We start from the raw sequence: 55,606 nt of genomic DNA, 5'->3' as shown, positions 1-55,606 counted from the left end.
GCATCACGCACCGCCTGGTGGCCGTGTTCGGTGCAGCCGCAGATGGCCTTGGTCTTGGGCGTGGCCGAGTAGTCGCCGCCAGCGGTGAACATCAGGATCTGCTCGACCAGGCCGGTGCACGAGCCGCAGCTGGCGCTGGCCTTGGTGTGCTTGCGCACCTCATCCAGCGTGAACAGGCCCTTGTCGCGGATGGCCTTGCAGATGGCGCCCTTGTTGACGCCGTTGCAACCGCAGACTTCGTCGCTGTCGGCCATGGCCGCGGCCTTGCTCTGGCCCTGGTGGCCCACGTCACCGATGGCGCTGGTGCTGAAGTGCTCGCCGAACATCAGCCGCTCGCGCACGTCGGCCAGGTTGCGGCCGTCGCGCAGGAGCTTGAAGTACCAGCTGCCGTCGACCGTGTCGCCGTACAGGCAGGCACCCACCAGTTGGTCGCCCTTGAGCACCAGCTTCTTGTAGACGCCGCCGGCCGGATCGCTCATGACGATGGTGTCGGTGCCGTCGCCGCCCATGAAGTCGCCGGCCGAGAACAGGTCGATGCCGGTGACCTTGAGCTTGGTCGACGTGAGCGAGCCGCTGTAGCGGCCGATGCCGAACTCGGCCAGATGGTTGGCCAGCACCTTGCCTTGCTCGAACAGCGGGGCCACCAGGCCGTAGGCAATACCGCGGTGCGCCGCACATTCGCCCACGGCGTAGATGCGCGCATCGGTGACGGTCTGCAGCGTGTCGCTGACCACGATGCCGCGGTTGACGTGCAGCCCGGCCGATTCGGCGAGCGCGGTGTTGGGGCGAATACCCACCGCCATCACCACCAGATCGGCGGGCACTTCGGTGCCGTCCGTGAAGCGCACCGATTTCACGCGATCGGTGCCGAGCAGCGATTCGGTCTGCGCGCCGATGAGGAACTTCAGCCCCCGCGCCTCAAGCGACTGCTGCAGCAGCTTGGCCGCGGTCTCGTCGAGCTGGCGCTCCATGAGCCAGGGTGCCACGTGGACCACCGTCACGTCCATGCCGCGCTTCATCAGTCCGTTGGCGGCCTCCAGCCCCAGCAGGCCACCACCGATAACCACCGCGTGCTTGTGCGCCTTGGCCGCGTCGATCATGGCCTGCGTGTCGGCGATATCGCGGTAGGCGATCAAACCGGGCAGGTCCTTGCCCGGGATGGGCAGCATGAAGGGGTTGGAGCCGGTGGCCAGGATCAGGCGGTCGTAGGGCGCCTCGATCACATCACCCTGACCGTCATCGGCCACCACCACGCGGCGCACGCGGTCGATGCGCGTGACGCGGCGACCGGTGTGCAGCGTGATGTGGTTGTCGCGGTACCAGTCCCAGTCGTTGAGCACGATCTGCTCAAGCGTCTGTTCGCCCGCAAGCACTGGCGAGAGCAGGATGCGGTTGTAGTTGGGGTGCGGCTCGGCGCCGAACACCGTGATGTCGTACAGCTCGGGGGCCAGCTTGAGCAGCTCTTCGAGGGTGCGCACACCGGCCATGCCGTTGCCGACCATCACAAGTCTGGGTTTGTTCATTGCAGCTCCATCGGTCAGTCGGGTCTGAAGAAACAAAAAAGGCGTCTGCACAGTGCCAGCCCAGTGGGCCGCGCATGTGTAGACGCCTTTGTCCGGTTGGTCGCCAATGCCTCGTTGCGTTGGCGGCCGTCACGGTCACTCGGACCGTTTGCGCGTTGTGTTCGCAAGTTGCATGCCACGACAAAACAGGCCATTTCCCGGTGTTTTGCGCCATCGCGACCCCGTCGTTGCGCCAGGGTGGTGCGTGCCGCGCGTGCCATGCCTCAATTCGGGTAGCGCTCAGTGCGGCGCATGGTGCGTGGCCAGCACGGCGAGCAGGAGCAACAGCAGGACAAAAGACACCCCTTGCCAGAACGCCACCGGGTGGCGCTCGACCAGGGGCGGCTCGCGATCGCGCAGGTAGGCGCGGTTCGGGTGACGCAGGTCCCAGGCGAATTCCGAGACCTCGTCGTGGCGTCGGTGCGGGTCCAGACTCACGGCCTTCTCGATGGCTTTGTCGACCCAGACGGGGATGTGCGGCTGGCGCAAACGGATCGGTTCATACGACAGGCGCTTGAGGTCCTGACCTTGGCGCACGCGCGTGAGCCCGAGGCCGTAGGGCAGCCGGCCGGTCAGCATCTGGTAGGTGATGCTCGCCAGGGCGAAGGTGTCGGCGCGTGCGCTGCCGCCTTGGCCAAGAAAGTACTCGGGCGCGGTGTACTGCAAGGTGCCAGGGATGGCCGACGCGGCGTCGGGTGGTGCGGTCTCCGCCAGGCTGGCCACGGCGACCGAGCCGAAGTCGATGAGGCACACCGTGCCCTGCGGGTCGATCATGATGTTCTCGGGGCGCAGGTCCTGGTGCAGCATCTCCATGCGGTGAAAGGCGCGCAGGCCCTTGGCCACTTGCTCGACGATGTCGCGCACCTGCGCCAGATCGGGCGTCGGGTGGTCACGCATCCATTGCGCCAGGGTCTGGCCGGGGACGTAGGCCAATGCGGTGTAGAGGCAGGTGCGCTGGCGGCATGAGGGGTAGGCGCGCATCACGTGGTCGTTGTGGATGCGCCTGGCCACCCATTCCTCCATCAGAAAACGTTCGCGGTAGGCCTTGTCGTCCTGCAGGTCCACCGAGGGCGTCTTGATCACCAGCTCATTGCCGTTGGCCAGGTCGGTGGCGAGATAGACGTGACTGCGGCTGCTGCCATGCAGTTCGCGCTCGATGCGAAAGCCGTCGAGCTCGGCGCGTGCGGACAGCGGTGGTGGCAGCGGCAGATCGCCGGCCTGCAGGGGCAGCTCGTGCCGGTTCGGATCGGGCAGGGCGTCCACGCGCACGATCTGCACCGTGAGGTTGTCGGGGCTGCCGTTGTGCAGCGCTTCATCGATGATGGTGCGGGCTGCGTGGTCCAGATCAGCGGCGTTCGCCTGGATGGTGGCCGCAAGAACATCCGCTCCCACGTGTTGATGCACGCCATCGGTGGCGAGCAGAAAGGTGTCGCCCACCGCCAGGGGCTGCGCCTGGTAGTCGATGTCGACCGAGGACGCGATGCCCAGCGCGCGGCTGAGGAAGTTCTCCTCGCGCGACACGTGGACGCGGTGGTCGTTGGTGAGCTGTTCCAGCGATTGCGCGTGCACCCGGTAGATGCGCGCGTCGCCCACATGGAACAGGTGGGCCGTGGTCGAGCGCAGCACCAGCGCGCTGAAGGTGCACACATGACCGCGGTCCTTGTCGAAGCGTCCCTGACCCTGAAAGGTCTGGGCATACAGCCAGGCGTTGGCCGCCTCGATCACACGGTGCGCCGACGTCTTCACCGACCACGCGTCCGAGGTGCAGTAGTAGTCGTCCAGGAAGCTCTGGACCGCGGAGGCGCTGGCGACGTGGCCCGCGTCGCTGCTGCTGATGCCGTCGGCCAGTGCGACGGCGATGCCCTTGGCGCCCAGCAAGGGTTGCCTCGGAATGCACAGGCCGTGGAAGTCCTGGTTCAGCGGCTTGCGACCCTTGTCGCTGTGCTGACCCACGCTCACCGAGAGTTCGCTTGTCATGGCAGATGCGAAACGAGCCCCGTGCGCGCTGGCAGCGGGGCTCGCCAGGGACAAGGCCCCGATCGCTCAGCGAGCCGCCAGCTTGGGCGCCGTCTTGTAGTGGGTGGAATACAGCGTCGCGCCAACGAAGGTCAGGCCGCCCACGAGGTTGCCCAGCACGGTGGGGATCTCGTTCCAGAGCAGGTAGTCCATGAAGGTGAAGTGACCGCCGAGCATCAGGCCCGAGGGGAACAGGTACATGTTCACGATGGAGTGCTCAAAGCCCAGGTAGAAGAACACCAGGATGGGCATCCACATGGCGATGACCTTGCCCGACACCGAGGTGGACATCATGGCCGCCACCACACCGGTGGACACCATCCAGTTGCACATCACCGCGCGCACGAACAGCGTCAGCATGCCGGCGGCACCAAGGGCGGCGTAACCCACCGTGCGGCCTTCGCCGATGTGGCCGATCTTCTGGCCGATGGCGTTGGGTTCGGCCGAGAAGCCGTTGGTGAAGATGATGGCCATGAAGACGGCGACGGTGAGGGCGCCGGCGAAGTTGCCGAAGAAGACCAGGGTCCAGTTGCGCAGCACGCCCGACCAGGTGGCGCCGGGCCGCTTGTCCAGCACCGCCAGGGGTGCGAGCGTGAACACGCCGGTCAACAGGTCAAAGCCCAGCAGGTAGAGCATGCAAAAGCCCACCGGGAACAGCAGCGCGCCCAGTAGCGGGTTGCCGGTGTTGACCGTGATGGTCACGGCAAACGCCGCGGCCAGCGCCAGAATGGCGCCGGCCATGTAGGCGCGGATCAGCGTGTCGCGGGTGGACATCAGCAGCTTGGATTCGCCTGCGTCAACCATCTTGGTCACGAACTCGGTGGGTGCGAGGTAGGCCATGGTGAATTCCTTTGGATGGGGAAAGAGGGAAGGGAACAGGGTCGGGGGTAACCGTCAGTGCTGGCTGCCGCAGTCTTCGAGGAAGCCGATCAGCTCCTCGCGCAGCTCGTAGTAGCGGGGGTGCTTGAGCAGCGCTTCGCGGGTGCGCGGGCGGGGCAGGGGCACGTCCATGACCTTGCCGACGCGTGCGCGCGGCCCGTTGGTCATCATCACCACGCGGTCGGCCAGCAGGATGGCTTCGTCCACGTCGTGCGTGACCATCATGGCGGTGACCTGGCTGCGCGACCACACCTCCATCAGCACTTCCTGCAGGTCCCAGCGGGTGAGCGAGTCCAGCATGCCGAAGGGCTCGTCGAGCAACAGCATCTTGGGTTGCAGGGCAAAGGCGCGCGCAATGCCCACGCGCTGCTTCATGCCGTTGGACAGCTCGCTGGCGTGCTTGTTCATCGCACTGCCCAGGCCGACGCGGTTGAGGTAGTAGCCCACCGTGTCGCGGCGCTCGGCTTCGCTGGCGTGCGGAAACACGCGCGCCACGCCCAGCATCACGTTTTCGTGCGCGGTGAGCCAGGGCACCAGACTGGGGGCCTGGAACACGATGCCCCGGTCCGGGCCGGCGTCGCGCACTTCGCGGCCGTCGAGCACGATCACGCCCTCGGTCACGTCGGTCAGGCCGGCCATCATCGACAGCACGGTGGACTTGCCGCAGCCCGAGTGGCCAATGAGCGAGATGAATTCGCCCTTGCGGATCTTGAGGTCGAAGCCCTCGACCACGGCCTGCGGCCCCTTGGGCGTGGGGTAGACCTTGGTCAGGCGCGAGAACTCGGCGAAGCGCTCGTCACCGCCCAGGCCGGTGGCATCAGCGGCTATCGACTGCGTGACCTGTTGCGCCTCGAAGGCCTCGGTCTCGATGCGCTCGGCCAGTGCGGCGTGGCGCATCTTGAGCAGGCTGGCCAGGGTGGGCCCGGGGGCGGCCGATGTCGACTGGCCCGGCACACGCGGGGTCAGGCTGGGCAGCTGGATCACGTTGCCGCCCTGTTGTGCGGCGTGCTGGTGCGCCAGACCGATCAGGTGCTCGGTGATCTGGCCACGCAGGGTCTTGAAGCGCTCGTCGTGGTTCATCGCGCGGCGATCGCGCGGGCGTTCGATGTCGACCGTGAACGACGGGCCCAGCGCGGCGCCCGGTCCGATGTCCAGCGGGATGATGCGGTCGGCCACCATCAAGGCCTCGTCGACGTCGTTGGTGATGAGCACCACCGTCTTGCGGTTCTCGCTCCAGATGCGAACGATCTCGTCCTGCAGGTTGGCGCGGGTGAGCGCATCCAGCGCCGACAGCGGCTCGTCGAGCAGCAGTGTGTCCGGATCGGTGGCCAGGGCACGCGCCACCGACACGCGCTGGCGCATGCCACCTGAGAGCTGCGAGGGGCGTTTGTCGATGGCGGCCGACAGGCCCACCATGGCCACGTAGCGTTTGACCTCCTCGGCGCGCGCCTTGGCGCTCAGGTGTGCGCTGACGCGGTCCACCGCCAGGGCCACGTTCTCGCGCACGGTGAGCCAGGGCATGAGCGAGTAGCTCTGGAACACGATGCCGCGGTCGGGGCCGGGCTCGGTGATGGGCTGTCCGTTCTTGAGAACGTCACCGCTGTCCGCCTGGGTCAGGCCAGCCAGCAGGTTGATGAGCGTGGTCTTGCCCGTGCCCGAGAAGCCGACGATGGCGACGAACTCGCCCGGCGCGACGCTCAGGTTCAGGTTGGTGAGCACCTCGCTGCGCGAGGCGCCGCTGCCGTAGCCTTTGCAGACGTTGCGCAGTTCGAGTGCGGCGGTTTGCGTGGCGGCATGGGTGGTCGGTGCAGGGGTGTCGTGCGCGCTGACGACGTCCAGGATCGCGCGCGGCATGGCAATGGCGTTCATGGCGGTGGCTCCCGTGCCCATGTCAGCGTCGCGTGACCAGGTTCTGCAGGACCAGCATCAGGCGGTCGAGCGCGAAGCCGATGGCACCGATGGTGAACACCGCGACCATGATGCGGCTCAGCGACTCGGAGCTGCCGTTCTGGAACTCGTCCCAGACGAATTTGCCCAGGCCTGGGTTCTGCGCCAGCATTTCGGCGGCGATCAGCACCATCCAGCCCACACCGAGCGACAGGCGCATGCCGGTGAAGATGAAGGGCAGGGCCGAGGGCACGATGATCTTGCGGATGCGCGTGCCCAGCGGCAGTTGCAGCACCTTGCCGACGTTGACCAGGTCCTTGTCGACCGAGGTCACGCCGATGGCGGTGTTGATCAGCGTGGTCCACAGCGAGCACAGCGTCACCGTGATGGCCGAGATCAGGAAGGACTTCTGGAACATCGGCTCGTCGGCGGTGACGTACACCGCACTCACCACCAGCGTGACGATGGGCAGCCAGGCCAGCGGCGACACCGGGCGAAACAGCTGCACCATCGGGTTGATGGCGGCCTGCACGACCTTGGACGTACCAGCCAGAATGCCCAGCGGCACCGCCACCAGGGTGGCCAGCAAAAAGCCCACGAAGACCGTCTTCAGGCTGGTGAGGATCTGGTCGATGTAGGTGGCCTTGCCGGTCCATTTGATGGTGCGGACCTCATAGCTCGGGTCTTCGGCCAGGCGCTCCTGATTGCGTTTGGCCTGGCGCTCGTAGAAGGCGGCCTGGCGCTCACGCTCGGCCATGTGTTCCTTCACCAGCGAGACCGCCTGCTCGGCCACCTGCAGCGGACCGGGCACGGCGCCCAGGCTGGTCTGGATGCGCGCGGCCGTGACGGACCACAGCGCCAGGAAGATGGCGAAGGCCACGAGCGGAACGCCCGCGCCCATCACCAGTTTGCGGCCCAGCTCCGCCGGGTTGCGCAGGGCGGCAGCGCCGCCAAAGAGTCGTGCTGCGATCGCCATGGCTTACCCCTTGTCGGACTCTTTGAGGCCGATCTTGAACTTGGACAGGTACTCGTTGGGCTTGCGACCGTCGTAGGCCACGCCGTCGATGAAGGTGTTGTCCACCGGCTTGAAGCTATCGGTCTTGGGCACGTCGGTGGCCTTGATCTTGCCTTCGGCGACCAGCGCGTTGGCGGCCTGCAGGTAGACGTCGGGTCGGTACACGCGCTTGGCCGTTTCCATGTACCAGCTGTCGGGCTTGGACTCGGTGATCTGACCCCAGCGGCGCATCTGGGTGAGGTACCAGATGGCGTCGCTGTAGAAGGGGTAGGTGGCGTAGTCGCGGAAGAAGACGTTGAAGTCCGGTGCCGGGCGCTTGTCGCCTTTTTCAAACTCGAAGGTGCCGGTCATGCTGTTGCCGATCACCTCGGCGTCGGCGCCGACGTATTGCGACTTCGACAGGATCTTGACCGCCTCGACGCGGTTGGCCATGGAGGCATCGAGCCACTGGCCGGCGCGAATCAGCGCCTTGATGACGGCCACGTGCGTGTTGGGGTTGGCCTTGGCCCACTCGCCCATCACACCGAACACCTTCTCGGGGTTGTTCTTCCAGATCTGGTGATCGGTGATCACCGGCACACCAATGCCCTTGAACACTGCCTGCTGGTTCCAGGGCTCGCCCACGCAATAGCCGTGGATGGTGCCGGCTTCCATGGTGGCGGGCATCTGCGGCGGCGGGGTGACCGAGAGCAGCACGTCGGCGCGCTGGGTGCCCGAGATGTCGCTGGCGGTGTAGTAGCCGGGGTTGAGGCCACCGGCGGCGAGCCAGTAGCGCAGTTCGTAGTTGTGCGTCGAGACGGGGAAGACCATGCCCATCTTGAAAGGCTTGCCTTCCTTCTTCCAGGCATCGACCACTTTCTTGAGCGCGTCGGCCTTGACCGGGTGCACGACCTTGCCGTCCTTCATCGGCAGGTGCGGCTTCATCTCGGCCCACACCGCATTGGAGACGGTGATGGCGTTGCCGTTGAGGTCCATGCTGAAGGCGGTGACGATGTCGGCCTTGGTGCCGAAGCCGATCGAGGCGCCCAGCGGCTGGCCGGCCAGCATGTGCGCGCCGTCGAGCTGGCCGTCGATCACGCGATCGAGCAGCACCTTCCAGTTGGCCTGTGCTTCCAGCGTGACGAACAGGCCTTCGTCTTCGAAGAAGCCTTTTTCGTAGGCGATGACCAGCGGGGCGCAGTCGGTGAGTTTGATGAAGCCGAACTTGAGGGCTTCCTTTTCGGGACGTGGGCCCTTCTGTGCGTGGGCCGGCAGGCCGAGGGTGGTGGCGCCAGCCAGGGCCAAAGCCTGGGCGGTGAACTGGCGGCGGTTGAAGTGGCGGGGCGATGCAGTCATGGAATGCTCCTGCGAGACAAAAAATCGGGCCAAAAAAAATGGCGTCCATCGCAGCGCCCGCTTTCGCGAACACGCAATGGACGCCGTTGTCCTGTTCCGGTCTGACCGGGGGGTGCCCCGCCGCCGTTGGCTGGTCACCGTCGCTTCGTATCAAGCAGCAAGCGTGCCAGCGCTTCCTGGCATTGGCGTGGAATGCCAAGTTGTTGAAATCATTGGAGATTCTGAAGGTGTGGTGAGGGTCCTACCGCCTGGTGTCCTCGCCCACCCGTGGTGCAATGCAGCATGTCGGGGCGTGGTGCGCCCCGAATTGGTGGCGCACGGGCAGCGGCCGGAGGGGGTCAGGAGCGCGCCGCGGGCAGCACGTCGGCCATGGCCAGCACCGCCTCGGCGACGTCGACGATGCGCCGGTTCTGGTTCATGGCCATCTGGCGCAGCGTCTTGTGCGCTTCGGCTTCGCTGAGGTGGCGGTGCGCCATCAACAGGCCCTTGGCGCGCTCGATGACCCGTCGCTCGTTCAGGCTGGCGCGCACGGCCTCGAGTTCGTCGCCCATGGCCTGCAGCCGCTTGGCCTGGTCGTGCACCAGGTCGAGCACCGAGCGCTCCAGCGTGAGGGCGAAGCTCTTGGACGCCTGGGCGGCCTGCGCGCCGTCGCCCGCGGCCTGGTAGAAGTCCAGCGGGTCGGGCGGTGCGTCGGCGCTGATTGCACCAAAGCTGGCCAGTTCGGCCTGGGCCTGGGCGATCTTGGCGCTACAGGCCTCTCCGAGGTCCTGGGTCAGGCGGTCTTCCACCGCCTTCATGGCGTCAATGCGTGCGGTGCAGGTGTCGAACCAGACCTGGCTGAGTTCCGGCTTGAGCACCGAGCCCTGCGTGGTCGTGCACAGCACCCGGCGCAGGCGTTCCAGGTCGGCCAGCGTGGCGCTGACATGCGGCGCGCTGAGCATGGCGCGGATCTCGGGCGGTGCGTAGGTGCCCACCACTTCGAGGCAGCGCTCCTGCGATTCGATCAGGTGCAGCAACCGCTGTTGCTCGGCCTGCTCGGCGTGGCCGCTGCCGAACATGGCCGCGCCTACCGCGCGTTCCTGCCCCGCGAACTCCTTGCCCTGCATGAAGTTGAACAGCGCCACCAGTCGACGCGAGATGGCGGGGTCGGACGCGCTGTCGGCGGCCTCGAACACCACCGCCAGCAGCGCGGCGATCAGCCGGACATAGGCTTCGGTGGACTGCGCCGTGTCCCAGCGGCGCTCGTCGATGCGTTGGCGCAGGGCGTCCAGTCCGTCCAGGCCTTGCAGGACATAGGCGATGCGGCTGAACAGGCGCGCCCCCGGGCCCGCCTGCGCGGCACTGGCGTCCACACGCTCGATCTGCTGGCGCCAGTCGGCCTCGACCTGCCGGGACATGGCGATCTGCGTCAGGCGCGCCCCGGTGTGGCGCTCGCCTTGTGCGGCCAGGTACATGTTGGAGAGCCCGCGCTCGCGCTGCAGCGTGTGCACCAGGCGCGCGGTCACGTCCACCCAGGTGGCGGTGAGCGCCAGTCGCTGCAGGCCATCGATCTCGCAGCGCTTGGCGGCCAGCAGAAAGTCCAGGCCTGTCTTCATATCCGTTCCCGTCGATGGCTCTTGCCAGAGCCCGGCAGCAACAAATGTGCCGCCCTTACACTCTCGGCCCTCATGCGGATCCTGGGTATTGAATCCTCCTGCGACGAAACCGGTGTGGCCCTGGTCGATGCCGAGGGCACGAGTGTGCCTCGGTTGCTGGGGCATGCGCTGCACAGCCAGATTGCGATGCACCAGGCCTACGGCGGCGTGGTGCCCGAACTGGCCAGTCGCGACCATATCCGCCGCGTGCTGCCCTTGACCGACGCGGTGCTGGCCCAGGCGGGCCTGGCGCTGTCGGCCGTTGACGCGGTGGCCTGCACCCGCGGACCGGGGCTGGCCGGCGCCTTGCTGGTGGGCACCGGTGTGGCGCACGCGCTGGGCATGGCGCTGGGCAAGCCGGTGATCTCGGTGCACCACCTCGAAGGGCATCTGCTCTCACCCTTCCTGAGCGCCGACCCGCCGAGCTTTCCGTTTGTGGCGCTGCTGGTGTCCGGCGGGCACACGCAGCTCATGCGGGTCGACGGCGTGGGCCGCTACGAGCTGCTGGGCGAGACCATCGACGACGCCGCGGGCGAGGCCTTCGACAAGTCGGCCAAGCTGCTCGGACTGGGCTATCCCGGTGGCCCGGCGCTGGCGCGCCTGGCAGAGCAGGGCGACGACAACGCCTTCAAACTGCCGCGGCCCCTGCTGCACAGCGGCGATCTGGATTTTTCGTTTGCCGGGCTCAAGACCGCGGTGCTCACCCAGGTGAAGCGGCTGGCGCACGCCGCGCCCGAGGGCCCGGCGACCAGCCACCTGGCCGATCCGTTGACGGCGCAGCAGAAGGCCGATGTGGCGGCCAGCGCCCAGGCGGCCATCGTGGACGTGCTGGTGAAGAAGTCGCTCGCGGCGCTGACCCGGACCGGCTTGAAAAGATTGGTGGTGGCCGGCGGCGTGGGGGCGAACGCCCGTTTGCGCCACCAGCTTGACGCGGCCGCCGCGCGACGTGGCCTGCGCGTGCACTACCCGGAGCTGGCGCTGTGCACCGACAACGGCGCCATGATCGCGCTGGCTGCGGGCCTGAGAGTGCAGGCAGGTCTGGTCGCCGCCAATGGCCCGCACGGACATTTCGATGTGGCGCCGCGTTGGCCGTTGACCGAATTGGGCGCGCCGGCATGAACGCGTTGCCCTGGCGATCCTGGCATGTTGCGTTGGCCAGCTTCCCCGACCGCCGGGGGAGTATCGGCGTAATTATGAATTAGAGTCTCATCCTGTCGCGTAGGCGACATAGGGCTGGCAGCCTTTTGCCCGGCCCTTGCTCACCCGTATGGAGAACCACATGCCCAACACCCTTCGCCGCCGCGGCGCCGTCGCCGCGCTGGCCTTCCTGACCTTTGGCGGTCTGTCCATCGTTCACGCTCAGAGCGCGCCTGCCGCTGCCGAGCCCATCCGCATTGCCTTGGTCGAGGGCATGTCGGGGCCGTTTGCCAACACTGGCGAGGCCGTCATGCGCAACCTGGTCTGGGCCGCCGAGCGCGTCAACGCCCGCGGTGGCGTCAAGCTGCCGGGGGGCGCCCGTCCGCTGCAGATCGAGCGCTTCGACAGCAAAGGCCAGACCGAAGAGGCCTTGTCGGCCATGCGGGCGGCGCTCGATCGCGGCATCACCATCGTTGCCCAGGGCAACTCATCGGCCACAGCCAGCGCGCTGATCGAGGCCGTGAACAAGCACAACGAGCGCGAGCCGCAGCGGCGCGTGCTGTACCTGAACTATTCCGCCGTCGACCCCACGCTGACCAACGAAAAGTGCAGCCCCTGGCACTTTCGCTTCGACGCCCATGCCGACATGCGCATGTCGGCGCTGATGAGCGTGTTGCGCGAGGACAAGGCGCTGCAGCGCATCTACCTCATCGGGCAGGACTACAGCTTCGGGCAAGGCGTGCTCAAAGAGGCGCGGCGCCAGCTGGCCGCACAGCGCCCGGACGTGCAGATCGTTGGCGACGAGCTGCACCCCATGGCCCGCATCAAGGACTTCCTGCCCTACGCGGCCAAGATCAAGGCCAGCGGTGCGCAGGCCGTGCTCACCGGCAACTGGGGCAATGACCTGACCCTGCTGGTCAAGGCTGCGCGTGAAGTGGGCTTTGACGGCCGCTTCTACACGTTCTATGGCAACGCGCTCGGCGCACCCGCCGCGATTGGCGATGCGGGCATCGGCAAGGTGATTGCCGTGGCCGACTGGTTTCCCAACATGCCCTCGCCCGACAGTGAGGCGTTTTACCGCCAGTTCCGCGCCCGCTTCCCGAACCCCGCCGACGACTACGTGCACATGCGCATGCACCTCATGATCGAAGCACTGGCGCAGGCCATCGAGCGCGCGGGCAAGGTGGAGTCGGGCGCCATCGCGCAGGCGTTGGAACGCGCGGACGTGGTGTTGGCCGGTCAACGTGGTCGCATGCGCGGGGCAGACCACCAGTTCCAGCAATCGCTGGCGGTGGCCGTCATGGACCGCCAGGGCGAGCCGGGTGTGCCGTTCGATGTCGAAGGTTCGGGCTATGGCTTTCGCGTGATCCGCGCCCTGACCCCACAGCAGGCCGAGATGCCCCACACCTGTACGATGCCGCGTTTCTGACGACGGAGTGATTCGATGCGCAAGGTGGTGGCGGACCTGCAGGGTTCTCGCATTCGGGAGGTGGCCAACGAAGGCATCGGGCGCGAGGGTGTGCTGGCCTTCTGGTTTGGCGAAAGCGACGAAGTCACGCCCGAGCCGATCCGCGCCGCCGCCATGGCGTCACTTCAGGCCGGCGAGACCTTTTACGCGCACAACCTGGGGCTGCCCGAACTGCGTGAGGCGATTGCGGGCTACACGGACCGGTTGCATCCGGGGCGTGGCCCCGCCCACTGGTTCGGGCGCATCGCCGTCACCTCGGGCGGCGTCAACGGACTGATGCTGGCGGCCCAGACACTGGTGGACGCCGGTGACGAAGTGGCCGTGGTGACGCCGGTCTGGCCCAACCTCGTGGCTCAGCCCTTGCTGATGGGCGCGCGGATCAAGGCGGTGCCGCTGGTGGCCGAAGGCGGAGCCTGGACACTGGACCTGGATGCCCTGCGGGCGGCGGTGACCGCGGACACGCGCGTACTGGTCATCAACGCACCCGGCAACCCGACCGGGTTCTCTCTGTCCGTGGCCGAGCAACAGGCCATCCTGACCCATTGCCGGTCCACCGGCACCTGGATCGTGGCCGACGAGGTCTATGAGCGGCTGTACTACGGCGACGACACCGCCAACGGCGCAGCGCCCAGCTTCCTGGATGTGGCCGAGCCCGACGACCGGCTGATCGTGGTCCACAGCTTTTCCAAGAGCTTTCTCATGACGGGGTGGCGCCTGGGCTGGCTGGTGCTGCCGCCAGCGCTGACCGAGCCGGTCGGCAAACTGATTGAGTTCAACACCTCGTGCGCGCCGGTGTTCGTGCAGCGTGGCGCCTTGGCGGCCATCGCCCACGGCGATGAGGTGACGCCCGCACTGGTGGCGCACCTTCGCCGCTGCCGTGACACGCTGGTGCCGCTGCTGCAGGCCTTGGATGGCGTTCAACTCGCCACGCCCCGGGCTGGCATGTACGCCTTCTTCCGCCTGCCGGGGCATCCAGACTGTCTGGGCACCGCCAAACGGCTGGTTCGGGAAGCGGGGCTGGGACTGGCGCCCGGCGGGGCATTCGGCCAGGAGGCTACTGGTTGGCTGCGCTGGTGTTTCGCCAGCCGGGAGACAAACCGCCTGGTCGACGGGGTTCAGCGATTGAGGCGGTGGCTCGACGCGCCGGCCACTGCGCAGTGAGCAGGCACTGCGCGACGGGTTCAGAGGAGCACAGTGGATTTCCGGCTGGCGCCGTCTTCAGCTAGAATGCGCGGTTGCCGTTGCGGTCGCAGCGGCTTTCACGCCCGTCGCGGCTGGTGATCCCCAGGATCGCCCTGGCTGCAGCGGGACGCCAGTCCACAGGAAAATTCATGATCGATCAAAAAGTCAAGGCCGACGTCATCGCGGCCAACGCCCGCGCCGCCAACGACACCGGCAGCCCCGAAGTCCAGGTCGCCATCCTGACGGCCCGCATCAACGAACTCACCCCGCACTTCAAGACGCACGCCAAGGACCACCACGGTCGTCGCGGCCTGCTGCGCATGGTGAGCCGCCGCCGCAAGCTGCTCGACTACCTCAAGGCCAAGGACGCTGACCGCTACCTGGCCCTGATCCAGAAACTGGGCCTGCGCAAGTAATTCGAGCCGGGTGTGCCTATGCAGAAAGCCTGAGTTGGTTCGCTGGCTCGGGCTTTTTGCGTTTGACACACCGGTTCCATGAGGCCGGAGACCACACACCAAGCGAAGCTGTGTCATTCCAAAGCCACTGCCGATCCGGCAGCGCCTCTGGAATGGCATCGTGTTCTGGGTGCGTTCTCCGGAGACGGTGCAGATCGCTGCACGCCAAGCCACCCCTGAAGGGCGGCACACAGGAGATGAACCCATGAGCATGTTCAACAAAGTCACCAAGACCTTCCAATGGGGCCAGCACACGGTCACCATGGAAACCGGCGAAATCGCTCGCCAGTCCAGCGGCGCCGTGCTGCTCGACATGGAAGGCACCGTGGTGCTCGCCACGGTGGTTGCCAAAAGCGAAGCCAAGGCCGGCCAGGACTTCTTCCCGCTGACGGTCGACTACATCGAGAAGACCTACGCCGCCGGCAAGATCCCGGGCAGCTTCTTCAAGCGCGAAGGCCGCCCGAGCGAGCTCGAGACGCTGACCAGCCGCCTGATCGACCGACCCATCCGCCCGCTGTTCCCCGAGGGGTTCTTCAACGAAGTGCAGGTGGTCATCCACACGCTGTCGCTCAACCCCGAAGTCGATGCCGACATCGCCGCCATGATCGCCACCTCGGCGGCCCTGTCGGTCTCCGGCATCCCGTTCAATGGCCCGATCGGCGCGGCGCGCGTGGGCTACGTGAATGGCCAGTACGTGCTCAACCCCGGCCAGACGGAGCGCAAGAATTCCCAGATGGACCTGGTCGTTGCGGGCACGCAAGCGGCCGTGCTGATGGTTGAGTCCGAAGCCGAGCAGCTGTCCGAAGAGATCATGCTGGGCGCCGTGGTGTTCGGCCACGAGCAGGGCAACATCGCCATCAACGCCATCAACGAACTGGTGCGTGACGCCGGCAAGCCGGAATGGCAATGGCAGGCGCCGGCGCGCGATGAAGCGCTGATTGCCAAGGTCAACGAGCTGGGTGGCGACAAGCTGCGCGCCGCCTACCAGATCCGCAACAAGCAAGCCCGCACGCAAGCCTGCCGAGAAGCCTACGCCGCCGTGATGAGCGGCCTGAAGGAAGCCGGCGTCGACTTCGACAGCGTCAAGGTCGAAGGCCTGCTGTTCGACATCGAAGCCGGCATCGTGCGTGGGCAGATCCTGGCCGGTGAGCCCCGCATCGACGGTCGCGACACCCGCACCGTGCGCCCGATCGAAATCCGCAACGGTGTGCTGCCCCGCACCCACGGCTCCGCGTTGTTCACGCGCGGCGAAACCCAGGCGCTGGTGATCGCCACGCTGGGCACCGACCGCGATGCGCAGAAGATCGACGCGCTGGCCGGCGAGTTCGAAGACCGCTTCATGCTCCACTACAACATGCCCCCCTTCGCCACCGGCGAGACGGGTCGTGTCGGCAGCCCCAAGCGCCGCGAGATCGGCCACGGCCGCCTGGCCAAGCGTGCCCTGGTGGCGTGCCTGCCGTCCAAGGAAGAATTCCCGTACACCATCCGCGTGGTGTCCGAAATCACCGAATCCAACGGCTCGTCGTCGATGGCCTCGGTGTGCGGCGGCTGCCTGTCGCTGATGGACGCTGGCGTGCCGATGAAGGCGCACGTGGCCGGTATCGCCATGGGCCTGATCAAGGACGGCAACCGCTTCGCCGTGCTGACCGACATCCTGGGCGATGAGGACCACCTCGGCGACATGGACTTCAAGGTGGCCGGTACCACCAACGGCATCACCGCCCTACAGATGGACATCAAGATCCAGGGCATCACCAAGGAAATCATGCAGGTCGCCTTGGCACAGGCCAAGGAAGCGCGCATGCACATCCTGGGCAAGATGCAGGAAGCCATGGGCGAGGCCAAGACCGAGATCTCGGACTTCGCGCCGCGTCTGTACACCATGAAGATCAACCCCGAGAAGATCCGCGACGTGATCGGCAAGGGCGGCGCCACCATCCGCGCGCTGACCGAAGAAACCGGTACCCAGATCGATATCGGTGAAGACGGCACCATCACCATCGCCTCGACCGACGGTGCCAAGGCCGAAGAAGCCAAGCGCCGCATCGCCGAGATCACCGCCGAAGTGGAAGTGGGCAAGGTCTACGAAGGCCCGATCACCAAGATTCTGGACTTCGGCGCCCTGGTGAACCTGCTGCCCGGCAAGGACGGCCTGCTGCACATCAGCCAGATCGCGCACGAACGTGTCGAGAAGGTCACCGACTACCTCAAGGAAGGCCAGATCGTGAAGGTCAAGGTTCTCGAGACCGACGAGAAAGGCCGCGTGAAGCTGTCCATGAAGGCGCTGCTGGACCGCAACGCCAGCAACGCGGGTGCCGAGCGCGCAGTGGCCGAAGTGGCCGCTCAGCAACAGCAGCAACAGCAATAAGGCCACTCGCAGGATGCGCGGCATGCAGGTCGTCGAGATCAGCGCGTTTGGTGCGCCGGATGTATTGCGGCTCGCTGAGCGTGCGCGGCCGGTGGCGGGCGCGGGCGAAGTGCTTGTGCGCGTGAGTGCTTCGGGCGTCAATCGCCCGGATGTGCTGCAACGCACTGGCAACTACCCCGTGCCCCCGGGGGCCTCCGATATCCCAGGGCTGGAGATCGCTGGCGTCATCGAATCCGGTGACGTTGCGGCTATGGCCGAGGCCGGACTCAAGGTCGGCGACCGTGTCTGCGCGCTGGTCGCGGGCGGTGGCTATGCCCAGTGGTGCGTGGCACCCGTGGGGCAATGTCTGCCGGTGCCTGCTGGGTTCGACGACGTCGCCGCGGCCTCGCTGCCCGAGACCTTCTTCACCGTCTGGAGCAACGTCTTCGACCGCGGCCGCCTGCAATCGGGCGAGACTTTGCTGGTCCAGGGTGGCACCAGCGGCATCGGCGTGACCGCCATCCAGATTGCCAAAGCCATGGGCGCCAAGGTGATCGCCACGGCCGGCAGCGACGACAAGTGTGCGGCCTGTCTGTCGCTCGGTGCGGACCACGCCATCAACTACCGCACGCAGGATTTCGTGGCGGCAGTGGCCGATGTCACCGGCGGCCGTGGGGTCGATGTGATTCTCGACATGGTCGCGGGCACCTATGTGGCTCGCGAGGTTGACTGCCTGGCCGAGGACGGACGCCTCGTCATCATCGCCGTGCAAGGCGGGGTCAAGGCCGAATTCAATGCGGGCCTGGTGCTGCGGCGCCGGCTCACCATCACCGGCTCCACGCTGCGCCCAAGGCCCGTGGCCTTCAAGGCGGGTATCGCGCAGTCCCTGCGCAAGCACGTGTGGCCGCTGCTCGAGGCTGGTGCCATCAAGCCGGTGATCCACCAGGTGTTCGAGGCAGGAGATGCCGCGGCGGCGCATGCCTTGATGGAATCCAACCGCCACATCGGCAAGCTTATGCTGCGATGGTCCTGAAAATGACAAAGCTGATTGCAGGCAACTGGAAGATGAATGGCAGCCTTGCTGCCAATGAGGCACTGTTGCGCGCGGTGATCGCCGACATCGGGCAACCTGGCGCCGACGTGGCGCTTTGTGCGCCAGCGCCGTACCTGGCGCAGATGCAGACGCTGCTGCAAACCAGCCCTCTGGCCTGGGGTGCGCAGGATGTATCGGCGCACGAGCAGGGCGCCTACACCGGTGAGGTGTCCGTTGCCATGCTGCGCGACTTCGGTTGCCGCTACGCCATCGTGGGCCACTCCGAGCGCCGCCAGTACCACGGCGAGACCGACGCGGTCGTGGCCGCAAAGGCGCAGCGGGCGCTGTCGGGTGGTGTCACGCCCATCGTGTGCGTGGGCGAAACGCTGGCCGAGCGCGAAGCTGGTGACACCGAGCAAGTCGTCAAGCGACAGCTGGCCGCCGTGATCCATGCGGTGGCGCATTGCACCAGCGAAATCGTTGTCGCCTACGAACCGGTCTGGGCCATTGGCACCGGCAAGACGGCGTCGCCCGAGCAGGCGCAGCAGGTTCATGCTGTGCTGCGCGCGCAACTGGCTGCGGCAACCCAGCACCCTGAGCGCGTGCGTATTCTTTACGGCGGCAGCATGAACGCGGCCAACGCGGCCAGCTTGCTGGCGCAGCCCGACATCGATGGCGGCCTGATTGGCGGTGCATCGCTCAAGGCGCCCGATTTTCTTCAGATCGTGGCCGCTGCCCACTGAACAACAACCCAGGGCGGCGTGTGTGCCCCCGATGACTTGGTATCCGGAGTAAGCGATGAATGTTTTGTTGACCCTCTTGCTTGTGGTGCAGATCCTGGCCGCACTCGGCATGATCGGCCTGATCCTGATGCAGCATGGCAAAGGGGCCGACGCTGGCGCAGCCTTCGGTGGCGGTGGTGCTGGCTCGGCCAGCCTCTTTGGTGCGTCGGGTGGTGCCAACTTCCTCTCTCGCACCACCGCAGTGCTCGCAGGCATCTTTCTGGCGTGCACGCTGGGCCTGGCCTACTTCGGCAACTTGCGTCAGACGCCCGCCAGCTCGGGCAGCGTGCTCGAAGCTGTGCCCTCGGCGCCGGCTGCGCCGGCCACGCCCGAGCAGCAGATTCCGGGCGCGGGCTCTGCACCCGCAGCGGCGCCTGCCACCAGCGCACCTGCCGCACCCGCGCCGGGCGCCGGTGAGATCCCTGCCAAGTGATCACGCCTGCAACGGCACCGCTGACTGCCGCGCCGTTGCTTCAAAAAAGGGGTTGGGCCCTCCTGAAACAGGGTGTTATTCAGGGTAAACTCCAACGGTTGTCGAGATTGCTCACTCAGCCCTCGTGAGCATGACAACGCAGACCCAAGCCGACGTGGTGAAATTGGTAGACACGCTATCTTGAGGGGGTAGTGGCGAAAGCTGTGCGAGTTCGAGTCTCGCCGTCGGCACCAGATCTTAGAAAGCAGGGTCAGCAGACCTTGCTCACGGAACCGACCCACGATGAGCCTTGACCAGTACCTTCCCGTGCTCCTGTTCATCCTCGTGGGTATCGCGGTCGGGGTGATTCCCCAACTGCTCGGCTACATCCTCGGCCCCAACCTGCCGGACGCCGAGAAAAACTCCCCCTATGAATGCGGCTTCGAGGCCTTCGAAGACGCTCGCATGAAGTTCGATGTGCGCTACTACCTCGTGGCCATCCTCTTCATCCTGTTCGATCTCGAGATCGCTTTCCTGATCCCCTGGGCAGTGGCCTTTGGCGACATCGGCACCACCGGCTTCGTGGCCGGCGTGGTGTTTCTCGCCATCCTGACCGTGGGCTTTGCCTACGAATGGAAGAAGGGCGCGCTCGACTGGGAATGAACCGGCGCCCGGCGTTCGGGCGTCATGGAGCTTCGCATGATTGAAGGTGTCTTCAAGGAAGGGTTCGTCACCACCAGCTACGACGCGGTGGTGAACTGGGCCAAGACCGGCTCGCTGTGGCCCATGACCTTTGGTCTGGCTTGCTGCGCCGTGGAAATGATGCACGCGGCGGCCGCGCGCTACGACATCGGGCGCTTCGGCTCCGAGGTGTTTCGTGCCAGTCCGCGCCAGTCCGATCTGATGATCGTGGCAGGTACCTTGTGCAACAAGATGGCGCCTGCGCTGCGCAAGGTCTACGACCAGATGGCCGAGCCCCGCTGGGTGCTGTCCATGGGCTCATGCGCCAACGGTGGTGGCTACTACCACTACAGCTATTCGGTGGTGCGTGGGTGCGATCGCATCGTGCCCGTGGACGTGTACGTGCCCGGCTGCCCGCCGACCGCCGAAGCCCTGCTGTACGGAATCATCCAGTTGCAGCAGAAGATCCGTCGCACCCAGACCATTGCGCGCGCTTGAGTGCGAGGTAAGCCCACCATGACCGACCACGCCACCTCCAATGAAGCCATTGCGCCCGAGGCCCTGCGCGATCGCCTGAGTGCCTTGCTTGAGGGCATGGTTCGATCGGTTGATCTGTCGCGCGGTGAAATCACCATCACCGTCGCTGCAAACGACTACCTCAAGGTTATGCAGACGCTGCGCGATGCGCCGCAAGCGAAATTCGAGCAGTTGATCGACCTGTGCGGCATGGACTACTCCGCGTACGGCGATGGTCGTTGGGAGGGCGCCCGCTTTGCTGCCGTCTCGCACCTGCTGTCGGTGAGCCTGAATCAGCGCGTGCGTGTGCGCGCGTTCTGCGACGACGACGACTTCCCGGTGCTGACCTCGGTGACGCCGCTGTGGAGCAGCGCCAACTGGTACGAACGCGAGGCCTTCGACCTCTACGGGATCATGTTCGAAGGTCACGCCGATCTGCGGCGCATCCTGACCGATTACGGCTTCATCGGCCACCCTTTCCGCAAGGACTTTCCGCTGTCGGGCAACGTTGAGATGCGCTACGACGCCGAGCGTCAGCGCGTGATCTACGAGCCCGTGAGCATCGAGCCGCGCGAAATCACGCCGCGCGTGATCCGGGAAGACAACTACGGCGGCCTGCACTGAAGGCGCGAGGCACACCGACATGGCAGAGATCAAGAACTACACCCTGAACTTCGGCCCGCAGCACCCGGCCGCGCACGGCGTGCTGCGCCTGGTGCTCGAGCTCGATGGCGAGGTCGTGCAACGCGCCGACCCGCACATCGGCCTGCTGCACCGCGCAACCGAAAAACTGGCCGAGCACAAGACCTTCATCCAGTCGTTGCCCTACATGGACCGTCTCGACTACGTGTCCATGATGAGCAACGAGCACGCCTACTGCCTGGCCATCGAGCGCCTGCTGGGCATTGAAGTGCCCATCCGCGCGCAGTACATCCGCGTGATGTTCAGCGAGATCACGCGCCTGCTGAACCACCTCATGTGGTTGGGCTCGCACGGCAACGATTGCGGCAGCTCGACGATCCTGATCTACGCGTTCCGTGAGCGTGAAGACCTGTTCGACATGTACGAAGCGGTCTCGGGTGCGCGCATGCATGCGGCCTACTTCCGCCCGGGCGGCGTCTACCGCGACCTGCCCGACACCATGCCGCAGTACCAGGCGAGCAAAGTGCGCAATCAGCGCGCCATCGACGACATGAACAAGAACCGCCAAGGTTCCTTGATCGACTTCATCGATGACTTTACTCAGCGGTTCCCGACCTACCTCGACGAGTACCACACGCTGCTCACCGACAACCGCATCTGGAAGCAGCGCACGGTCGGTATTGGCGTGGTGTCGCCCGAGCGCGCCCTGAACCTGGGCATGACGGGCCCCATGCTGCGCGGCTCCGGCATTGCCTGGGACTTGCGCAAGAAGCAGCCCTACGAGGTCTACGACCGCCTGGATTTCGACATCCCGGTGGGCAAGACCGGTGACACCTACGACCGCTACCTCGTCCGCATGGAAGAGATGAAGCAGTCCAACCGCATCATCAAGCAATGCGTGGACTGGCTGCGTGCCAACCCAGGCCCGGTCATCACCGACAACCACAAGGTGGCGCCGCCCGCACGCGAATCCATGAAGACCAGCATGGAAGAGCTGATCCATCACTTCAAGCTGTTCACCGAAGGCTTCCACGTGCCAGAGGGCGAGGCCTACGCAGCGGTGGAGCATCCCAAAGGCGAGTTCGGCATTTACCTCGTGAGCGACGGTGCCAACAAGCCTTACCGACTCAAGATCCGTGCGCCGGGGTTCGCCCACCTGGCCACGCTCGACGAAATGGCGCGCGGCCACATGCTGGCAGACGCGGTCGCCATCATCGGCACCATGGACATCGTTTTCGGGGAGATCGACCGATGAGCAAGGCGGTGGATTTTTCGCCGGCAACCATTGCGCGTTTCGATCGCGAAGTTGCCAAGTACCCGGCCGATCAGCGCATCTCCGCGGTCATGGCCTGCCTGTCGATCATCCAGCAGGAGCAGGGCTGGGTCAGCACCGAGGCCGAAGCCGCCTTGGCCGCCTACATCGGCGTCGAGCCGATCGCGGTGCACGAGGTCACGACCTTCTACAACATGTATAACCAGCGGCCGGTGGGCAAGTTCAAGCTCAACGTCTGTACCAACCTGCCGTGCCAGCTGCGCAACGGCCAGCAGGCACTGCACCATCTGGAGCGCAAGCTGGGCATCACCATGGGTGAAACCACCACCGATGGCCTGTTCACGCTGCAGCAGAGCGAATGTCTTGGCGCCTGTGCCGATGCCCCGGTGATGCTGGTCAATGACCGCCACATGTGCAGCTTCATGAGCGATGACAAGCTCGACCAACTGGTCGATGGCTTGCGCGCTGCGGAGGGCCAGGCCTGATGAACGCACAACAAGTGATTGCGCAGTTCGCCGCCACCGGCGTGCAGACCTGCTTTCATGATCGCCACATCAGTCCGCAGATCTATGCCGGGCTCAACGGCAGCAACTGGTCGATCAAAGACTACGAGGCCCGCGGCGGCTACCAGGCCCTGCGCAAGATCCTGGGCAAGGACGGCGGCGAAGGCCTGACGCAGGACCAGGTGATTGCCACCGTCAAGGAGTCGGCCCTGCGTGGCCGTGGCGGTGCCGGCTTCCCCAGCGGCCTGAAGTGGAGCTTCATGCCGCGCCAGTTCCCTGGCCAGAAGTACCTGGTGTGCAATTCCGATGAGGGCGAGCCCGGTACCTGCAAGGACCGCGACATCCTCATGTTCAACCCGCACATCGTCATCGAAGGCATGGCGATCGCGGCGTATGCCATGGGCATCTCGGTGGGCTACAACTACATCCACGGCGAGATCTTCGAGGTGTACGAGCGCTTCGAAGCTGCGCTGGAAGAGGCGAGGGCGGCCGGCCTGCTGGGCGACAACATCCTCGGCTCGGGCTTCAGCTTCCAGCTGCACGCCCACCACGGCTTCGGTGCCTACATCTGCGGCGAAGAGACCGCATTGCTCGAATCGCTGGAAGGCAAGAAGGGCCAGCCGCGCTTCAAGCCGCCGTTTCCTGCCAGCTTCGGCCTGTATGGCAAGCCGACCACCATCAACAACACCGAGACCTTCGCGGCCGTGCCCTGGATCATCCGCAACGGAGGTCAGGCCTACCTCGAGATCGGCAAACCCAACAACGGCGGCACCAAGATCTTCTCGGTCAGCGGTGACGTCGAAATGCCCGGCAACTTCGAGGTCCCGCTCGGCACCCCGTTCAGCAAGCTGCTCGAACTCGCCGGCGGTGTGCGCAAGGGCCGCCAGTTGAAGGCCGTCATCCCTGGTGGCTCCTCGGCACCGGTGCTGCCCGCCCACATCATGATGGATTGCACGATGGACTACGACTCCATCGCCAAGGCCGGCTCCATGCTGGGCTCGGGCGCCGTGATCGTGATGGACGATTCGCGCGACATGGTGGCTTCGCTCAAACGCCTGTCGTATTTCTACATGCACGAAAGCTGTGGCCAATGCACACCCTGCCGTGAGGGCACGGGCTGGCTCTGGCGCATGGTCGATCGCATCGATCGCGGACTGGGTCGACCCGAAGACATGCAGCTGCTCGACAACGTGGCCGAGAACATCATGGGTCGGACCATCTGCGCGCTGGGTGACGCGGCGGCCATGCCTGTGCGCGCCATGATCAAACACTTCCGCCACGAGTTCGAGGCCAAGATCGCTGCCGCCCAGTCGGGTGCCGCAGCGGGCACGGCCACGGCCTGAGCACGAGGAACACGGACATCCCCATGGTTGAAATCGAACTCGACGGACAGAAGGTCGAAGTGCCCCCGGGCAGCATGGTCATGCATGCCGCCGAGAAAGCCGGCACCTATATCCCGCACTTCTGCTACCACAAGAAGCTCTCGATCGCGGCCAATTGCCGCATGTGTCTGGTCGAGGTCGAGAAGGCGCCTAAGCCCATGCCCGCCTGCGCCACGCCGGTCACGCAGGGCATGATCGTTCGCACCCAGAGCGACAAGGCCGTCAAGGCACAGAAGTCGGTGATGGAGTTCCTGCTCATCAATCACCCGCTCGATTGCCCCATCTGCGACCAGGGCGGTGAATGCCAGTTGCAGGATCTGGCCGTTGGCTACGGCGGCTCCGGCTCGCGCTACGAAGAAGAAAAGCGCGTGGTGTTCCACAAGAACGTGGGCCCGCTCATTTCGATGGAGGAGATGAGCCGCTGCATCCATTGCACGCGCTGCGTGCGCTTCGGCCAGGAGATCGCCGGCGTCATGGAGCTCGGCATGAGCCACCGCGGCGAACACGCCGAGATCGAAACCTTCGTCGGTCAGTCGGTAGATTCCGAGCTGTCGGGCAACATGATCGACATCTGCCCGGTGGGCGCGCTCACCAGCAAGCCGTTCCGCTACAGCGCCCGCACGTGGGAGCTCTCGCGCCGCAAGAGCGTGAGCCCGCACGACAGCACCGGTGCCAACCTCGTGGTGCAGGTCAAGAACCACCAGGTCATGCGCGTGGTGCCGCTGGAAAACGAAGCCGTCAACGAGTGCTGGATTGCCGACCGCGACCGCTTCTCCTACGAAGCCCTCAACGGCCCCGACCGCCTGACACAGCCCATGCTCAAGCAGGGCGGCGAATGGCAGACGGTGGACTGGCAGACCGCGCTCGAGTACGTGGCCAACGGTCTGCAGCAAGTGAAGGCCGAGCACGGCGCTGCCGCCATCGGCCTGCTGGCAAGTCCGCACAGCACGGTGGAAGAACTGGCGCTGGCCGGCGCACTGGTGCGCGGCCTGGGCAGCGAGAACATCGACCACCGCCTGCGTGCTGCGGACAGCGGCAACGCGGCGCCGTCCGCTCAGGCACGTTGGCTGGGCCGCCCCATCGCCGAGCTGTCGACGCTGCAGCGCGCGTTCGTGATCGGCGGCAATCTGCGCAAGGACCACCCCCTGTTTGCGCAACGCATCCGCCAGGCTGTGCGCAAAGGCGCGCAGCTCAGCGTGCTGCTTGAGCAGTCGCCCGCCTGGGCCATGACAGTGCGCCATGCCTTGCTGGCCGACAGCCGCCAATGGGTGGCGGCGCTGGCCGGCGTGGCCGCCGCCGTGGCCGCCGACGCGGGCGTGAATGCGCCCGTGGCAGCAGAGATCAACGACACCCATCGCGCCATTGCAGCGTCGCTCAAGGGTGGCGAGCACAAAGCGGTGCTGCTGGGCAACGCCGCAGCCCACCACGAGAAAGCGGGCAGCCTGCTCGCGCTGGCCAGCTTCATTGCCCAGCACACCGGCGCCAGCGTTGGCTACCTCACCGAGGCCGCCAACACCGTGGGTGCGCAGCTGGTCAACGCGCAACCGGGCCAGGGCGGGCTCAATGCCGCGCGCATGCTGGGTGGTGGCCTCAAGGCCGCCGTGCTGCTCAACGTGGAAGCGGCCGATACCGCCGCTGGCCTGGCAGGGCTCAAGGACGCCGGCATGGTCGTCACCCTCAGCCCGTTCAAGACCAACCTCGACGTCAGCGATGTGCTGCTGCCCATCGCGCCGTTCAGCGAAACCTCGGGCAGCTTCGTCAACGCCGAAGGGCGCTTGCAAAGCTTCCACGCGGTGGTTCGCCCGCTGGGCGACACCCGCCCTGGCTGGAAAGTGCTGCGCGTGCTGGGCAACCTGCTGGGCCTGGCCGGCTTTGACGCAGATTCCTCGCAAGCCGTGCTGAGCAAGGCCCTGCCCGGTGTGCCCTCGGGCGAGTGCGTGGCCGCTGACCGCCTCAACAACATGAGCAACGCCACGATCGATCTGCAGCCCGCATCGGCCGCACCGTGCGTGGCCAGCATCTACCAGCTCGACGCTCTGGTGCGCCGCGCGGGGTCGCTGCAACTCACGGCCGACGCCCGCAAGGCCCGCGCCGATGAAGGAGTCGCCGCATGATCGATGCGATGTACAACGCAGGCCTCGGCCTGTTCCAGGCATCCTGGTGGACGGGCGCGGCCTGGCCGGTGATCTGGAACCTGATCAAGATCGTCGCGGTGCTGGCGCCGCTGATGGGTGCGGTGGCCTACCTGACGCTGTGGGAGCGCAAGTTGCTGGGCTGGATGCAGGTTCGGCACGGCCCCAACCGCGTCGGCCCGTTCGGCTTGCTGCAGCCCATTGCCGATGCGCTCAAGCTGCTGACCAAGGAGCTGATCCGCCCGAGCGCGGCCGCCAACGGTCTGTTCCGTCTCGGGCCGATCATGGCCATCATGCCGGCGCTGGCCGCCTGGGTGGCCATTCCCTTCGGTCCCGAGGCGGTGCTCGCCAATGTGAACGCCGGCCTGCTGGTGATCCTGGCCATCACCTCGATCGAGGTCTACGGCGTGATCATTGCCGGCTGGGCCTCCAACTCCAAGTACGCCTTCCTGGGTGCGCTGCGCGCATCGGCCCAGATGGTGAGCTACGAGATCGCCATCGGCTTCTGTTTCCTCGTGGTGGTGATGACCGCCGGCAGCCTGAACCTGGCCGACATCGTCGGCTCGCAAGGGCGTGGCATGGCCGCCGACATGGGTCTGACCTTCCTGTCCTGGAACTGGCTGCCCTTGCTGCCCATCTTCGTCGTGTATCTGATCTCGGGTGTGGCCGAAACCAACCGCCACCCCTTTGACGTGGTCGAGGGCGAGGCCGAGATCGTGGCCGGCCACATGGTCGAGTACTCGGGCATGGGCTTCGCCATCTTCTTCCTGGCCGAGTACGCCAGCATGTGGCTGGTGTCCATCCTGGCGGTGCTCATGTTCCTGGGTGGCTGGTTGCCACCGATCGACAGCGCCGTCTTCAACTGGATCCCCGGCTGGATCTGGCTGGGCCTCAAGACCTTTGTCGTGGTCTCGATGTTCATCTGGATCCGCGCCACCTTCCCGCGCTTCCGCTACGACCAGATCATGCGTCTGGGCTGGAAGATCTTCATCCCCGTCACCCTGGTGTGGCTGTTGCTGGTGGGCGTGCTGATGCAAACCCCCTGGAACATCTGGCACTGATCGGGAGAGAGCGATCATGTCCACGACCACTGCCTCCGTCGCCCCCTTCAGCTTCCGCGACTTCTTCAAGAGCTTCATGCTCGTCGAGCTCTTCAAGGGCATGGCCCTCACGGGCCGCTACGCGCTGCGCCGCAAGGTGACGGTGCAGTTCCCTGAAGAGAAAACACCGCTGTCACCGCGCTTTCGCGGCCTGCACGCGCTGCGCCGTTACGACAACGGTGAAGAGCGCTGCATCGCCTGCAAGCTGTGCGAAGCGGTCTGCCCCGCGATGGCCATCACCATCGAGAGCGATGTGCGCGACGACGGCACGCGCCGCACCACCCGCTACGACATCGACCTGACCAAGTGCATCTTCTGCGGCTTCTGCGAAGAGAGTTGCCCGGTCGACTCCATCGTCGAGACGCACATCTTCGAGTACCACGGCGAAAAGCGCGGCGACCTCTACTTCACCAAGGAAATGCTGCTGGCAGTGGGCGACCGCTACGAGCCGCAGATCGCCGCGGCCAAGGCCGCCGATGCCAAGTACCGCTGAGCGCTGCCAGCCACCACACCATGGACTTCCAGACCGGCTTCTTCTACCTGTTCGCGGCGGTGCTGCTGTTCGCGGCATTTCGCGTGGTCACTTCGCGCAATGCCGTGCATGCGGTGCTGTACCTCATGTTGGCGTTCTCGCAGGCGGCGGCGCTGTGGCTGCTGCTCAAGGCCGAATTCCTCGGCATCACCCTGGTGCTGGTGTACCTGGGCGCCGTGATGGTGCTGTTCCTGTTCGTGGTGATGATGCTCGACATCAACATCGAGGCCATCCGCCGCGGCTTCTGGTCGCACTTTCCGCTGGCCGCGCTCATCGGCGTGGTGGTGGCGGGTGAGCTCATGGCCGTCATGTGGGCGGGCTTTCCCAGCATCGCCGCGCAGGCGCCCGCCGTGGCGCCCGACGTGTCCAACACCCGCGAGCTGGGCAAGCTGCTCTACAGCGCCTACCTCTATCCGATCCAGGTGGCCGGCTTCATCCTGCTGGTGGCCATGCTCGCAGCCATTGCCCTGACCCTGCGCCAGCGCAAGGACAGCAAGGCCATCAATCCCGGCGATCAGGTGCATGTGCGGGCCAGCGATCGCCTGGTGGTGCTGCCCATGGCCGCCGTGACCAAGGCGGCACCCGTGGCAGAAACCGCCGCAGAGGAGGGCAAGGCATGAGCCTCACATTGGGACACTTCCTGTCGGTCGGCGCGATCCTGTTCGCGATTTCCGTCGTCGGCATCTTTCTCAACCGCAAGAACCTGATCGTGTTGCTCATGGCCATCGAGCTGATGCTGCTGGCCGTCAACATGAACTTCGTGGCCTTCTCGCACTACCTCGGCGATCTGCACGGCCAGGTCTTCGTGTTCTTCATCCTGACCGTGGCGGCGGCCGAGTCCGCCATCGGCCTGGCCATCCTGGTGCTGCTGTTCCGCAACAAGTCGTCGATCAGCGTCGAAGAACTCAACACGCTCAAGGGCTGACCGGACATGAGCAACACGCTTTCCGCTTCCACGCTGCTGGCCGTGCCACTGGCTCCGCTGGTGGGCTCTGCCATCGCGGGCATTCTGGGCACCACCTTCGGCGGCAACGTCATCGGCCGCCGGGCCTCGCATGGCGCCACAATCCTGGGTGTGCTGGTGGCCTTCATCCTGTCGGCCTTGACGCTGGCCGATGTCATCGACGGCGCCCGTTTCAACCAGACCATCTACGAGTGGATGGTCATCGGCGGCCTGAAGATGGAGATCGGCTTCCTGGTCGACGGCCTCACCGCCATGATGATGGTGGTGGTGACCTTTGTGTCGCTGATGGTGCACCTCTACACCATCGGCTACATGGCCGACGACGACGGCTACAACCGCTTCTTCGCCTACATCTCGCTGTTCACCTTCTCGATGCTCATGCTCGTCATGAGCAACAACCTGCTGCAGCTGTTCTTCGGCTGGGAAGCGGTGGGTCTGGTGTCCTACCTGCTGATCGGCTTCTGGTTCAACCGACCCTCGGCCATCTTCGCCAACATGAAGGCCTTCCTGGTCAACCGAGTTGGCGACTTCGGCTTCATCCTGGGCATCGGTCTCATCGTGGCCTACGCCGGCACCATGAACTACAGCGAGGTCTTCGCCAAGGCCGGCGAGCTTGGCCAGATGCCGTTCCCCGGCACCGACTGGCTGCTGATCACCGTCATCTGCATCTGCCTGTTCGTGGGTGCCATGGGCAAGAGCGCGCAATTTCCGCTGCACGTCTGGCTGCCCGACTCCATGGAAGGCCCGACGCCTATTTCGGCGCTGATCCACGCCGCCACCATGGTGACGGCCGGCATCTTCATGGTCGCGCGCATGAGCCCGCTGTTCGAGCTCTCGGACACCGCGCTCAACCTGGTGATGATCGTCGGTGCCATCACGGCGCTGTTCATGGGCTTTCTCGGCATCATCCAGAACGACATCAAGCGCGTGGTGGCGTACTCCACGCTCTCGCAGCTGGGTTACATGACGGTGGCGCTCGGTGCCTCGGCCTACTCGGTGGCCGTGTTTCACCTCATGACGCACGCCTTCTTCAAGGCGCTGCTGTTCCTGGCTGCCGGCTCGGTGATCATGGGGTTGCACCACAACCAGGACATCCGCTGGATGGGTGGCGTGCGCAAGTACATGCCCATCACCTGGCTCACTTCGCTGATCGGCACGCTGGCGCTGATTGGCACGCCGCTGTTCTCGGGCTTCTACTCCAAGGACTCGATCATCGAGGCGGTTCATTTCAGCAACCTGCCCGCAGCCGGTTTCGCGCACTTCGCGGTGCTTGCTGGCGTCTTCGTGACCTCGTTCTATTCGTTCCGTCTGTACTTCCTGGTCTTCCACGGCAAGGAGCGCTACGACCAGAACCCGGATGCACATCACGATGATCACCACGACGACCACGGCCACCATGGCGATGGCAAACCGCACGAGTCGCCCTGGGTGGTCACCGTGCCCCTGGTGCTGCTGGCCATTCCCTCCATCGTCATCGGCTTCTTCACCATCGAGCCGATGGTGATCGGCGAGTTCTTCCGCGACGCCATCAAGGTCAACGCCGAAGCCCACCCGGCGCTGGAGCGCTTTGCCGAAGAGTTCCACGGCGCGCTGGCCATGGCGGCCCACGCCTTCAGCACCGCGCCGCTGTACCTCGCACTCGCGGGCGCGGTGAGCGCCTGGTACTGCTACATGGTCAATCCGGCCGTGCCCGCCGCCATCGCGCGTGCCCTGCGCCCCATCATCGTCATTCTCGAGAACAAGTACTACATGGACTGGTTCAACGAGAACGTCCTCGCCCGCGCGGCGCGCGGCCTGGGCGTTGGCCTGTGGAAGGGCGGTGACCGCGGGGTCATCGAGGGCGGCGTGGTCAACGCCAGCTGGAAACTGGTGGGTCTCATCGCCTCGGCCGTGCGCCGTGCGCAGACCGGCTACCTCTACCACTACGCATTGATGATGCTGGTCGGGGTGATGCTGTTCATGACCTGGTTTGTCTGGCTCGCCAAGTAAAGAAGAAAGAGAACGCAATCATGGGTTTGCTGAGCCTTGCCATCTGGACGCCCATCTTCTTCGGCGTCGTGTTGCTGGCGCTGGGCCGCGACGACCAGGCGGCCATGGTGCGCTGGATCGCGCTGCTGGGTGCACTGGCGGGTCTGGCCGCCACGGTGCCGCTCTACACGGGCTTCGAAGTCGGCAGCGCTGCCATGCAGTTCGTCGAGAAGTCGCTGTGGATCGAGCGCTTCAACATCCACTACCACCTGGGGGTGGACGGCATCTCGTTGTGGCTGATCCTGCTCACTGCCTTCATCACCGTCATCGTGGTGGTTGCCGGCTGGGAGGTCATCACCGAGCGCGTCAACCAGTACATGGGCGCCTTCCTGATCCTGTCGGGTCTGATGATCGGCGTCTTTGCCGCGCAGGACGGCATGCTGTTCTACGTGTTCTTCGAGGCCACGCTGATCCCGATGTACCTCATCATCGGCATCTGGGGTGGCCCCAACAAGATCTACGCGGCCTTCAAGTTCTTCCTCTACACACTGCTCGGCTCGCTGCTCCTGCTGATCGCGCTGATCTACCTCTACGTGCAGTCGGGCGGCAGCTTTGCGCTGGCCGACTGGTACAAGCTGCCCCTGGGTGCCACGCCGCAGACGCTGCTGTTCTTTGCCTTCTTTGCAGCCTTCGCCGTCAAAGTGCCGATGTGGCCGGTGCACACCTGGCTGCCCGATGTGCACGTCGAAGCGCCCACTGGCGGCTCGGCCGTGCTGGCGGCCATCATGCTCAAGCTGGGCGCCTACGGCTTCCTGCGCTTTTCGCTGCCCATCCTGCCCGACGCCTCGCACGAATGGGCCGCCTTCATGATCGGCCTGTCGCTGGTTGCGGTCATCTACGTGGGCCTGGTGGCCATGGTCCAGCAGGACATGAAGAAGCTCGTCGCGTACTCGTCCGTGGCGCACATGGGTTTTGTCACCCTCGGCTTCTTTGTCTTCAGTGACCTCGGCGTGTCCGGCGCGCTGGTGCAGATGATTGCGCACGGCTTTGTCTCGGCTGCCATGTTCCTGGCCATCGGCGTGCTCTACGACCGCGTGCATTCGCGCGACATCGCCGCCTACGGTGGCGTGGTCAACACCATGCCGCGTTTTGCCGCCTTTGCCTTGCTGTTCACCATGGCCAACTGCGGCCTGCCGGGCACGGCGGGCTTCGTGGGCGAGTGGATGGTCATCCTGGCGGCGGTCAAGGCCAACTTCTGGATCGGCCTGCTCGCGGCGTCTGCACTGATCTTCGGCGCTGCCTATTCGCTGTGGATGTTCAAGCGCGTGTATCTGGGCGAACCCGGCAACGACGACGTCAAGGCCTTGTCCGACATCAACGCCCGCGAGTTCCTCGTGATGGCCTTGCTGGCCCTGGCGGTGCTGTTCATGGGCGTCTATCCCAAGCCGTTCACCGACGTCATGGACCCGTCGGTGGCCGAGTTGCTGCGCCACGTCGCGCAATCCAAGCTGAACTGAAGAACACGAGAGTTTTCCCATGATCGACACACTCAGCTGGATCGCTGCCTACCCGGAAATCCTGCTCGCGGTGATGGCCTGCGTGATCGCGCTGGCCGACCTGACCATCAAGACGCCGCTGCGTGGGGCCACCCACATGCTGACCCTGCTGACACTGGCCGTGGTGGCCCTGTTGCTGGCCATGGCCGCCAGCGGTGGCAAGGTGATCTCGGGCTTTGGCGGCATGATCGTCAGCGACCCGATGGGCAACTGGCTCAAGTGCTTTGCAGCCCTGGCGCTCATGGCCACCCTGGTCTATGGCCGCGCCTACGCCGGCCAGCGCGACATGCTGCGCGGTGGCGAGATGTTCTCCATGAGCCTGCTGGCCCTGCTCGGCATGTTCGTGATGATCTCGGGCCACAACTTCCTGGTCATCTACCTCGGCCTTGAGCTGCTCACGCTATCGAGCTATGCCCTGGTAGCGCTGCGTCGCGACGACATCGCCGCCACCGAGGCCGCGATGAAGTACTTCGTGCTCGGCGCGCTGGCCAGCGGCTTCCTGCTTTATGGCCTGTCCATGGTCTATGGCGCCACCGGCTCGCTCGACCTGTCGCAGGTGCTGGCGGCCATTGCCGGCGGCGAAGCCACGCTCAAGGGTTCCCCGCAGGTGCTGACCCTGGGTCTGGTGTTCGTGGTGGCGGGCCTGGCCTTCAAGCTGGGCGTGGCGCCGTTCCACATGTGGGTGCCCGACGTCTACCAGGGCGCGCCGACCTCGGTCACGCTGCTCATCGGTGGCGCACCCAAGCTGGCCGCGTTTGCCATCGTCATTCGTCTGCTGGTCGAAGGCCTGCAACCCCTGGCGGTGAGCTGGCAGCAGATGCTGATGGTGTTGTCGGTGGTGTCGCTGCTGGTGGGCAACCTGGCCGCCATCGCCCAGACCAACCTCAAGCGCATGCTGGCGTTCTCGACCATTGCGCAGATGGGTTTCATGCTGCTGGGCCTGGTGGCCGGCGGCGTCGGCGGCAACGCGGGCAACATGGCCAACGCCTACAGCTCGTCGATGTTCTACGTGATCACCTACGTGCTCACCACCCTGGGCACCTTCGGCGTGATCATCCTGCTCTCGCGCCAGGGTTTCGAGTCCGACAGCATTGCCGACCTTGCCGGCCTCAACCAGCGCAGCCCGCTGTACGCCGGTGTCATGGCCATCTGCATGTTCTCGCTGGCTGGCGTGCCGCCGCTGGTGGGCTTCTACGCCAAGCTGTCCGTGCTGCAGGCCTTGCTGGCCTCGCCCGATGCCATGCACGTGGGCCTGGCCGTGTTCGCGGTGATCATGTCGCTGATCGGCGCCTTCTACTACCTGCGTCTGGTCAAGGTCATGTACTTCGATGCGCCCACGCAAACGGCGCCGATCGAGGCCGGTCTCGAAGTGCGCTCCGTGCTGTCGGTCAACGGCGCACTGGTGCTGGTGCTGGGCATCGTGCCGGGCGGCCTGATGGCCTTGTGCGCGCACGCCGTGGCCGCGCTCTTCGCCTGATCGAGCGCGCAGGGCGACGCGCCATGGAACCCGTGGCGCATTGCGCGCTCTGATCCCCACCATGGATCAAACCGTCTCTGTCTGGCTGGTCTTGGGCGCTGCCCTGATCGCCGCCAACCTGCCCTTTGTCAACGAGCGCTGGTTCGCGCTGGTGCGCCTGGGCGAACGCAAATCGCTGTGGGCGCGCCTGCTCGAGCTGTTGCTGCTCTACCTGCTGGTCGGTGGCCTCGGCCTCGCCCTGGAGCAGCGCGCGGGGCAGATCTACCCGCAAGGCTGGGAGTTCTACGCCACCACCCTGGCCTTGTTCGCCACCCTGGCCTTCCCGGGCTTCGTCTACCGCTACCTCTACAAGAAGCGCCATGGATGACGCCCACCTGAGGGAAGCGCCCCTGGCGCGCGACACCGTGCTGCGCGGACATTTCCTGCACGTGGTGCGCGACACGGTGCGACTGCCTTCCGGGTCCGAAGCCACACGCGAATACGTGCTGCACCCGGGTGCAGTGATGGTGATCCCCCTGCTCGACGATGGCCGTGTGGTGCTGGAGCGGCAGTACCGCCACCCCATGCAGGCGGTAATGGTGGAGTTTCCTGCGGGCAAGTTCGACCCGGGCGAGGGCAGCCTGGGCTGCGCACAGCGCGAGCTGCGCGAAGAGACCGGCTACAGCGCCAGCGAATGGGCCTTTGCGGGGCGGCTGGCGCCCACGATCGCCTACTCGGACGAAATCATCGATATCTGGTTCGCGCGCGGCTTGCGTCAGGGCGCACGTGCGCTCGACGACGGCGAAGCGCTGGACGTGACCGCCACCACGCCTGCCGAACTGCTGGCCATGAGCCGCGACGGCCGCATCATCGATTGCAAGACCCTGGTGGGGGCCTTGTGGCTGCAGAACGTCCTCTCCGGCGCCTGGGTGCTGGACTGGCAGGATAATCCCGCCCCATGAAGGTTCTCGATCTGCAGTGTGCGCATCAGCACGTCTTCGAAGGCTGGTTCGCCTCCGAAGACGACTACCTTGGCCAGCTCGCGCGTGGCCTGGTGAGTTGCCCCTTGTGCGGCGACCAGCGTATCGAGAAGCGCCTGTCGGCGCCGCGCCTGAACCTGCGCGCCGGCAAACAGGCCGAGGTCAAGACCGACGGTCCCACCGAGGTGCCGGTCACCGCCGAGAACACCGCGGTGACCATGAGCAACCACCCCGCGCACGCCGAGCTGGCGGCCCTGCAGGCGCGCATGCTGCGCGCCATGCGCGAGATCGTGGCCAGCTCCGAAGACGTGGGTGATCGCTTTGCCGAGCAGGCGCGCGCCATGCACCATGGCGACATCGATCGCCGCAACATCCGCGGGCGCACATCGGCCCAGGAGGCGATGGAGCTGATCGAAGAGGGCGTGGACGTACTCCCGCTGCCCCTGCTGCCACCTGCCAAGGAAACCCTGCAATAACAGGGACTCCCCCCTGCGCCGCTGCGCGGCTTCCCCCCTCTCTGGCGCGCCTGCGGCGCTTGGAGGGGGGACGATGCCAGTGGCCCGGCGAAGCCGGTTCCACGGCATCTCTGGACGCAGGCACGCGCTTCGGGTGGAGCTGCAACAACCGCATCGAATGACGTGTCCCCGTCCAGGGACAGCGAGGACCGGCTTTGCCGCGCGAAACCGGTTCCACGGCATCTCTGGACGCAGGCGCGCGCTCCGGGGGAGGCAGCAACAAGCGCATCGAACGATGTGTCCCCGTCCAGGGACAGCGAGGAACCGGCTTTGCCGGGCCAAGCTGTCGTCCCCCCTCCAAGCGCCGCAGGCGCGCCAGAGAGGGGGGAAGCCGCGCAGCGGCGCAGGGGGGAGTTACGGATACAACCCGCGCAGGTCGCGCGCGTGCAGGATGCGCTGGCAGGCAATGATGAAGGTCGCCGTGCGCAGGCTGACCTTGTTGTCCTCGGACACTTGCCACACCGCGGCAAAGGCGTCCTTCATGATCTTGACCAGGCGGGCGTTGATTTCGTCTTCGGTCCAGAAGAAGCTGGAGAAGTCCTGCACCCATTCGAAGTAGCTCACCGTCACGCCGCCGGCGTTGGCGATCACGTCGGGCAGTACCAGCACGCCGCGATCGTGCAGGATGTCGTCGGCCTGGGGTGTGGTCGGGCCGTTGGCGCCCTCGATCACCATGCGCGCCTGAATGCGCCCGGCGTTCTTCTCGTTGATCTGACCCTCCAGAGCGGCCGGGATCAGGATGTCGCAGGGCAGGCCCCAGAAGTCGCTGTCGGGCACCGTATCGGCATCGGCAAAGCCTTTGACTGAACCGTGTTGCGCCACGTGGTCGAGCAGGGCCGGCACGTTCAGGCCGCTGTCGCGGTAGACGGTGCCGCCGTGGTCCTGCACCGCCACCACGCGCGCGCCGGCTTCGGCAAACAGCTTGCCGGCCACGCCGCCCACGTTGCCGAAGCCCTGCACCGCCACGCGTGCGCCAGCGACCTCCATGCCAATGCGGCGCGCGGCCTCGACGCCGACGGTGAACACGCCGCGGCCGGTGGCCTCGCGGCGACCGAGCGAGCCGCCCAGGTCGACCGGCTTGCCCGTGACCACGCCGGTGGCGGTTGAGCCCTGGTTCATCGAGTAGGTGTCCATCATCCAGGCCATCACCTGGTCGTTGGTGTTGACGTCGGGGGCTGGGATGTCCTTGCTCGGGCCGATGATGATGCCGATCTCGCTGGTGTAGCGGCGCGTCACGCGCTCGAGTTCACCGCGGTTGAGCTGGCGCGGATCGACGCGGATGCCGCCCTTGGCGCCGCCGTAGGGCACGTTCACGGCCGCGTTCTTGATCGACATCCACGCTGCCAGCGCCATCACTTCGGACAGGGTCACGTCCTGGTGGAAACGCACGCCGCCCTTGCCGGGGCCACGGCTGGTGTTGTGTTGCACGCGGTAGCCCTCGAAGTGGGCCACGGTGCCGTTGTCCAGGTGGATCGGCACATCCACGATCAGGGTGCGCTTGGGGCGTTTGAGGGTTTCGACCCAGCGGGCCAGCTTGCCCAGGTAGGGCGTGACGCGGTCCACCTGTTGCAGGTAGGTGCCCCAGGGGCCGAGGTGATTGGGGTCGAGGTAAGAGGGCAGCGCGTGGGTGAACGCGGCGGGAGATGAGGCGGGTGACATGGTGATATTCCGTTGGGTTGCGGCGCGAAGGCCACCGTCGGGCACTGTACGAAGCCGGCCCCCGACTGTCCAAGGCCGGCTCAGGATGGGTTCATGCGCCTGCTGCATGGGGTGTCGGTGGCCCGGCGTGGTCCTCAGGGCGCACGCCTGCCAGGGGGGTGTGTATTTCCTGAGTCTTTCGACTAGCATCTCGCCGCGAGATGGCGCCGCCATCCGACTTACGAGGGAGGAATCACCATGCAATTGGAGGATGGGGCACGCAAGCCCCTGGGCGAGTCCATGTACCCCACGGGCGAACGCCCGCGCGTGCAGACTCTGGCCATTCGTTTCACCGGGTCCGGCAGCGAGTACTTCCGCATCTGGATCGTCAACCTGCTGCTCACGCTGGTGACGCTGTCGCTGTACTGGCCCTTCGCCCGCGCGCGCCGAATCGCCTACTTCCAGAACAACACCGTGGTGGGCGGCGACCCGCTCGGCTTTCACGCCGACCCCTGGAAGATGTTCCGTGGCTACGTGGTGGTCATGCTCATGAGCATTGCCTACGCCACGCTGTCCGAAGTGGCGCCGCAGGTGTCGGTGTGGTTGCTGCTGCTGTTCGCGCTGGTCTGGCCGGCCTTGTGGCGCGCGTCCCTGCAGTTCCGGCTGCGCAACACCAGCTGGCGCGGCGTGCGCATGGCCTTTGTGGGCGATTTGAAGGGCGCCTACCTGGCGCTGCTGCCGTTCTTTGTGCCGGCGCTGGTGCTGGGTTTTCTTGCGCCGACCCTGGTCGAGGGCGACAAGCCCACCGCGGACCAGCAGCGCCAGTTCGCACTCGTGCTGGCGGTGGTGGCGCTGACCACGGTGGCGCTGCTGCCCTGGCTGTTCGCGCGCCTCAAGCGCTACCAGCACGGCAACTACCAATTCGCCGGTGAGCGCACCGAGCTGCGCGCCAGTTCCGGCAGCTTCTACGGCCTGGGTCTGCGCACCGGTGGCGTGGTGCTGCTGGTGGTGTTTCTGGTGGTGGGCGCGGGCGTTGCCGTGGCCATGAACTCGGCCAACAAAGGCATGAGCCTGGTGGCCATCATGGCGTCGGTGGCGCTGGCCTATCTGCTGGTGCCGCTGGTGATCGTTCCCTACAGCACCGCCACGCTGCAGAACCTGCTGTGGGCCAACACGCGCAGCCGCAACACCCGCTTTCGCAGCGAGCTGCGCTTTGGCACGCTGTTCCGCGTCAACGCCATCAACTGGTTGCTCATCGCCATCACCCTGGGCCTGTACTGGCCGTTTGCGCGCGTGCGCCTGGCCCGCGCGCGGCTGGAGGCCATGAGCTTTCAGGTCAAGGGCGATGTCGATGGCTGGCTCGCGCGCGCCGAGGCGCGCGGGCCGAGCGGCATCCTGGGCGACGCCGCGGGCGACTTCTTCGGCATCGACCTGGGCCTGTGATGCCGCGCGGCGCCCCATTGATCACCCGCTGGTTCGACGGCCGCAGCCCCAAGGCGCGCGCGGCGCGGGTGTGGGTCGATGGCGATACGCTGGTGGTCGTGCCCCTGGAAGAGGGGGCGACCCCCACCCGCCACCCGTTGTCCGGCGTGCGCTGGCCCGAGCGCCGCACCCACGGGCAGCGCCAGACCGAACTGCCCGACGGCGGTCTGCTGCAGCACGCGGACGCCGCCGCCTGGGACGACTGGTGGCTGCAGCAAGAGCTGGGCGAGTCGTTCGTCGTCGGCTGGACGCAGAGCTGGCGCGGCGTGCTGGTGGCCTTGTGTGTCACCGTGCTGGTGCTGATGGCCACCTGGCAATGGGGTGTGCCCTGGGTCAGCGAGCGGGTGGCACACGGCCTGCCGCCCGCAGTCGAGCAACGCATCGGTGCCGAAAGCATGGACCAGCTCGAACGCGGTTTTCTGCAGCCCAGCACCTTGCCGCCAGCCCAGCAGGCGGCGCTGCGCAAGCGCTGGCAGTCCATGGTGGGGGCGGCCTTTCCCAACGGCGATGCGCCCACGCACGAGTTGGCGTTTCGCGCATCGCCCAGGCTCGGGCCCAACGCCTTTGCCTTGCCCGGCGGGCAGATCGTCGTCACCGACGAACTGGTCAAGCTGCTGGACGATCACCCCGAGGTGCTGATGGGCGTGCTCGGCCACGAGCTGGGCCATGTGCGCCACCGCGACGGGCTGGACATGCTGGTGCGATCGACTTTCCTGAGCGCCATCGTGGGTGTGGTCTTTGGCGACATGGGTGGCTTCATCGCCTCGGTGCCGGCGGCCTTGCTCACGCAGTCCTACTCGCGCGATGCCGAACGCCGCGCCGACCTGCGCGCAGCCGAACTGCTGCACGCCAACGGCGTGTCGCCGGCCGTCATGGCCACGCTGTTCGAGCGCCTGGGCGAGTTCCGGCGCGCCAAGGGCGGTGGCGACGCCTTGCCGATCGCCATCGCCAGCCACCCCGACGACGAGGCGCGGGTGCAGTTCTTTCGGCAGTGGTCGCCCGCCGACGGGCAGCCGTGACGGGGCGGCCGTGACAGCGCGGCGGCCCGCGCCGCCCGCGCTGCCGCTCAGCCGGTGAACTGCAGCGCCGCCAACCCCGCGTACACCCCACCGCGCGCCACCAGCTCGGCGTGCGTGCCTTGCTCCACCAAACGGCCGTGGTCCAGCACCACGATGCGATCGGCGCGCTGCACCGTGGCCAGCCGGTGGGCAATCACCAGCGTGGTGCGGTCGCGCATGGCCGCTTCCAGCGCCGCCTGCACCACGCGCTCGCTTTGCGCATCGAGCGCGCTGGTGGCTTCGTCCAGCAGCAGCAAGGGCGGGTTCTTGAGCATGGCGCGCGCAATGGCAATGCGCTGGCGCTGCCCGCCCGACAGGCGCACGCCGCGCTCGCCCAGAAAGGTGTCGTAGCCCTCGGGCAGCCGGGCAATGAACTCGTCGGCAAACGCCGCGCGCGCCGCGGCCTTGACCGCCTCGTCATCGGCGTCAGGTTTGCCGTAGCGGATGTTTTCGAGCGCGCTGCTCGAGAAGATCACCGGCTCCTGCGGCACGATGCCCACGCGATCGCGCAGGTCCTGCAGCGCCAGCGCGTCGATGGGTGTGCCGTCGAGCACGATGCGCCCTTGCTGCGGGTCGTAAAAGCGCAGCAACAGGCCGAACACCGTGCTCTTGCCCGCGCCGCTGGGCCCGACCAGCGCCACGGTCTGGCCCGGCTCGATGCGCAGCGAAAAGTCGGTCAGCGCCGCCTGGCTCGGCCGCGAGGGGTAGTTGAAGCGAATGTTCTCGAAGGCCAGCGCACTGCCGCCGGCCGGCGGCGTGGCGGCCACCGGGTTGGCCGGCGACTGCACTGGCGACTCGCTGGCCAGCAGCTCCATCAGCCGCTCGCTGGCGCCGGCGGCGCGCAACAAGTCGCCATACACCTCGCCCAGCACCGCCACCGCGCCCGCAAAGATCACGACGTACAGCACCGCCTGGCCCAGCTCGCCAGCGCTCAGCGTGCCCTCGAACACCGCCTGCGTGCCCTGGTACAGGCCCCACAGAATCAGCGCCGCGTTGGCGATGATGATGAAGGCCACCAGCGCCGCGCGCGCTTTGGTGCGCCGCACCGCGGTGTCAAAGGCGTGCTGTGTGGACGTGGCAAATCGGGTCGATTCGCGCGCCTCGGCGGTGTAGCTCTGCACCGTGGGAATGGCGTTGAGCACCTCGGCCGCGATCGAGCTCGAATCGGCCACGCGGTCCTGGCTCGCGCGCGACAGGCGCCGCACCCGCCGCCCGAACCACATGGCCGGCGCCACCACCAGCAGCACCACCGCCAGCACCTGCACCATCACGGTCGGGTGCGACCACACCAGCATGCCCAGCGCGCCCACGCCCATGACCGCGTTGCGCAGCCCCATGGACAGCGACGAACCCACCACCGTCTGCACCAGCGTGGTGTCGGTGGTCAGACGCGAGAGCACCTCGCCGGTCTGCGTGGTCTCGAAGAACTGCGGGCTCTGGCGCAGCACGTGCGCAAACACCGCGTTGCGCAGGTCGGCGGTGATGCGCTCGCCCAGCCAGCTCACCAGGTAGAAGCGCGTGGCCGAGAACACGCCCAGCGCCACCGCCACCCCGAACAGCGCCACGAAGTGCCCGCGCAAGGCCAGCGCCTGGTCGCCGCGCCCGGCGGGCACCAGGCCGCTGTCGATGAGCTGGCGCAGCGCCAGCGGAAACACCAGCGTGGCCGCCGCGGCCAGCACCAGAAAGAGCAGGGCCAGCGCCATCTGCAGCCGGTAGGGCCGCATGAAGGGAATCAAGCCGGAGAGCGAGCGGGGGTGCGTGGCGCGGGGCCGATCGGGGAGCTGGGTGGCCATGGCGGGCATTCTGCCGTGCGGGCATGACAGGCATCGGGCTGCGCGGTGATGGCGCTGTTGCGTCGATGCCTATTGGTGATTCTTGGGCGCCATTCAATTGCGTGGCAGCCAGTAGCGCAAAACCTAGTGGCGCGCTAACAATTGGCCTCCAACCCATTTTGGAGCGCCTTCATGAATCTCAAGACCTTGTGTGCTGTCGGTGCTGTCGCGGCGCTGGGCTTCCTGTCGATGTCCGCGCAGGCCGCCGACGCGACCTGCCACATCCGCTCGGCCGACAAGAAGCTCGCGGGCGCCGCCAAGAACTCTTTCCTCAACAAGTGCGAGAAGGACGCCGTGGCCGCCTGCACCAACAAAGCGGCCGAGAAGAAACTCTCCGGCGCGGCCAAGACCAGCTTCACCAACAAGTGCGTGCGCGACGCGGTGGGCGTCGAGGCCGAGAAGCCGGCCTCCTGAGCCTCACAGCGTCAGCCGCTTGGCGTAGCCGGTCATCTCCAGGTAGCCGCTGCCCACCGTGCGGCCGTTGCTGTCGATGAGGTCCGACAGGCCCTCCCAGTAGATGGCGCCGGTGCTGGCGCGGCTGTCCAGCTCCTGGGCGTCGACGCGGGCGCGCACGGTGTAGAAGTCCGCCGGCGTTCGGATCAGCCACTCGACCGGGTAGCGCGTGCGCGTGAGCGGGCTGGTCCACCAGCGCTGCGCGCGAAAGTCCACCTCGCCGGGGCGAAACCGGTAGATCTCATTGGGCTGTTGTGCATCGCCCGCCGCACGGAACGAGCCACCCGCCCACAGCTTGCTGCCATCGGCCTGGCGCAGTTGAAAGGCGGTCACGCAGTGGCCGTCGAACAGGTTCATGCCGATCCAGTCCCAGCCCACTGCGTTGGGGTGCAGCAGGGCGTCGCTCCATTCGTGGTCGAGCCAGGCGGTGCCGGTGATGGCGAATCGCTCGCCCCGCAGGCCCAGCGTGCCCTTCACCCGCAGTTGCGGGTGCGTCACGTAGAAGCTGGCCTGGTCGGCGTCCGGCCCCTTGCGCGACCAGCCCTTGTCGCCTTGCAGCAGGATGGCTTGCGGCGTCTCGGCGTCCAGCTCGATCAGCAACTGCTCGCCCACCACCTGCGTGCGGTAGCCGCCATCGGCGCGGCGCTGCAGATGCCAGTCGCGGATGCGCACGTCCATGTCCTGCGCACTCGCAAACACCGCACCCTCGGCTGCCGTGGGCGGCTCGCCGTTCCAGCGCGCAATGCGCTGGTCGTGGTGCAGACGCTGCCCGGCCACGTCGGTGATGGCGGCGTGCGCGAAGAGCAACTGGCGCGCGGCCAGGCGGCCGGGCAGGGCCTGCGCGGGCTCGACCCGGCTGCGAAAGAAGGTCACCTGAAAACCGAACGCGCGGCCCTGGGCATCCGTGGCCTGGCCGGTCAGGTACCACCACTCGGTGCGGGTGTCGTTGTGGCTGCCGTGGTCGCGCGGGAACACCAGCGGCCGCGGCTGCAGGGTGTCGGCCGCGCGGGCGAACGGGGCGGTCAGTGTCAGCGATGACAGCAGCGGAGTAAGCAGCGGAGAAACCAGCAAGGGGCGTCGCGTGATCATGGGTTCACCAATCCTGTTTCACCGCCTGCACCGCGTCGGCCGAGGCCGCGGCCCGCCCCGACAGCCAGGCCGTCAGCGTGCCAGCCGCCACCACCGCCACACACAAAGCCAGCAAGCGCGGCCAGGGCAGCACCAGGTCCATGGTCCAGTGAAAGCTTTGCGGGTTGACCACCTGCACCAGCACCAGGCTCACCAGCAGCCCCAGGCCCAGGCCGGCCAGCGCGCCGATCACCGTCCAGGCCAGGCCTTCGAGTGCCACCACGCCCAGCACCTGCGCGCGGGTCAGGCCCAGGTGCGCCAGCAGGCCGAACTCGCGTCGGCGCACCAGCACTTGCGCGCTGAAGCTGGCCGCCACGCCGAACAGGCCGATGGCAATGGCCACCGCCTGTAGCCACACCGTCACCGCAAAGCTGCGGTCAAAAATGCGCAGCGAGCGCGCGCGGATCTCGCCCACCGTGGCCAGCTCTACCGCACCGCCCAGGCCCTGGCGCTCTGCCAGGGTGCGCAAGGCCTCGCCGGCTGCCTCGGGCGTCACGCCCTCGGTCAGGTGCAGGGCCAGGTCACTCACACGCGTGTCACCGGTCAGGCGCGCGTACGCCGCCGCGTCGATGGCGATGCTGCCGTGCTGGCGCGCGTAGTCGCGCCACACGCCCGCCACCACGAAGCGCGTGGGTGTGTCTGCCGGCATGCCCAGTGCCTGGGCCAGCACCAGCAGGGCCTGCCCCAGGCGCGCGCCGTACAGGTCGCGCATGGCCTCGCTCACATAGACCGGCACCGCGCCATCGGGCACGGCCACCCGCTCGCCCACCAGCGCCAGCGGCAGTGGGTCGGCGTTCAGGCTGCGCACCAGCAGTGCCACCGGCGGGCGCACCGGGTCGATCTGCAGCGGCTGTGCGCGCAAGGTGTCAACCCGCGCCACGCCCGGCAACTGCCGCACCGCGGCCACAAAGCCGGGCGGCAGGGCCGCGCCGTCGCCCGCGCTGCGCAGGTACAGCGGGGCCGGCAACACCGCGTCCAGCCAGCGCGAGACCGAGTCTCTGAAACTCGCCACCATCACCGTCAGCGCCACCGACAGCGCCAGGCTGGCCACCACGCCGCTGGTGGCCACCGCGGCGGTCTCGCGCAGGCGCCGCGCGCGCTCCACCGCCAGCATGGGCAGCAGGCGCTGGTGCAGGCGTGGCGCAATGTGGTCCAGCGCCGCGCCCACGGCCAGTGGCAGCGCCGCAATGCCGCCCACCAGCAGCAGACCCACCGACACATAGGCCGCCACCGGCACGCCGGCCACGGGGGGCGCCAGGGCCATGCCGCCTGCCGCCACCACCAGCCCCAGCGCCAGCCAGTGGCGCCGCGGCCCGGCCGGCGGCGTGCCCATGCCCTTGAGGGCCTGCGCCGGCGCCAGTGCGGCCGCGGCGCGCGCCGGCCACCAGCCACCCACCACCGCGCTGCCCACGCCCAGCGCGCCATAGGCCAGCGCCAGTGGCCAGCTGAATCGCAGCGACGGCGCCACGCCGGTGAAATAGCCCCCACCCAGGTCGCCACCCAGGCGCTGCAGGGCCAGCGCCGACAGCGCGGTGCCCAGCGCCACGCCCAGCACGCTGCCCACCGCGCCTATCAGCGCCGACTCCGCCAGCACCAGGCGCAGCCGCTCGCGCGCCGACAGGCCGATCACGCCCAGCAGCGCCAGCTGCTGCTGCCGCCGCGTGACCGACAGCGACAGCACCGAAAACACCAGAAACGCCCCGGTGAACAGCGCCACCAGCGCCAGCACCGTGAGGTTGACGCGGTAGGCGCGCGAGAGGTTGCTCACCCGCTCTTCGCCCTGGCCCGGGCGCTGCACCAGCACCTCGGGCGGCAGCTTCAGGCCGGCCACCACCGCGTCCAGTGACGCACCAGGCGCCAAGCGCAGGTCGATGCGGCTGAGCTCGCCGCTGCGCCCGCTCAGCGCCTGCAGGGCGGCCACGTCCATCACCGCCAGCGGCGCGCCCGGCGCCGTTACCTGCCCGGCAATGCGCAAGGTGGGCTGGTGGCTGCCAATGCGCAGTGACAGCCGGTTGCCCGTGGCGCCCCGGCTGGCCAGTGCCTCGCGCGCGGCGGCGTTCAGAAACACCGCGTCGGGCGCAAACAGGTCCAGCCGCCCGGCGTCCAGCGCCGGGTCCAGCACCGGCATCAAGGCCGGCGCCACCTGCGCCACCGACAGCGCGTCCACGCCCACCAGGCGCAGCGCCAGGGCCGGGTCGCCGTCGAACGTGGCGCTGGCCTCCAGCACCGGGCTGGCCACGGCCACGCCCGGCTGCGCCAGCGCCTGCGCCCACAGCGCGTCGTCCAGCCCGCCCAGGCGCGCGCGCAGTTCGGCATCGGGCTGGCCATTGACGGCGGCCACCGCGTTGCCGAATTCGGCCAGCGCCGAGCGGTTGATGAGCTGCACCGCCAACGCCAGCGCCACCCCTAGCGTGACGGCCAGCACCGCCACCGCGCTGCGCCACGGGTGGTGGCGCAACTCCTGCCAGGAGAACGTGGCCAGCAGTCGGATCATGGGGCGCAGCTTACGCGCGGCTCGGGGCGGGCAAGCCTGGTGTGGTTGAATACGGGGTTTTCTCTCCCCCGTTGAATGAGGATTTGCCATGGGCAACAAGATCGTCACCGAGGCCGACCGCAAGGCCACCCCCCGTCCGACGCCGGCCAACGGCGTTGTGCTGCCCACCCCCGGCCGTGGCCAGCGCGTGAGCCTGGAGCGCGGCGTCGCCACGCGCAGCAAGAAGAACCCGGGCAAGCGCGCGCGTTCGGGCTGATCCCCCCGACGGCATCTCTGCCAGTCAAAGGCCCGCTTCGGCGGGCTTTTTGGTTGTTGGGTGTTTGGAGTGAACCGCCATGGCCGACGTCACCATCTTTCACAACCCCGCCTGCGGCACCTCGCGCAACGTGCTTGCGCTCATCCGCCACGCGGGCATCGAGCCCGAGGTCATCGAGTACCTCAAGACCCCGCCCGGCAAAGAGCGCCTGCGCGCCCTGGTGGCCGCCACCGGCCAGCCGGTGCGCGCCCTGTTGCGCGAAAAGGGCACGCCCTACGCCGAGCTGAACCTGGCCGACCCCGCGTGGACCGACGAGCAACTGCTCGACTTCATGGTGCAGCACCCCATCCTCATGAACCGGCCGGTGGTGGTCACGCCGCTGGGCACGCGTTTGTGCCGCCCCAGCGAGGCCGTATTGCCGCTGCTGCCGGTGGGCCAACTGCCGGACTTCGTCAAGTCCGACGGCGAGGTGGTGCGCGACGACGGCGTGCGACTCGGCTGAACCCCGGCGCCTACAATCCAGGCCTTCACCGGGGGTGCCCGCCATCGCCATCAGCGCGGCGGGCTGAGAGAGTCCCCACGAACCTGATCTGGACCATGCCAGCGTAGGGAGCGTGAACCGCGGTTGCTGCGCCCGTCGTGTCTTCCGCCACCATGCGCCCCGCTGGCGCAACACCGAGGTGGCCCCGCATGCAACGCCGTCTGTTCCCTGTTCTCCTGGCCAGCGCCTTCGCTCTGGCCGCCGCCGCCGCGCTGCCCGCGCGGGCCCAAACCCCGCTGCGCGTGCTCACGCACGAATCGTTTGATTTGCCCGAGCCGCTGCTCACCGGCTTCGAGCGCGAGGCCGGCGTCAAGCTGCAACTCATCAAGGCCGGTGACGCAGGCGAAATGCTCAACCGCCTCATCCTCACCCGCGCCAACCCCATCGCCGACGTCGCCTTCGGCATCGACAACGCGCTGCTGCCGCGCGCCCGCCAGGCCGGCGTGTTCGACGCCTACAGCGGCCCGGCCGCACAACGTGTGGGCACGGCCACCCTGGGCGACGGCGTGGTGCCGGTGGACTACGGCTACGTTGCGCTCAACATCGACAAGGCCTGGTTCGCGCAGAAGCAGCTCGCCCTGCCGCAATCGTTGGACGACCTGGCAAAGCCCGCCTACAAAGACCTGCTGGTGGTGCAGCACCCCGCCACCTCCAGCCCCGGCCAGGCCTTTCTGCAAGCCACCATCGCCGGCCTGGGCGAAGAGGGCGCCTTTGCCTGGTGGGCCAAGCTGCGCGCCAACGGCGTGAAGGTGGCCAAGGGCTGGAGCGAGGCCTACTACACCGACTTCACGCGCAACGGCGGCACGCGCCCCATCGTGGTCAGCTACGCCAGCAGCCCCGCGGCCGAGGTCTTCTACAGCAAGACCCCGCTCACCGAATCGCCCACCGCCAACCTGTTTCTGCGCGGCAGCGTGTACCGCCAGGTCGAAGGCGTGGCGCTGGTGAAAGGCGGCAACCCCGCCGCGCGCGATGCGGCCGGCAAGTTCATCGAATTTTTGCGATCGGCCCCGGTGCAGCAAGCCCTGCAGACCAGCATGTGGATGTACCCCGCCGAACCCGGCGCCGCGCGCGCCGAGGTGATGCGCCAGCACGCCCCCGAGCCCACCCGCTTCGACAACACCGGCTCCGCGCCCAGCCCCGAGCAGCTGCGCGCCTGGCAGGACCGGTGGGTGCGGGTCGTTCTGCGTTGAGGGTTGGGCGTTGAGCGGGTTCGCTCGATGCCCTCTCGCCAAACGCCCAACGCTCAACGACCATGCCTTTTCTGCTCGCCACCCTCCCACTCGGCTTTCTGCTGCTGCTCGCGGTGGCGCCGGTGGCGCGCTTGCTGGCCGAAGGGTGGGGGGCGGATGGCGCGGCCTTCTGGGGCTTGTGGGCCGACGCTTACTTGCGCGGGCGGGTGCTGTGGTCGCTCACGCAGGCGGGGCTGAGCACGCTGGCTTGCGTGCTGCTGGGTGTGCCGCTGGCCTGGGTGTTTGCGCGCTTTGCCTTTGCCGGGCGCACGCTGGTGCTGCGCGCGCTGATGCTGCCCTTTGTGGTGCCCACGCTGGTGGCGGCCATGGGCGTGCTGGCCCTGCTGGGGCCGCGCGGTGTGCTGGGCATCGATGGGTCCGGCACGCCGTGGCTGCTGATCGTGGGCAATGTGTTCTTCAACCTTTGCCTCATCGTGCGCGCCGGGGTCGATGCGCTGGAGCGCGTGAGCGCATCGCGCGTGGCGGCGGCGCGCACCTTGGGCGCCACGCCCTGGCGCGCCTTCTGGCGGGTGGAGTGGCCCGCCATGCGGCCCTGGCTGGCGGCGGCGTCCTGCCTCACGTTTCTGTATTGCCTCTCGGGCTTTGGCTTGGCGCTGGTGCTGGGCGGGCAGCGCTGGGCCACGGCCGAGGTCGAGATCTACACCCTGGTCGCGCACGAGCTGGCGCTGGGCCAGGCTGGTGTGCTGGCGCTGTGGATGCTGCTGCTCAACGGCGCGGTGGCGCTGGCCTACGCCGCCATCGAACAACGCCTGGCCACGCCCCAGCGGCACGACCCATTGCCGCGCCGCGCACCCGCACGCCGCACCGAACGCGCCGCCGTGCTGGCCGCTTTGGCCACGCTGGCGGTGATTGCCGGCGCGCCGCTGCTGGCCATTGCCCTGCGCGCGCTGCCCGCGCTGGGCGACGGCACTGCCTGGCGCGTGCTGGCCGAGCCCGCCACCCACGCCGCGCTGTGGAACACGCTGCGCTTCAGCGCCATGGCGCTGGCGCTGGCGCTGCTCATGGGCGTGCTGCACGCGGTGTCGGCGCAGGCCTGGCGCGGCTGGGGTCTGGTGTGGCGCGCGGCGGCGTTTGTGCCCTTTGTGGTGTCGCCCGTTACCGTGGCCTTTGGCCTGCTGCTGCTGGTGCCGCAGTGGACGGCCAGCCTGCCGCTGCTGGTGGCCGCCTACGCGCTGGTGGCCTACCCCTTCATCGCCAAGGCCATGGGCGCCGCGCTGGACGCCTTGCCCCGCCACCTGGGCATGGCCGCGGCCACGCTGGGCGCGTCGCCGTGGCGGGTGTTTCGCCGCATCACGCTGCCGCTGGTGTGGCCCGCGCTGCGCCGCGGCACCGCGTTTGCCGCCGCCACCATGCTGGGCGAATTCGCCATCTCGCTCTTCCTCACCCGGCCCGAATGGGTCACGCTCACCACGCTCATCCACCAACGCCTGGGCCGCCCCGGCGAGGCCAACCTGCAGGCCGCGCTGGTGCTGTCGGCGCTGTTGATGGCGCTGGCGCTGGTGGCCTTTGTGTTGATTGAAGGCCGCGGCCAACGCCCGAACGAAACCCCACACCGCCATGCTTGAACTGCGCGACATCCACTTGCAATGGGACCACCGGCCGCTGCTGGCCGGTGTGAACCTGCGCGTGGCCGCCGGGCAGACCGTGGCATTGCTGGGCGCGTCTGGCAGCGGCAAGAGCACGCTGCTCAAGGTGGTGGCCGGCATCGAGGTGCCCGAGCGCGGCAGCGTGTGGTTCGACGGACAGGACATCACCCGCCTGCCGCCGCACCGCCGCGGCTTCGCGCTCATGTTTCAGGACTTTGCGCTGTTCCCGCACCTGGACGTGCGCGACAACGTGGCCTTTGGCCTGGTGGAGCAGGGCGTGCCCCGCGCCGCTGCGCGCGAACAGGCCCAGGCCATGCTGGCGCGCTTCGGGCTGGGCGAGCATGCGCGGTCACGCGTGTGGACGCTCTCGGGCGGTGAACAACAACGCGTGGCCCTGGCGCGCGCGCTCATCACCCAGCCGCGCGCCCTGCTGCTGGACGAGCCCTTCTCTGCGCTGGACGCCGCGCTGCGCGAGCACCTGCGCGCCGAGTTCCGCGAGCGCATCACCGACGCCGGCATGGCCGCCATCCTGGTGACGCACGACGAAGCCGAAGCCCGCGCCATGGCGCAGCAGGGCTGGGCGCTGCAGGGCGGGCAGCTGCGGGCCCTGTGGTGAGGCGGGCTGGGCTTTGCGCGACACTCCGCGCATGTCCCTGTTCGACACCTTCAGCGCCACCCAGCTCGCCACCCTGGCCGCGGCCTACTTCATCGCGGCGCTGGTCAAGGGCATCACCGGCCTGGGCTACTCGTCCACCTGCCTGCCCATCCTCACGCTCGCCTTCGGCCTGAAAGAGGCACTGCCCCTGGTGCTCATCCCCTCGGTGAGTTCGAACTTCACCGTCATGTTCACCACGCCGGGCTTCAAGGCCAGCGCGCGCCGCTTCTGGCCCATGTTGGTGAGTGCGGCCATCGCCATCTTCATCGGCCTGTGGACGCTCACCCGCGTGCGCGGTGAAAGCGCCGCCGCCGTGCTGGGCGCCGTGCTGCTGTGCTACGTGGCCTTCGCCCTCACCAACGCGCGCTTCCGGCTCAGCGAGGCACGCACCCAACGCTTCGAGCCCGCCATCGGCGCCGCCACCGGCTTCCTCAACGGCCTCACCGGCTCGCAGGTCATGCCCCTCATCCCCTACCTGCTCTCGCTCGACCTGGCGCGCGAGCGCTTTCTGCAGGTCAGCAACCAGTCGTTCACCCTGTGCAGCGCCGCCATGTTCATCGGCCTCGGCCTCACCGGCCTCATGACCCTGCACGCCGCCGCCGTCTCCGCCTGCGGCGTGCTGCTGGTGGTGCTCGGCGTCAACATCGGCCGCCGCATCGGCCAACACCTGGCCCCGCAGGCGTTCCGCACCGCGGTGCTGGTGGTGCTGGGGGCGTTGGGGATGGGGTTGATTCTTCGGGCGATGGGGTGGGTTTGAGAGAGTCGATAGATCGGGCCACTCCAGACAACTCTTGGTCACGCGGACTTGCCTGCAAAGCGAAGGCGGTTCCGGTGATGCCCAGCGTTGGCGTAAATGGAACCTCTGAACTTCTCGATGCCAGAGTGAGTCGAGGGAGCCGAGATCTTCGCCGCGACAGTCTTCGCCGCGACAGCTGATCGCCATTAGTGATTGAGCGGTGAGGGCGTCTGTCAAACGCTAGGCGCTGAGCGGCATCCGGCGCTATTGGCGGTCCAACCCCCGACTGTTCCCCGGAGAGTTCGCTTGCAGGGTCAAGCGAGCCGCCGGATTCGAATCCCTGCGACGCATCCTCGCCTGCGGTGGGATTCCTGAACCGCCTCTTGGGGAGGGCCGCTTTGTCCTAGGATTGCGCACCCGCCCAGCCAGGAGAGGGGCGTGGTCTGCCAAGGGATATCAACTCAGGGGGGAGACTATGTGCGCCATCGATTGGAAACTGTTGCTGGAGTACCTCAAGGTCGTGCTCAATTGGCCACCTCTGGCTTTCGTTCTTACTTGTGTCCTCGTATGGGTATTCCGACCTGAGATACGCCAGAAGATCGCCAGCATCTCCAAGGCGCGAGTAGGCGGGCAGGAGTTCAATTTTGCCGATCAGACCCAACTTTCTGCGATCTCCGAGGATGCAAAGCTGCCCGGCCCCCCCACTGAGGACTCACCTGTGCCGACAGCTGACACGAACTATCAGTTCTCTGCTGAGGCAAAAAAGCTTTCGAACGATGACGAGGTAGCGCTCGGGCGTGCGCTGGCTTGGGTGCGTGCGAATCCGGGCCCAACGGTTGAGGAGTTTCTGCGGATGTCGGAGCACCTCCAGTTTGAGCGGACGTTCAGCTCAATTTTCGGGTCTCAGGTTCTCGCGTTGGACTTTGCTCGGTCTTGGAGCGGTCCTCAACCTCCCGCCGCATTGCAGTCTTTCGTCGATATGTACGTCAGTAGGGCATCGCCGCAAACCGCCCCGACAATTGACCAATTCTTGGCTTATATGGTCAGACATGGTCTGCTCCTTCATGTCGACGGTGGCTTGATTGCCCTTACCGAGCGAGGCGTTAGATTTCTCGACTACATCAAGAACGTATATCCAACCGGTTGGGCTTCTCGCGTTTGGTAGCTCGGTAGAACACGCTTTCGCTAGGTCGTCGAGCTCAAGCGCCGGCGGCCCGGGACAACCAAAAAAAGGGGGTGAACCATGGGTGCAATAGGAGCGGTCGGGGGGTTCTTCATGCTGTTGCTGGGACTCTTGGTCCTTGTGATCGCGGTACTTTGGATCCTGATGCCGTTCGCAATCTTCGGCATGAAGGACCTGCTCAGAGACCTGATCAAGGAACAGAAGCGGACCAACGATCTCTTGGAGCAGCGATCAGGACGAGCGGAGTCCCCATGATTGACATAGCGTTCATCGATGCCTCATGAGTCCGGTAGCTGAGGCAGTCTCGCTCGCACGCGAACTCTTACCCATCGTCACCCTAGTCTTGGGGGCGTGGCTTGGCCTGCGGTTTGGAGTGCTTCGAGACAAGCGAAGCGAGCGCAACCAAGTGGTGGATCGCATTCGCGCACGGTTGCTTGAGGCAAGGCAGGATGGTGGGCCGACTCCAATGGACAAGTTCATTGACAGCACAGACCTTGATCTGTTGCAGCAAATGACTGGCAAACGTGAGTGGGCGATGATCGAGAGCTTGGTTACCCGATACAGATCGATGGCTTCGAAGTACGAGCGGGATCGTGTCGGCCAACCCTTCTATGGCCACATTCGCACAAAGGAGCTTGACGCTCTGATCGTCGTGTTGTTGGAGAAAATCCGCCGTCACTAGCGATTCTTGGCTCCACCGAGAAGCGCGAGCGTTCGTTACCGCTGCCGGAATGGTCTTATGCCCTCGATATGCAGATCGAGGTTTCCCTCGTCGTTTTGCTTGAAGCTCATATCTACGCCACAGGTCATGCGTCCCCGGCCCAACGTGACCAGATGAAAGACAACGCTCGCCGGGCCTTCCGAGGGAGGCTGGTCGTGCCAAGGCAGCGGAATCTCCCAGGTTCCCATGTACGGTACTTCGGTGACCTCATATCGAGTGACGCCCCAGGGCATTCGCACGTTGGCCACGACGTTTTGGCAAGACGCCCCTTCGTTCGTCAGCCTCAGAACATAGTTCGGCTGCGCGACATACGGAGAAGCGTTTGCGACATGGTGCACGAACCTCGGGGTGTGCCGCTCTGTCTCCAGCTCTCGCATCTCCTGGAGTTGCTGCTCGGCGACCTCCGCCATTCGTTGCTGCTCTTTGACCGAAGCCTTCAGTTCATCAGCTTGAAGCTGGAGCGCTTGCGTGTTCTGCTGAAGCTCCTCGCCTTGTTGGAAGTACCCAAGCACGAGCCAGAGGATTGCCAACGGGCCAAAGGCTCCAGCAAAAAAATCTCCCAGGGCATTGAGGTCTAGGTTAGCTAGCTCGTTCCAACGCTTTGCGCCTAAAACCACCAGCGCGAGGACATACACACCAGTAAGGCCCATGCCGATCCAGAGACGTGTCTTTCCCATGGTCACTTTCCGAGAGCGCTTGCTGCGGCGGCAATGGCGATAACGACCGCGATGGCGATCACTCCAATCATCAAGTTCTTGCTCTCCTCCCGCTCCTTCTCTGCCTGAAGCTGTTCACCCGTCTTGAATCCGGTCACCGGTGTGAGCTGGGAGCCGCAGTGCTTGCACACCTTGGCTTCGGGCAACACCCACTCCGCGCAAGCTGGGCACTTGACGTGAGTCGCGGCGCTGGGCGCGGATGGTGTGGCGCCAGGTTTGCTCGACAAGTCCTTCGACACAGCGACGAAGAGCAGCCCGAGGAGCGGAGATATCAGAAGCGACAGGAAGAACCACCCAACGCCACTGCGTCCTCGATTCGAGGCGTTTATGCCAACCGCGACCGCGAACAGTACCCAGAAGAACATCAACATAGCCACCCCTCCCTTTGTGCGCGCACATCCTGCCGAGACCGTGGTTGCCCGTCAATGGACGTGAATCAATCCGACGTTAGGATCGGCGCCTCGGCGGACCACGCCTCCGCCAAAGGCAGGGAAAAGTGTCTCGCAGCCGGCTCAAGCAAATAAGAGCTATACGAAATGAACTTGCGCTCATGGGACGTTGGTCGGTGACCTTGTCCGAGGGCCCGTAGCCTTGTCAGTAGGAAAGACGCTGGAGTTGGGACCCGTGCTCAGGAGAACTGCAAAGCACCCTGTCCGAGAGTTGTTGTCCGATCTCCACCCCTGTCGATTCCCCCACCCCTCACCCGTCGTCCTCCGTCGGCGCATCCTTCCCACCCGCGCCGACCGTTCAACCCAACAGGAGTTCTGGCATGGCCTATATCGACGGTTTTGTGATTGCGGTGCCCACCGCCAACAAGCAGAAGTTTGTGGATCACGCGCGGCATTTCGACAGCTTGTTCATCGAGCTGGGGGCCACGCGGGTGATCGAGGGCTGGGGGGACGATGTGCCGGACGGCAAGCTCACCGACTTTCGGCGCGCGGTGCAGGCCACGGCGGATGAGACGGTGGCGTTCTCGTGGGTGGAGTGGCCGGACAAGGCCACGCGCGACGCGGGCATGAAGAAGATGATGGAAGACCCGCGCATGGACCCGACCAACCCCAACAACCCGCCCATGCCGTTTGATGGCAAGCGCATGATTTTTGGCGGCTTTGAGGCGGTGGTCGAAGTCAAGGCTTGATGGTTGCCAGGCCTTGGGCGACCAAGGCCTGACGCGCTCATCACCCCCGCGCACCACGCCTGTCCCGCCAGGCGCCACGTTCAGCGACTGCCACACCCCCGTCACGCCCCCGACAAGCCCGGCCCCTACCGTTGCGCTCAGGGATGGCCTGTTGGCTGTTGGCCGCTGGCCGATGGCCGACAGCTGTTGGTTGTTGTTCACCCATCGCTGCCCGTGGTTCGCTGGTGGCGCGTCGGCTCACAAGGCCGGGCGCGCGCGCGGCGCCGGTCGGCCGGGAGTGTTGCGTTGATTGCCTACAAGATTTTTGGATTGAACCCGGGTGAGGCCGAGGGCCTGCTGTTTCACAGCTGCGTGGCGGGGCTGGACCGCAAGCCTTACCTCTGGGCCGACGAGTGCCCGTTTCCGATCCCTGCGCATGTGCTGCCGCGCGTGGTGTCGGTGCTGGAGCTGGAGGACGCGGCGCAGGCGGACGTGGCCTGAGGGGCCGTGGCGGGGAGAGTGGGGGGAGAGAGGGGTAGAGAGCACCATGACCGCAGAAGGGGCAATGCGGTGCGGCGGCGGCCGACCATTGCCGATCTGGAAACAGTGAGTTGTCGTGGCGCTGGTTTTTCTTTGTGCGGGTAAACCCTAAAGTTCACCCCATGCCGAACACAACAAGACGTGTTCGACAGAACCAGGAAACCTTCTAACTCTGTCTCAAAGGAACCGTCATGAAATCCGCTCTGCTCCCCCTCGTTCTTGCCATCTCCGCTGGTGCCGCTTTTGCCGAAGGCCCGATCGAAGGCAACGAAGTGTTTGGCTTCAACTCCACCCTGACCCGCGCTGAAGTGGTGGCCCAGGTGGCCCCCGCCTACAAGGCCGACATCATTGCCCGCGGCGAAGCCAGCGAAGGCCAGGACCAAGCCACCGTGGTGGCCAGCAACCTGACCCGCGCCCAAGTGCGCGCCGAAGCCGCCGAAGCCCTGCGCCTGGGCCTGGTGCCGCGCGGTGAGTCGCTGCCCGAGCCGACCGTGGCCCAAGCCGAACAGATCCGCCTGGCCGGTGTGCGCGCCGTGGAAAACGCCGTGGCCCAAGGCACCAGCGACGTTCGCGCCAACTGATCTGGCGCACCGATCGGTTGATCGGCAGCACCCAGCACAACGGCCCCTCGGGGCCGTTTTTGTTTGGGCGCCTCGGTCGGCGGTTTCGTTGTGTCGTCAGCCCCCGCGCAAGGCCTTGAGCAGCAACTGCCCCGCGCGGCCGTTGGCCTCCATGCCCAGGCGCTCTTGCTCCACGCGCACGGCGGCGCGGGTGCGGCTGCCCAGCAGGCCGTCCACCTCGCCGATGTCGTGGCCGCGCAGCAGCAGCAGGGTCTGCAGTTCGCGGCGCTCGGCGCGCGAGAGGCCGGGGTCATCG

Annotated in this window: 53 protein-coding genes, 1 tRNA gene and 1 riboswitch (1 of these 55 cut by a window edge); of the genes, 40 read left to right on the top strand and 14 right to left on the bottom strand. The window is 66.6% G+C overall.

Features of this window, described 5'->3' with window-relative positions:
- The 7 genes from nirB to KF871_RS14195 all read right to left on the bottom strand — a co-directional run.
- On the bottom strand, positions 1-1,523 hold the 5' portion of the coding sequence (gene nirB, locus KF871_RS14225) for a nitrite reductase large subunit NirB (RefSeq protein ID WP_291143752.1). Its footprint begins 955 nt before the window's first position; 1,523 of the gene's 2,478 nt are visible here — the first part of the coding sequence; it begins with the start codon at positions 1,521-1,523; its stop codon lies beyond the left edge, outside the window.
- A gap of 279 nt (positions 1,524-1,802) precedes the next feature.
- Entirely contained in the window at positions 1,803-3,539 is a 1,737-nt protein-coding gene (locus KF871_RS14220; RefSeq protein WP_291143749.1) for a bifunctional protein-serine/threonine kinase/phosphatase, read from the bottom strand.
- Positions 3,540-3,605: 66 nt separating this feature from the next.
- The gene (locus tag KF871_RS14215) at positions 3,606-4,418 is read right to left on the bottom strand and encodes a formate/nitrite transporter family protein (protein ID WP_291143746.1); all 813 of its coding nucleotides are present in this window, start codon (positions 4,416-4,418) and stop codon (positions 3,606-3,608) included.
- 54 nt (positions 4,419-4,472) lie between these two features.
- Positions 4,473-6,326: a nitrate ABC transporter ATP-binding protein gene (locus KF871_RS14210; protein ID WP_291143743.1), complete on the bottom strand. Its 1,854-nt coding sequence runs from the start codon at positions 6,324-6,326 to the stop codon at positions 4,473-4,475.
- A gap of 22 nt (positions 6,327-6,348) precedes the next feature.
- On the bottom strand, positions 6,349-7,320 hold the full coding sequence (locus KF871_RS14205; protein WP_291143740.1) for an ABC transporter permease: 972 nt from the start codon (positions 7,318-7,320) through the stop codon (positions 6,349-6,351).
- A 3-nt stretch (positions 7,321-7,323) separates the two neighbouring features.
- Positions 7,324-8,694, bottom strand: coding sequence for a CmpA/NrtA family ABC transporter substrate-binding protein (locus KF871_RS14200; RefSeq protein WP_291143737.1), 1,371 nt, complete (start codon positions 8,692-8,694; stop codon positions 7,324-7,326).
- 338 nt (positions 8,695-9,032) lie between these two features.
- Entirely contained in the window at positions 9,033-10,289 is a 1,257-nt protein-coding gene (locus KF871_RS14195) for a nitrate regulatory protein (protein WP_291143734.1), read from the bottom strand.
- A 72-nt stretch (positions 10,290-10,361) separates the two neighbouring features.
- Between KF871_RS14195 and tsaD the strand changes: the two genes are divergently transcribed.
- The 26 genes from tsaD to KF871_RS14065 all read left to right on the top strand — a co-directional run bounded on the left by tsaD (position 10,362) and on the right by KF871_RS14065 (position 35,305).
- On the top strand, positions 10,362-11,447 hold the full coding sequence (tsaD, locus tag KF871_RS14190) for a tRNA (adenosine(37)-N6)-threonylcarbamoyltransferase complex transferase subunit TsaD (RefSeq protein WP_291143731.1): 1,086 nt from the start codon (positions 10,362-10,364) through the stop codon (positions 11,445-11,447).
- Positions 11,448-11,607: 160 nt separating this feature from the next.
- Positions 11,608-12,894, top strand: coding sequence for a branched-chain amino acid ABC transporter substrate-binding protein (locus KF871_RS14185; RefSeq protein ID WP_291143729.1), 1,287 nt, complete (start codon positions 11,608-11,610; stop codon positions 12,892-12,894).
- Between the two features lie 15 nt (positions 12,895-12,909).
- Complete coding sequence (locus KF871_RS14180; protein ID WP_291143726.1) at positions 12,910-14,094, top strand: pyridoxal phosphate-dependent aminotransferase; 1,185 nt, start codon at positions 12,910-12,912, stop codon at positions 14,092-14,094.
- A 170-nt stretch (positions 14,095-14,264) separates the two neighbouring features.
- Positions 14,265-14,531: a 30S ribosomal protein S15 gene (rpsO, locus tag KF871_RS14175; protein ID WP_291143723.1), complete on the top strand. Its 267-nt coding sequence runs from the start codon at positions 14,265-14,267 to the stop codon at positions 14,529-14,531.
- A 244-nt stretch (positions 14,532-14,775) separates the two neighbouring features.
- Entirely contained in the window at positions 14,776-16,938 is a 2,163-nt protein-coding gene (gene pnp / locus KF871_RS14170; protein WP_291143720.1) for a polyribonucleotide nucleotidyltransferase, read from the top strand.
- A gap of 22 nt (positions 16,939-16,960) precedes the next feature.
- The gene (locus KF871_RS14165) at positions 16,961-17,950 is read left to right on the top strand and encodes an NAD(P)H-quinone oxidoreductase (RefSeq protein ID WP_291143717.1); all 990 of its coding nucleotides are present in this window, start codon (positions 16,961-16,963) and stop codon (positions 17,948-17,950) included.
- 2 nt (positions 17,951-17,952) lie between these two features.
- Positions 17,953-18,693: a triose-phosphate isomerase gene (gene tpiA / locus KF871_RS14160; protein WP_291143713.1), complete on the top strand. Its 741-nt coding sequence runs from the start codon at positions 17,953-17,955 to the stop codon at positions 18,691-18,693.
- 55 nt (positions 18,694-18,748) lie between these two features.
- A complete protein-coding gene (gene secG / locus KF871_RS14155; protein ID WP_291143710.1) occupies positions 18,749-19,165 on the top strand; it encodes a preprotein translocase subunit SecG in 417 nt (138 codons plus the stop codon).
- 148 nt (positions 19,166-19,313) lie between these two features.
- Positions 19,314-19,398, top strand: a tRNA-Leu gene (locus KF871_RS14150).
- A gap of 49 nt (positions 19,399-19,447) precedes the next feature.
- Complete coding sequence (locus KF871_RS14145; protein WP_291143707.1) at positions 19,448-19,807, top strand: NADH-quinone oxidoreductase subunit A; 360 nt, start codon at positions 19,448-19,450, stop codon at positions 19,805-19,807.
- Positions 19,808-19,843: 36 nt separating this feature from the next.
- Complete coding sequence (locus KF871_RS14140) at positions 19,844-20,323, top strand: NADH-quinone oxidoreductase subunit B family protein (protein WP_009520160.1); 480 nt, start codon at positions 19,844-19,846, stop codon at positions 20,321-20,323.
- A gap of 18 nt (positions 20,324-20,341) precedes the next feature.
- A complete protein-coding gene (locus tag KF871_RS14135) occupies positions 20,342-20,965 on the top strand; it encodes an NADH-quinone oxidoreductase subunit C (protein ID WP_291143702.1) in 624 nt (207 codons plus the stop codon).
- 19 nt (positions 20,966-20,984) lie between these two features.
- Positions 20,985-22,238 (top strand): NADH-quinone oxidoreductase subunit D, encoded by a 1,254-nt coding sequence (locus KF871_RS14130; RefSeq protein WP_291143699.1) that lies wholly within the window; start codon positions 20,985-20,987, stop codon positions 22,236-22,238.
- Positions 22,235-22,741, top strand: coding sequence for an NADH-quinone oxidoreductase subunit NuoE (gene nuoE, locus KF871_RS14125; RefSeq protein WP_291143696.1), 507 nt, complete (start codon positions 22,235-22,237; stop codon positions 22,739-22,741). The genes KF871_RS14130 and nuoE overlap by 4 nt, the downstream gene beginning before the upstream one ends.
- Positions 22,741-24,102: an NADH-quinone oxidoreductase subunit NuoF gene (gene nuoF / locus KF871_RS14120; RefSeq protein ID WP_291143693.1), complete on the top strand. Its 1,362-nt coding sequence runs from the start codon at positions 22,741-22,743 to the stop codon at positions 24,100-24,102. The genes nuoE and nuoF overlap by 1 nt, the downstream gene beginning before the upstream one ends.
- A 23-nt stretch (positions 24,103-24,125) precedes the next feature.
- Entirely contained in the window at positions 24,126-26,255 is a 2,130-nt protein-coding gene (nuoG, locus tag KF871_RS14115) for an NADH-quinone oxidoreductase subunit NuoG (protein ID WP_291143691.1), read from the top strand.
- Positions 26,252-27,334 (top strand): NADH-quinone oxidoreductase subunit NuoH, encoded by a 1,083-nt coding sequence (nuoH, locus tag KF871_RS14110; protein ID WP_291143688.1) that lies wholly within the window; start codon positions 26,252-26,254, stop codon positions 27,332-27,334. Before nuoG ends, nuoH begins: the two co-directional genes overlap by 4 nt.
- Positions 27,335-27,350: 16 nt before the next feature.
- Positions 27,351-27,866, top strand: coding sequence for an NADH-quinone oxidoreductase subunit NuoI (nuoI, locus tag KF871_RS14105; protein ID WP_291143686.1), 516 nt, complete (start codon positions 27,351-27,353; stop codon positions 27,864-27,866).
- 20 nt (positions 27,867-27,886) lie between these two features.
- Positions 27,887-28,525 carry an NADH-quinone oxidoreductase subunit J gene (locus tag KF871_RS14100; RefSeq protein WP_291143683.1) on the top strand — a complete coding sequence of 213 codons (639 nt, stop codon included), beginning with the start codon at positions 27,887-27,889 and terminating at the stop codon, positions 28,523-28,525.
- Positions 28,522-28,830 carry an NADH-quinone oxidoreductase subunit NuoK gene (gene nuoK, locus KF871_RS14095; protein ID WP_291143678.1) on the top strand — a complete coding sequence of 103 codons (309 nt, stop codon included), beginning with the start codon at positions 28,522-28,524 and terminating at the stop codon, positions 28,828-28,830. Before KF871_RS14100 ends, nuoK begins: the two co-directional genes overlap by 4 nt.
- A 6-nt stretch (positions 28,831-28,836) precedes the next feature.
- Positions 28,837-30,858, top strand: coding sequence for an NADH-quinone oxidoreductase subunit L (gene nuoL, locus KF871_RS14090; RefSeq protein ID WP_291143675.1), 2,022 nt, complete (start codon positions 28,837-28,839; stop codon positions 30,856-30,858).
- Between the two features lie 20 nt (positions 30,859-30,878).
- A complete protein-coding gene (locus KF871_RS14085; RefSeq protein WP_291143672.1) occupies positions 30,879-32,354 on the top strand; it encodes an NADH-quinone oxidoreductase subunit M in 1,476 nt (491 codons plus the stop codon).
- Between the two features lie 19 nt (positions 32,355-32,373).
- Complete coding sequence (nuoN, locus tag KF871_RS14080; protein WP_291143669.1) at positions 32,374-33,870, top strand: NADH-quinone oxidoreductase subunit NuoN; 1,497 nt, start codon at positions 32,374-32,376, stop codon at positions 33,868-33,870.
- 61 nt (positions 33,871-33,931) lie between these two features.
- A complete protein-coding gene (locus tag KF871_RS14075; RefSeq protein ID WP_291143666.1) occupies positions 33,932-34,237 on the top strand; it encodes a DUF2818 family protein in 306 nt (101 codons plus the stop codon).
- The gene (locus KF871_RS14070) at positions 34,230-34,811 is read left to right on the top strand and encodes an NUDIX hydrolase (protein WP_291143663.1); all 582 of its coding nucleotides are present in this window, start codon (positions 34,230-34,232) and stop codon (positions 34,809-34,811) included. The genes KF871_RS14075 and KF871_RS14070 overlap by 8 nt, the downstream gene beginning before the upstream one ends.
- Positions 34,808-35,305, top strand: coding sequence for a DUF1178 family protein (locus tag KF871_RS14065; protein ID WP_291143660.1), 498 nt, complete (start codon positions 34,808-34,810; stop codon positions 35,303-35,305). The genes KF871_RS14070 and KF871_RS14065 overlap by 4 nt, the downstream gene beginning before the upstream one ends.
- Positions 35,306-35,698: 393 nt before the next feature.
- Here KF871_RS14065 and KF871_RS14060 read toward each other — a convergent pair whose 3' ends face one another.
- On the bottom strand, positions 35,699-37,003 hold the full coding sequence (locus KF871_RS14060) for a Glu/Leu/Phe/Val dehydrogenase (RefSeq protein ID WP_291143656.1): 1,305 nt from the start codon (positions 37,001-37,003) through the stop codon (positions 35,699-35,701).
- Between the two features lie 237 nt (positions 37,004-37,240).
- Between KF871_RS14060 and KF871_RS14055 the strand changes: the two genes are divergently transcribed.
- Both KF871_RS14055 and KF871_RS14050 read left to right on the top strand, forming a co-directional pair.
- Positions 37,241-38,425 (top strand): YjgN family protein, encoded by a 1,185-nt coding sequence (locus KF871_RS14055; protein ID WP_291143653.1) that lies wholly within the window; start codon positions 37,241-37,243, stop codon positions 38,423-38,425.
- Positions 38,425-39,483, top strand: coding sequence for a M48 family metallopeptidase (locus KF871_RS14050; RefSeq protein WP_291143650.1), 1,059 nt, complete (start codon positions 38,425-38,427; stop codon positions 39,481-39,483). Before KF871_RS14055 ends, KF871_RS14050 begins: the two co-directional genes overlap by 1 nt.
- 47 nt (positions 39,484-39,530) lie before the next feature.
- Here the strand turns inward: KF871_RS14050 and KF871_RS14045 are convergent, their stop codons facing one another.
- Entirely contained in the window at positions 39,531-41,315 is a 1,785-nt protein-coding gene (locus tag KF871_RS14045; RefSeq protein WP_291143647.1) for an ABC transporter transmembrane domain-containing protein, read from the bottom strand.
- A gap of 171 nt (positions 41,316-41,486) precedes the next feature.
- Between KF871_RS14045 and KF871_RS14040 the strand changes: the two genes are divergently transcribed.
- Positions 41,487-41,768 (top strand): hypothetical protein, encoded by a 282-nt coding sequence (locus KF871_RS14040; RefSeq protein WP_291143644.1) that lies wholly within the window; start codon positions 41,487-41,489, stop codon positions 41,766-41,768.
- 3 nt (positions 41,769-41,771) lie between these two features.
- Here KF871_RS14040 and KF871_RS14035 read toward each other — a convergent pair whose 3' ends face one another.
- Positions 41,772-42,896, bottom strand: coding sequence for a carotenoid 1,2-hydratase (locus KF871_RS14035; protein ID WP_291143641.1), 1,125 nt, complete (start codon positions 42,894-42,896; stop codon positions 41,772-41,774).
- 4 nt (positions 42,897-42,900) lie between these two features.
- Positions 42,901-45,429 (bottom strand): FtsX-like permease family protein, encoded by a 2,529-nt coding sequence (locus KF871_RS14030; RefSeq protein ID WP_291143638.1) that lies wholly within the window; start codon positions 45,427-45,429, stop codon positions 42,901-42,903.
- An 88-nt stretch (positions 45,430-45,517) separates the two neighbouring features.
- Here KF871_RS14030 and KF871_RS14025 point away from each other — a divergent pair, with 88 nt between their 5' ends.
- The 8 genes from KF871_RS14025 (at position 45,518) to KF871_RS13990 (ending at position 52,318) form a co-directional block, all read left to right on the top strand.
- Positions 45,518-45,685: a hypothetical protein gene (locus KF871_RS14025; protein WP_291143636.1), complete on the top strand. Its 168-nt coding sequence runs from the start codon at positions 45,518-45,520 to the stop codon at positions 45,683-45,685.
- Positions 45,686-45,764: 79 nt separating this feature from the next.
- Complete coding sequence (gene arsC / locus KF871_RS14020; protein WP_291143634.1) at positions 45,765-46,187, top strand: arsenate reductase (glutaredoxin); 423 nt, start codon at positions 45,765-45,767, stop codon at positions 46,185-46,187.
- A gap of 20 nt (positions 46,188-46,207) precedes the next feature.
- Positions 46,208-46,315: riboswitch (TPP riboswitch) on the top strand.
- A gap of 60 nt (positions 46,316-46,375) precedes the next feature.
- Positions 46,376-47,416 carry a thiamine ABC transporter substrate binding subunit gene (locus KF871_RS14015; protein ID WP_291143631.1) on the top strand — a complete coding sequence of 347 codons (1,041 nt, stop codon included), beginning with the start codon at positions 46,376-46,378 and terminating at the stop codon, positions 47,414-47,416.
- A gap of 62 nt (positions 47,417-47,478) precedes the next feature.
- On the top strand, positions 47,479-49,041 hold the full coding sequence (locus KF871_RS14010) for an iron ABC transporter permease (protein WP_291143629.1): 1,563 nt from the start codon (positions 47,479-47,481) through the stop codon (positions 49,039-49,041).
- Complete coding sequence (locus KF871_RS14005) at positions 49,034-49,678, top strand: ABC transporter ATP-binding protein (protein ID WP_291143626.1); 645 nt, start codon at positions 49,034-49,036, stop codon at positions 49,676-49,678. Before KF871_RS14010 ends, KF871_RS14005 begins: the two co-directional genes overlap by 8 nt.
- Before the next feature lie 31 nt (positions 49,679-49,709).
- Entirely contained in the window at positions 49,710-50,474 is a 765-nt protein-coding gene (locus KF871_RS14000) for a sulfite exporter TauE/SafE family protein (protein ID WP_291143623.1), read from the top strand.
- Positions 50,475-50,928: 454 nt separating this feature from the next.
- Positions 50,929-51,618 carry a hypothetical protein gene (locus tag KF871_RS13995; RefSeq protein ID WP_291143620.1) on the top strand — a complete coding sequence of 230 codons (690 nt, stop codon included), beginning with the start codon at positions 50,929-50,931 and terminating at the stop codon, positions 51,616-51,618.
- A 298-nt stretch (positions 51,619-51,916) separates the two neighbouring features.
- Positions 51,917-52,318 carry a hypothetical protein gene (locus KF871_RS13990; protein ID WP_291143616.1) on the top strand — a complete coding sequence of 134 codons (402 nt, stop codon included), beginning with the start codon at positions 51,917-51,919 and terminating at the stop codon, positions 52,316-52,318.
- A 35-nt stretch (positions 52,319-52,353) separates the two neighbouring features.
- Here the strand turns inward: KF871_RS13990 and KF871_RS13985 are convergent, their stop codons facing one another.
- Positions 52,354-53,034, bottom strand: coding sequence for a hypothetical protein (locus tag KF871_RS13985; protein WP_291143612.1), 681 nt, complete (start codon positions 53,032-53,034; stop codon positions 52,354-52,356).
- Positions 53,035-53,036: 2 nt separating this feature from the next.
- A complete protein-coding gene (locus KF871_RS13980; protein WP_291143609.1) occupies positions 53,037-53,444 on the bottom strand; it encodes a hypothetical protein in 408 nt (135 codons plus the stop codon).
- A 398-nt stretch (positions 53,445-53,842) separates the two neighbouring features.
- Between KF871_RS13980 and KF871_RS13975 the strand changes: the two genes are divergently transcribed.
- From KF871_RS13975 to KF871_RS13965, 3 genes are all read left to right on the top strand, one after another.
- On the top strand, positions 53,843-54,211 hold the full coding sequence (locus KF871_RS13975) for a DUF1428 domain-containing protein (protein WP_291143607.1): 369 nt from the start codon (positions 53,843-53,845) through the stop codon (positions 54,209-54,211).
- Between the two features lie 285 nt (positions 54,212-54,496).
- Positions 54,497-54,691, top strand: coding sequence for a hypothetical protein (locus KF871_RS13970; RefSeq protein WP_291143605.1), 195 nt, complete (start codon positions 54,497-54,499; stop codon positions 54,689-54,691).
- Between the two features lie 230 nt (positions 54,692-54,921).
- Positions 54,922-55,311, top strand: coding sequence for a DUF4148 domain-containing protein (locus KF871_RS13965; RefSeq protein WP_291143603.1), 390 nt, complete (start codon positions 54,922-54,924; stop codon positions 55,309-55,311).
- Between the two features lie 96 nt (positions 55,312-55,407).
- Here the strand turns inward: KF871_RS13965 and KF871_RS13960 are convergent.
- Positions 55,408-55,606, bottom strand: a 199-nt coding sequence (locus tag KF871_RS13960) for a peptidoglycan-binding domain-containing protein (protein ID WP_291143601.1), incomplete at its 5' end; no start/stop codon positions are given.

The organism is Hydrogenophaga sp., from assembly GCF_019635465.1.
Taxonomy (GTDB): Bacteria; Pseudomonadota; Gammaproteobacteria; order Burkholderiales; family Burkholderiaceae_C; genus Hydrogenophaga.
The sequence above is the reverse complement of the archived record's forward strand: the minus strand, read 5'-3'. Positions and strand labels throughout refer to the sequence as shown.

What these genes read in the sequence shown, in the direction of transcription:
- KF871_RS14220 (WP_291143749.1), bottom strand. Translation starts at nt 3,539, where the DNA reads ATGACAAGCGAACTCTCGGTGAGCGTGGGTCAGCACAGCGACAAGGGT.
- KF871_RS14215 (WP_291143746.1), bottom strand. Translation starts at nt 4,418, where the DNA reads ATGGCCTACCTCGCACCCACCGAGTTCGTGACCAAGATGGTTGACGCA.
- KF871_RS14210 (WP_291143743.1), bottom strand. Translation starts at nt 6,326, where the DNA reads ATGAACGCCATTGCCATGCCGCGCGCGATCCTGGACGTCGTCAGCGCG.
- KF871_RS14205 (WP_291143740.1), bottom strand. Translation starts at nt 7,320, where the DNA reads ATGGCGATCGCAGCACGACTCTTTGGCGGCGCTGCCGCCCTGCGCAAC.
- KF871_RS14200 (WP_291143737.1), bottom strand. Translation starts at nt 8,694, where the DNA reads ATGACTGCATCGCCCCGCCACTTCAACCGCCGCCAGTTCACCGCCCAG.
- KF871_RS14195 (WP_291143734.1), bottom strand. Translation starts at nt 10,289, where the DNA reads ATGAAGACAGGCCTGGACTTTCTGCTGGCCGCCAAGCGCTGCGAGATC.
- tsaD (WP_291143731.1), top strand. Translation starts at nt 10,362, where the DNA reads ATGCGGATCCTGGGTATTGAATCCTCCTGCGACGAAACCGGTGTGGCC.
- KF871_RS14185 (WP_291143729.1), top strand. Translation starts at nt 11,608, where the DNA reads ATGCCCAACACCCTTCGCCGCCGCGGCGCCGTCGCCGCGCTGGCCTTC.
- KF871_RS14180 (WP_291143726.1), top strand. Translation starts at nt 12,910, where the DNA reads ATGCGCAAGGTGGTGGCGGACCTGCAGGGTTCTCGCATTCGGGAGGTG.
- rpsO (WP_291143723.1), top strand. Translation starts at nt 14,265, where the DNA reads ATGATCGATCAAAAAGTCAAGGCCGACGTCATCGCGGCCAACGCCCGC.
- pnp (WP_291143720.1), top strand. Translation starts at nt 14,776, where the DNA reads ATGAGCATGTTCAACAAAGTCACCAAGACCTTCCAATGGGGCCAGCAC.
- KF871_RS14165 (WP_291143717.1), top strand. Translation starts at nt 16,961, where the DNA reads ATGCAGGTCGTCGAGATCAGCGCGTTTGGTGCGCCGGATGTATTGCGG.
- tpiA (WP_291143713.1), top strand. Translation starts at nt 17,953, where the DNA reads ATGACAAAGCTGATTGCAGGCAACTGGAAGATGAATGGCAGCCTTGCT.
- secG (WP_291143710.1), top strand. Translation starts at nt 18,749, where the DNA reads ATGAATGTTTTGTTGACCCTCTTGCTTGTGGTGCAGATCCTGGCCGCA.
- KF871_RS14145 (WP_291143707.1), top strand. Translation starts at nt 19,448, where the DNA reads ATGAGCCTTGACCAGTACCTTCCCGTGCTCCTGTTCATCCTCGTGGGT.
- KF871_RS14140 (WP_009520160.1), top strand. Translation starts at nt 19,844, where the DNA reads ATGATTGAAGGTGTCTTCAAGGAAGGGTTCGTCACCACCAGCTACGAC.
- KF871_RS14135 (WP_291143702.1), top strand. Translation starts at nt 20,342, where the DNA reads ATGACCGACCACGCCACCTCCAATGAAGCCATTGCGCCCGAGGCCCTG.
- KF871_RS14130 (WP_291143699.1), top strand. Translation starts at nt 20,985, where the DNA reads ATGGCAGAGATCAAGAACTACACCCTGAACTTCGGCCCGCAGCACCCG.
- nuoE (WP_291143696.1), top strand. Translation starts at nt 22,235, where the DNA reads ATGAGCAAGGCGGTGGATTTTTCGCCGGCAACCATTGCGCGTTTCGAT.
- nuoF (WP_291143693.1), top strand. Translation starts at nt 22,741, where the DNA reads ATGAACGCACAACAAGTGATTGCGCAGTTCGCCGCCACCGGCGTGCAG.
- nuoG (WP_291143691.1), top strand. Translation starts at nt 24,126, where the DNA reads ATGGTTGAAATCGAACTCGACGGACAGAAGGTCGAAGTGCCCCCGGGC.
- nuoH (WP_291143688.1), top strand. Translation starts at nt 26,252, where the DNA reads ATGATCGATGCGATGTACAACGCAGGCCTCGGCCTGTTCCAGGCATCC.
- nuoI (WP_291143686.1), top strand. Translation starts at nt 27,351, where the DNA reads ATGTCCACGACCACTGCCTCCGTCGCCCCCTTCAGCTTCCGCGACTTC.
- KF871_RS14100 (WP_291143683.1), top strand. Translation starts at nt 27,887, where the DNA reads ATGGACTTCCAGACCGGCTTCTTCTACCTGTTCGCGGCGGTGCTGCTG.
- nuoK (WP_291143678.1), top strand. Translation starts at nt 28,522, where the DNA reads ATGAGCCTCACATTGGGACACTTCCTGTCGGTCGGCGCGATCCTGTTC.
- nuoL (WP_291143675.1), top strand. Translation starts at nt 28,837, where the DNA reads ATGAGCAACACGCTTTCCGCTTCCACGCTGCTGGCCGTGCCACTGGCT.
- KF871_RS14085 (WP_291143672.1), top strand. Translation starts at nt 30,879, where the DNA reads ATGGGTTTGCTGAGCCTTGCCATCTGGACGCCCATCTTCTTCGGCGTC.
- nuoN (WP_291143669.1), top strand. Translation starts at nt 32,374, where the DNA reads ATGATCGACACACTCAGCTGGATCGCTGCCTACCCGGAAATCCTGCTC.
- KF871_RS14075 (WP_291143666.1), top strand. Translation starts at nt 33,932, where the DNA reads ATGGATCAAACCGTCTCTGTCTGGCTGGTCTTGGGCGCTGCCCTGATC.
- KF871_RS14070 (WP_291143663.1), top strand. Translation starts at nt 34,230, where the DNA reads ATGGATGACGCCCACCTGAGGGAAGCGCCCCTGGCGCGCGACACCGTG.
- KF871_RS14065 (WP_291143660.1), top strand. Translation starts at nt 34,808, where the DNA reads ATGAAGGTTCTCGATCTGCAGTGTGCGCATCAGCACGTCTTCGAAGGC.
- KF871_RS14060 (WP_291143656.1), bottom strand. Translation starts at nt 37,003, where the DNA reads ATGTCACCCGCCTCATCTCCCGCCGCGTTCACCCACGCGCTGCCCTCT.
- KF871_RS14055 (WP_291143653.1), top strand. Translation starts at nt 37,241, where the DNA reads ATGCAATTGGAGGATGGGGCACGCAAGCCCCTGGGCGAGTCCATGTAC.
- KF871_RS14050 (WP_291143650.1), top strand. Translation starts at nt 38,425, where the DNA reads ATGCCGCGCGGCGCCCCATTGATCACCCGCTGGTTCGACGGCCGCAGC.
- KF871_RS14045 (WP_291143647.1), bottom strand. Translation starts at nt 41,315, where the DNA reads ATGGCCACCCAGCTCCCCGATCGGCCCCGCGCCACGCACCCCCGCTCG.
- KF871_RS14040 (WP_291143644.1), top strand. Translation starts at nt 41,487, where the DNA reads ATGAATCTCAAGACCTTGTGTGCTGTCGGTGCTGTCGCGGCGCTGGGC.
- KF871_RS14035 (WP_291143641.1), bottom strand. Translation starts at nt 42,896, where the DNA reads ATGATCACGCGACGCCCCTTGCTGGTTTCTCCGCTGCTTACTCCGCTG.
- KF871_RS14030 (WP_291143638.1), bottom strand. Translation starts at nt 45,429, where the DNA reads ATGATCCGACTGCTGGCCACGTTCTCCTGGCAGGAGTTGCGCCACCAC.
- KF871_RS14025 (WP_291143636.1), top strand. Translation starts at nt 45,518, where the DNA reads ATGGGCAACAAGATCGTCACCGAGGCCGACCGCAAGGCCACCCCCCGT.
- arsC (WP_291143634.1), top strand. Translation starts at nt 45,765, where the DNA reads ATGGCCGACGTCACCATCTTTCACAACCCCGCCTGCGGCACCTCGCGC.
- KF871_RS14015 (WP_291143631.1), top strand. Translation starts at nt 46,376, where the DNA reads ATGCAACGCCGTCTGTTCCCTGTTCTCCTGGCCAGCGCCTTCGCTCTG.
- KF871_RS14010 (WP_291143629.1), top strand. Translation starts at nt 47,479, where the DNA reads ATGCCTTTTCTGCTCGCCACCCTCCCACTCGGCTTTCTGCTGCTGCTC.
- KF871_RS14005 (WP_291143626.1), top strand. Translation starts at nt 49,034, where the DNA reads ATGCTTGAACTGCGCGACATCCACTTGCAATGGGACCACCGGCCGCTG.
- KF871_RS14000 (WP_291143623.1), top strand. Translation starts at nt 49,710, where the DNA reads ATGTCCCTGTTCGACACCTTCAGCGCCACCCAGCTCGCCACCCTGGCC.
- KF871_RS13995 (WP_291143620.1), top strand. Translation starts at nt 50,929, where the DNA reads ATGTGCGCCATCGATTGGAAACTGTTGCTGGAGTACCTCAAGGTCGTG.
- KF871_RS13990 (WP_291143616.1), top strand. Translation starts at nt 51,917, where the DNA reads ATGAGTCCGGTAGCTGAGGCAGTCTCGCTCGCACGCGAACTCTTACCC.
- KF871_RS13985 (WP_291143612.1), bottom strand. Translation starts at nt 53,034, where the DNA reads ATGGGAAAGACACGTCTCTGGATCGGCATGGGCCTTACTGGTGTGTAT.
- KF871_RS13980 (WP_291143609.1), bottom strand. Translation starts at nt 53,444, where the DNA reads ATGTTGATGTTCTTCTGGGTACTGTTCGCGGTCGCGGTTGGCATAAAC.
- KF871_RS13975 (WP_291143607.1), top strand. Translation starts at nt 53,843, where the DNA reads ATGGCCTATATCGACGGTTTTGTGATTGCGGTGCCCACCGCCAACAAG.
- KF871_RS13965 (WP_291143603.1), top strand. Translation starts at nt 54,922, where the DNA reads ATGAAATCCGCTCTGCTCCCCCTCGTTCTTGCCATCTCCGCTGGTGCC.